At 51.6% G+C, this 57,671-nt stretch carries 47 protein-coding genes, 3 tRNA genes and 3 pseudogenes (1 of these 53 running past the window's edge); 21 read left to right on the forward strand and 32 right to left on the reverse strand.

Annotated features, from left to right (window positions below):
* Window positions 1-42: 42 nt before the first annotated feature.
* Window positions 43-255: pseudogene (locus tag EH228_RS16505) on the forward strand (ogr/Delta-like zinc finger family protein); the annotation flags it as partial.
* Window positions 256-493: 238 nt separating this feature from the next.
* On the opposite strand, the gene EH228_RS16510 reads toward EH228_RS16505, so the two are convergent.
* The 4 genes from EH228_RS16510 to EH228_RS16525 all read right to left on the reverse strand — a co-directional run bounded on the left by EH228_RS16510 (window position 494) and on the right by EH228_RS16525 (window position 5,645).
* Window positions 494-1,183, reverse strand: a complete 690-nt coding sequence (locus EH228_RS16510; protein ID WP_152322717.1) for a hypothetical protein — start codon at window positions 1,181-1,183, stop codon at window positions 494-496.
* Window positions 1,180-4,056: an RNA-directed DNA polymerase gene (locus EH228_RS16515; RefSeq protein WP_152322718.1), complete on the reverse strand. Its 2,877-nt coding sequence runs from the start codon at window positions 4,054-4,056 to the stop codon at window positions 1,180-1,182. Before EH228_RS16515 ends, EH228_RS16510 begins: the two co-directional genes overlap by 4 nt.
* 83 nt (window positions 4,057-4,139) lie before the next feature.
* A complete protein-coding gene (locus EH228_RS16520; protein ID WP_152322719.1) occupies window positions 4,140-5,399 on the reverse strand; it encodes a tyrosine-type recombinase/integrase in 1,260 nt (419 codons plus the stop codon).
* Window positions 5,400-5,560: 161 nt separating this feature from the next.
* Window positions 5,561-5,645: transfer RNA gene (locus tag EH228_RS16525), tRNA-Leu, on the reverse strand.
* A gap of 393 nt (window positions 5,646-6,038) precedes the next feature.
* On the opposite strand from EH228_RS16525, the gene EH228_RS16530 reads away from it, so the two are divergent.
* Complete coding sequence (locus tag EH228_RS16530) at window positions 6,039-6,536, forward strand: YjjA family protein (protein ID WP_152322720.1); 498 nt, start codon at window positions 6,039-6,041, stop codon at window positions 6,534-6,536.
* A 79-nt stretch (window positions 6,537-6,615) separates the two neighbouring features.
* Here EH228_RS16530 and EH228_RS16535 read toward each other — a convergent pair whose 3' ends face one another.
* Window positions 6,616-9,909: a DEAD/DEAH box helicase gene (locus EH228_RS16535; protein ID WP_152322721.1), complete on the reverse strand. Its 3,294-nt coding sequence runs from the start codon at window positions 9,907-9,909 to the stop codon at window positions 6,616-6,618.
* A gap of 297 nt (window positions 9,910-10,206) precedes the next feature.
* Here EH228_RS16535 and EH228_RS16540 point away from each other — a divergent pair, with 297 nt between their 5' ends.
* Both EH228_RS16540 and EH228_RS16545 read left to right on the forward strand, forming a co-directional pair.
* Window positions 10,207-11,715 carry a helicase HerA-like C-terminal domain-containing protein gene (locus EH228_RS16540; protein WP_152322722.1) on the forward strand — a complete coding sequence of 503 codons (1,509 nt, stop codon included), beginning with the start codon at window positions 10,207-10,209 and terminating at the stop codon, window positions 11,713-11,715.
* A gap of 166 nt (window positions 11,716-11,881) precedes the next feature.
* Window positions 11,882-13,171, forward strand: a complete 1,290-nt coding sequence (locus EH228_RS16545) for a DUF445 domain-containing protein (RefSeq protein WP_152322723.1) — start codon at window positions 11,882-11,884, stop codon at window positions 13,169-13,171.
* Window positions 13,172-13,196: 25 nt separating this feature from the next.
* Here the strand turns inward: EH228_RS16545 and lptG are convergent, their stop codons facing one another.
* A complete protein-coding gene (lptG, locus tag EH228_RS16550; protein ID WP_152322724.1) occupies window positions 13,197-14,273 on the reverse strand; it encodes an LPS export ABC transporter permease LptG in 1,077 nt (358 codons plus the stop codon).
* Window positions 14,273-15,373, reverse strand: a complete 1,101-nt coding sequence (gene lptF / locus EH228_RS16555; protein ID WP_152322725.1) for an LPS export ABC transporter permease LptF — start codon at window positions 15,371-15,373, stop codon at window positions 14,273-14,275. Before lptF ends, lptG begins: the two co-directional genes overlap by 1 nt.
* A gap of 289 nt (window positions 15,374-15,662) precedes the next feature.
* Between lptF and pepA the strand changes: the two genes are divergently transcribed.
* The 4 genes from pepA to EH228_RS16575 all read left to right on the forward strand — a co-directional run bounded on the left by pepA (window position 15,663) and on the right by EH228_RS16575 (window position 21,185).
* A complete protein-coding gene (pepA, locus tag EH228_RS16560) occupies window positions 15,663-17,171 on the forward strand; it encodes a leucyl aminopeptidase (protein WP_152322726.1) in 1,509 nt (502 codons plus the stop codon).
* Window positions 17,172-17,174: 3 nt separating this feature from the next.
* Window positions 17,175-17,630, forward strand: a complete 456-nt coding sequence (locus EH228_RS16565; RefSeq protein ID WP_152322727.1) for a DNA polymerase III subunit chi — start codon at window positions 17,175-17,177, stop codon at window positions 17,628-17,630.
* Window positions 17,631-17,635: 5 nt separating this feature from the next.
* Window positions 17,636-20,491, forward strand: a complete 2,856-nt coding sequence (locus EH228_RS16570; protein WP_152322728.1) for a valine--tRNA ligase — start codon at window positions 17,636-17,638, stop codon at window positions 20,489-20,491.
* Between the two features lie 190 nt (window positions 20,492-20,681).
* The gene (locus EH228_RS16575) at window positions 20,682-21,185 is read left to right on the forward strand and encodes a GNAT family N-acetyltransferase (protein WP_152322729.1); all 504 of its coding nucleotides are present in this window, start codon (window positions 20,682-20,684) and stop codon (window positions 21,183-21,185) included.
* A gap of 9 nt (window positions 21,186-21,194) precedes the next feature.
* Here EH228_RS16575 and EH228_RS16580 read toward each other — a convergent pair whose 3' ends face one another.
* The 4 genes from EH228_RS16580 to rraB all read right to left on the reverse strand — a co-directional run bounded on the left by EH228_RS16580 (window position 21,195) and on the right by rraB (window position 24,983).
* Window positions 21,195-21,980 carry a histidine phosphatase family protein gene (locus EH228_RS16580; RefSeq protein WP_152322730.1) on the reverse strand — a complete coding sequence of 262 codons (786 nt, stop codon included), beginning with the start codon at window positions 21,978-21,980 and terminating at the stop codon, window positions 21,195-21,197.
* Window positions 21,981-21,992: 12 nt separating this feature from the next.
* A complete protein-coding gene (locus EH228_RS16585; protein WP_152322731.1) occupies window positions 21,993-23,324 on the reverse strand; it encodes an OprD family porin in 1,332 nt (443 codons plus the stop codon).
* Between the two features lie 338 nt (window positions 23,325-23,662).
* Window positions 23,663-24,424, reverse strand: a complete 762-nt coding sequence (gene miaE / locus EH228_RS16590) for a tRNA isopentenyl-2-thiomethyl-A-37 hydroxylase MiaE (protein WP_152322732.1) — start codon at window positions 24,422-24,424, stop codon at window positions 23,663-23,665.
* Window positions 24,425-24,569: 145 nt separating this feature from the next.
* On the reverse strand, window positions 24,570-24,983 hold the full coding sequence (rraB, locus tag EH228_RS16595; protein WP_152322733.1) for a ribonuclease E inhibitor RraB: 414 nt from the start codon (window positions 24,981-24,983) through the stop codon (window positions 24,570-24,572).
* Between the two features lie 154 nt (window positions 24,984-25,137).
* Here rraB and argF point away from each other — a divergent pair, with 154 nt between their 5' ends.
* A complete protein-coding gene (gene argF / locus EH228_RS16600) occupies window positions 25,138-26,151 on the forward strand; it encodes an ornithine carbamoyltransferase (protein ID WP_152322734.1) in 1,014 nt (337 codons plus the stop codon).
* A gap of 78 nt (window positions 26,152-26,229) precedes the next feature.
* On the opposite strand, the pseudogene EH228_RS16605 reads toward argF, so the two are convergent.
* Window positions 26,230-27,012: pseudogene (locus tag EH228_RS16605) on the reverse strand (ABC transporter permease); the annotation flags it as partial.
* Between the two features lie 9 nt (window positions 27,013-27,021).
* Here EH228_RS16605 and EH228_RS20590 point away from each other — a divergent pair.
* Window positions 27,022-27,216: a hypothetical protein gene (locus EH228_RS20590; RefSeq protein ID WP_240116317.1), complete on the forward strand. Its 195-nt coding sequence runs from the start codon at window positions 27,022-27,024 to the stop codon at window positions 27,214-27,216.
* A 158-nt stretch (window positions 27,217-27,374) separates the two neighbouring features.
* Here the strand turns inward: EH228_RS20590 and EH228_RS16615 are convergent, their stop codons facing one another.
* Together EH228_RS16615 and EH228_RS16620 are read right to left on the reverse strand one after the other, a co-directional pair.
* Window positions 27,375-28,013: an NAD(P)H-dependent oxidoreductase gene (locus EH228_RS16615; protein ID WP_152322736.1), complete on the reverse strand. Its 639-nt coding sequence runs from the start codon at window positions 28,011-28,013 to the stop codon at window positions 27,375-27,377.
* Between the two features lie 154 nt (window positions 28,014-28,167).
* Window positions 28,168-28,398, reverse strand: a complete 231-nt coding sequence (locus EH228_RS16620) for a Rossmann-fold NAD(P)-binding domain-containing protein (RefSeq protein ID WP_240116316.1) — start codon at window positions 28,396-28,398, stop codon at window positions 28,168-28,170.
* 90 nt (window positions 28,399-28,488) lie between these two features.
* Between EH228_RS16620 and EH228_RS20265 the strand changes: the two genes are divergently transcribed.
* The 5 genes from EH228_RS20265 to treC all read left to right on the forward strand — a co-directional run bounded on the left by EH228_RS20265 (window position 28,489) and on the right by treC (window position 32,652).
* A complete protein-coding gene (locus EH228_RS20265; protein ID WP_193323370.1) occupies window positions 28,489-28,629 on the forward strand; it encodes a hypothetical protein in 141 nt (46 codons plus the stop codon).
* 20 nt (window positions 28,630-28,649) lie between these two features.
* Window positions 28,650-29,582: an aspartate carbamoyltransferase gene (gene pyrB / locus EH228_RS16625; RefSeq protein ID WP_152322737.1), complete on the forward strand. Its 933-nt coding sequence runs from the start codon at window positions 28,650-28,652 to the stop codon at window positions 29,580-29,582.
* Between the two features lie 14 nt (window positions 29,583-29,596).
* Window positions 29,597-30,061: an aspartate carbamoyltransferase regulatory subunit gene (pyrI, locus tag EH228_RS16630; RefSeq protein ID WP_152322738.1), complete on the forward strand. Its 465-nt coding sequence runs from the start codon at window positions 29,597-29,599 to the stop codon at window positions 30,059-30,061.
* Window positions 30,062-30,195: 134 nt separating this feature from the next.
* The gene (gene ridA / locus EH228_RS16635; RefSeq protein WP_152322739.1) at window positions 30,196-30,582 is read left to right on the forward strand and encodes a 2-iminobutanoate/2-iminopropanoate deaminase; all 387 of its coding nucleotides are present in this window, start codon (window positions 30,196-30,198) and stop codon (window positions 30,580-30,582) included.
* A 411-nt stretch (window positions 30,583-30,993) separates the two neighbouring features.
* Complete coding sequence (gene treC / locus EH228_RS16640; RefSeq protein WP_152322740.1) at window positions 30,994-32,652, forward strand: alpha,alpha-phosphotrehalase; 1,659 nt, start codon at window positions 30,994-30,996, stop codon at window positions 32,650-32,652.
* A gap of 6 nt (window positions 32,653-32,658) precedes the next feature.
* On the opposite strand, the gene EH228_RS16645 is transcribed toward treC, so the two are convergent.
* Window positions 32,659-35,235 (reverse strand): DEAD/DEAH box helicase, encoded by a 2,577-nt coding sequence (locus EH228_RS16645; RefSeq protein WP_152322741.1) that lies wholly within the window; start codon window positions 35,233-35,235, stop codon window positions 32,659-32,661.
* Between the two features lie 327 nt (window positions 35,236-35,562).
* Between EH228_RS16645 and nrdD the strand changes: the two genes are divergently transcribed.
* Window positions 35,563-37,701: an anaerobic ribonucleoside-triphosphate reductase gene (gene nrdD / locus EH228_RS16650; protein WP_152322742.1), complete on the forward strand. Its 2,139-nt coding sequence runs from the start codon at window positions 35,563-35,565 to the stop codon at window positions 37,699-37,701.
* A complete protein-coding gene (nrdG, locus tag EH228_RS16655) occupies window positions 37,698-38,162 on the forward strand; it encodes an anaerobic ribonucleoside-triphosphate reductase-activating protein (protein WP_152322743.1) in 465 nt (154 codons plus the stop codon). Before nrdD ends, nrdG begins: the two co-directional genes overlap by 4 nt.
* Window positions 38,163-38,173: 11 nt before the next feature.
* Here the strand turns inward: nrdG and EH228_RS16660 are convergent, their stop codons facing one another.
* Entirely contained in the window at window positions 38,174-38,605 is a 432-nt protein-coding gene (locus EH228_RS16660) for a YhbP family protein (protein ID WP_152322744.1), read from the reverse strand.
* Between the two features lie 131 nt (window positions 38,606-38,736).
* Between EH228_RS16660 and EH228_RS16665 the strand changes: the two genes are divergently transcribed.
* On the forward strand, window positions 38,737-39,042 hold the full coding sequence (locus EH228_RS16665; protein WP_152322745.1) for a GIY-YIG nuclease family protein: 306 nt from the start codon (window positions 38,737-38,739) through the stop codon (window positions 39,040-39,042).
* Here the strand turns inward: EH228_RS16665 and EH228_RS16670 are convergent.
* Window positions 39,029-39,532, reverse strand: a complete 504-nt coding sequence (locus tag EH228_RS16670; RefSeq protein ID WP_152322746.1) for a GNAT family N-acetyltransferase — start codon at window positions 39,530-39,532, stop codon at window positions 39,029-39,031. The two genes, EH228_RS16665 and EH228_RS16670, sit on opposite strands and share 14 nt — an antisense overlap.
* Window positions 39,526-40,049 (reverse strand): annotated as a pseudogene (gene ubiT, locus EH228_RS16675) (ubiquinone anaerobic biosynthesis accessory factor UbiT). Before ubiT ends, EH228_RS16670 begins: the two are co-directional and overlap by 7 nt.
* Before the next feature lie 216 nt (window positions 40,050-40,265).
* Between ubiT and ubiU the strand changes: the two are divergent.
* From ubiU to EH228_RS16690, 3 genes are all read left to right on the forward strand, one after another.
* Entirely contained in the window at window positions 40,266-41,261 is a 996-nt protein-coding gene (gene ubiU, locus EH228_RS16680) for a ubiquinone anaerobic biosynthesis protein UbiU (RefSeq protein ID WP_152322748.1), read from the forward strand.
* A 9-nt stretch (window positions 41,262-41,270) separates the two neighbouring features.
* Window positions 41,271-42,149 (forward strand): U32 family peptidase, encoded by an 879-nt coding sequence (locus tag EH228_RS16685; RefSeq protein ID WP_152322749.1) that lies wholly within the window; start codon window positions 41,271-41,273, stop codon window positions 42,147-42,149.
* Between the two features lie 151 nt (window positions 42,150-42,300).
* On the forward strand, window positions 42,301-43,314 hold the full coding sequence (locus tag EH228_RS16690; protein WP_152322750.1) for a luciferase-like monooxygenase: 1,014 nt from the start codon (window positions 42,301-42,303) through the stop codon (window positions 43,312-43,314).
* Window positions 43,315-43,504: 190 nt separating this feature from the next.
* Here the strand turns inward: EH228_RS16690 and EH228_RS16695 are convergent, their stop codons facing one another.
* The 14 genes from EH228_RS16695 to glmM all read right to left on the reverse strand — a co-directional run.
* Window positions 43,505-45,385, reverse strand: coding sequence for a DEAD/DEAH family ATP-dependent RNA helicase (locus tag EH228_RS16695; protein ID WP_152322751.1), 1,881 nt, complete (start codon window positions 45,383-45,385; stop codon window positions 43,505-43,507).
* A 16-nt stretch (window positions 45,386-45,401) separates the two neighbouring features.
* Window positions 45,402-45,458, reverse strand: coding sequence for a protein YrbN (gene yrbN, locus EH228_RS20885; RefSeq protein ID WP_151038654.1), 57 nt, complete (start codon window positions 45,456-45,458; stop codon window positions 45,402-45,404).
* Window positions 45,459-45,562: 104 nt separating this feature from the next.
* Entirely contained in the window at window positions 45,563-46,447 is an 885-nt protein-coding gene (gene nlpI, locus EH228_RS16705; protein WP_152322752.1) for a lipoprotein NlpI, read from the reverse strand.
* A 130-nt stretch (window positions 46,448-46,577) separates the two neighbouring features.
* Window positions 46,578-48,725: a polyribonucleotide nucleotidyltransferase gene (gene pnp, locus EH228_RS16710; RefSeq protein ID WP_152322753.1), complete on the reverse strand. Its 2,148-nt coding sequence runs from the start codon at window positions 48,723-48,725 to the stop codon at window positions 46,578-46,580.
* Between the two features lie 305 nt (window positions 48,726-49,030).
* On the reverse strand, window positions 49,031-49,300 hold the full coding sequence (rpsO, locus tag EH228_RS16715) for a 30S ribosomal protein S15 (RefSeq protein ID WP_024966694.1): 270 nt from the start codon (window positions 49,298-49,300) through the stop codon (window positions 49,031-49,033).
* 89 nt (window positions 49,301-49,389) lie between these two features.
* Entirely contained in the window at window positions 49,390-50,358 is a 969-nt protein-coding gene (gene truB / locus EH228_RS16720) for a tRNA pseudouridine(55) synthase TruB (RefSeq protein ID WP_152322754.1), read from the reverse strand.
* Window positions 50,358-50,759: a 30S ribosome-binding factor RbfA gene (gene rbfA / locus EH228_RS16725; protein ID WP_152322755.1), complete on the reverse strand. Its 402-nt coding sequence runs from the start codon at window positions 50,757-50,759 to the stop codon at window positions 50,358-50,360. The genes truB and rbfA overlap by 1 nt, the downstream gene beginning before the upstream one ends.
* A 323-nt stretch (window positions 50,760-51,082) precedes the next feature.
* The gene (infB, locus tag EH228_RS16730; RefSeq protein WP_152322756.1) at window positions 51,083-53,773 is read right to left on the reverse strand and encodes a translation initiation factor IF-2; all 2,691 of its coding nucleotides are present in this window, start codon (window positions 53,771-53,773) and stop codon (window positions 51,083-51,085) included.
* A gap of 24 nt (window positions 53,774-53,797) precedes the next feature.
* Window positions 53,798-55,285, reverse strand: a complete 1,488-nt coding sequence (nusA, locus tag EH228_RS16735) for a transcription termination factor NusA (protein WP_152322757.1) — start codon at window positions 55,283-55,285, stop codon at window positions 53,798-53,800.
* A 24-nt stretch (window positions 55,286-55,309) separates the two neighbouring features.
* Window positions 55,310-55,762, reverse strand: a complete 453-nt coding sequence (rimP, locus tag EH228_RS16740) for a ribosome maturation factor RimP (RefSeq protein WP_152322758.1) — start codon at window positions 55,760-55,762, stop codon at window positions 55,310-55,312.
* A gap of 210 nt (window positions 55,763-55,972) precedes the next feature.
* A tRNA-Met gene (locus tag EH228_RS16745) sits at window positions 55,973-56,049 on the reverse strand.
* Window positions 56,050-56,108: 59 nt separating this feature from the next.
* Window positions 56,109-56,195: transfer RNA gene (locus tag EH228_RS16750), tRNA-Leu, on the reverse strand.
* A 25-nt stretch (window positions 56,196-56,220) separates the two neighbouring features.
* Window positions 56,221-56,556 (reverse strand): preprotein translocase subunit SecG, encoded by a 336-nt coding sequence (gene secG / locus EH228_RS16755; RefSeq protein WP_152322759.1) that lies wholly within the window; start codon window positions 56,554-56,556, stop codon window positions 56,221-56,223.
* Between the two features lie 317 nt (window positions 56,557-56,873).
* On the reverse strand, window positions 56,874-57,671 hold the 3' portion of the coding sequence (gene glmM / locus EH228_RS16765) for a phosphoglucosamine mutase (RefSeq protein WP_152322761.1). It continues 537 nt past the right edge of the window; 798 of the gene's 1,335 nt are visible here — the last part of the coding sequence; its start codon lies off the right edge, out of view; it ends in the stop codon at window positions 56,874-56,876.

Raw genomic sequence — 57,671 nt, forward strand, 5'->3', positions numbered from 1 at the left:
GGGCAGCATGTGGCAGCAGAGTTTTGTTAACAATATGAGTTCGCCGGACGCTTACAAAGGACCTGGTATCAGTGCCAGAATATTGACTGTTCCTGCACTTTCACCGCACTGGAAAGCGTGGAGAAGATAATCATGAAACCCAGCCGGACAAAAGACGCAGAACGCCTACCAGAACCACCGGAAAGAAAACCGCAGGTTCTGGGGCGCTATGGCTCAAACAGCAATCTGTCAAAGCGTCAGCAGATCCCCGTATGAAAATACAAAACTCACACTCCCCGGCCACCGCGCCGGGATTTTTATGCCCTTTCTCTGGCTGGCCTGTCGTTCTGTGTCAGTGCATGACTATGCCGCATGAAAACGCATGAATTTATGCAACTGATTTCCCCCGCCTGAGACCAGTAGCAGCCTGCGCTGAGACCCTTCATGCAGGCGCATGAAAACCACTCCATAAAGCGGACAGGCGTGGCGGGGGTACGAGCGCGCGCAGCGAGGTTTATATCTTTTGTAAAACGGCCTCGAATTCCCTTTTTAAATCCTCAAACTTTTCAATTAACCGCTCTAAATATTCTGAATTTCGGTATTGAAGAAGAGCATTCGTAAAGTCATTTAATGAGGCGTCATTTTCCAAAATCTTTTCGTCCAAGAATTTTTTGTATGAAATACAACCTGATTCATTATCTAATGAATCACCTATATATTTTTGCTCTAGAGACCTAATGACCGGGAAGCCTAATGAGTTATGCCTTAGCTCAATAGATACATTCTTTATTAACTCAGTTATTAGTATTTCATCTTTGGTTGGAGAAAAAACAGACAAATCCCTATTCCTCCTGAATAACTCAGCCCAACATAGATATTGGCAAATATAATATCTAGTACTATCAAAATAATAGACATCAGATGTTAATGGATGATTATCTTTAATGTATAACAGCCTCCCTAAAACCCCATTAGCAGCACTAAGCAGGGTTAATCCCCACCTGCCAACTTCAAGTTCCTTAGCTTGTTTCAAATTATAAGCACGCTCTTCTTGACTTCTCCTCAATTCACTTTCAAACTTTAGCTTGCTTTTATAAGATTCAATCCCTCTCTTGTCCACGTGATTTAAAAAAAGCTTACAAATAAACCCTATTATTGCCAAGGAAACACTTGAAGAAATAAGTCCCTCCCAAAAAACACTCATTTCTCACCTCGCTCTAAGAGAGCATTAAAATCAAAACCAGGAGGATTGTGTTTGATCACATCAGATACTAATCTAAATGATCTAAATTGAGCCTCCCTCAATGCAGAGATATCTAAACTAGTCGTTAATATGCAATGATTTTCACCGCCTTTAACATATATCTTATTTGATATAGTACTACTTGTTGGTTGTATAACACATGAACCTCCATAATGGGATGTATTTGATTGGGCTACATAGCAATGTAAATCCCTAGCCGCCGCTTCAGTAATATGCTGATAATAGTTTATATCTTTGTTCCAAACACAAGCAAATAAAACATCAAGTTGAGATCGGAAAAGAGCTCTATGCTCAATATTAGCAAGTTCGAAACAATTATACGTTGAAAAAGATATACCCTTCCATTTCACTAAATGATAGCGTTGTTTATGGACTTTGGGCTCCCCTATTTTTAGCCTTAAAGATCTTAGCATTTCAACCTCACAAGGAGCATAGTGATTTTTTATTCTAAACGATAGCAGGCTTGACTTATGTTTATAGTGAGTAGTGTATGGCAACATCTCAACTAATATGTTACTTGCGCAGTTGTTTATAACCCAATGCTCAAGACCAAAAATGAATGCCATCTGTTTACGCCTAGAATGTGCAGCCATAAATGGCAACCACGAAACAGGTATTGATAACTCAGGAAGTAATAAAATCTGGACATTTTCTTCCGTCGCCGAATTTAAAATCTTATAAAGATTTCTCTGCCTCTCATAGCTTAAATTTGGAGATTGATCTTCCCTACAAGCACTTTCTATTGAATGTCTTTCTACTTTCATATTAGCAAGAGCAATTTTAACTTCCTGCCCGCTATACTTCCGGCTTACATCAACTCTAATTTCTAATGCTTTCTTGTTCTTTATTTTTTTTACGACGCAATATTTGGAATGATGCTCATTAGAGGCAGTAAATTTGTTCAATTTTTTTCTATGAAGCGCATCAATTAAATCGAACAATTGTCTTTCATCGGCATGGATATAACGAGGCGTTCTATCAAGCTTTCTATCGACCAACTGCATATTATTTATTTTTTTATATAATTCCTCCTCAGTCAGATCTCCGTCATAGCTAGTATAGTTGGCCAATGGCCAAGATACTAGATTATGCCGAATCATATTACTATCTCGGAATCGTCTAACTAAATCAGACATCTTAGGGTTTTGGCTAAGAAGCGACTTAATACTCTCCAATGCTTTATTGTCAGAAGTCTCGTCACCTAAAATAACATTCAAATCTAATAACGCAACATTAAGGCATAGTGATATATCAATATACTCATGCATACAACTTACAAGCTTTAATGTTATTAGGTCTTTCGCCCCCGTCAATCTCATCTTATTTATAGTTTCATTTATTTGTTTATAAAACGAAACAGAAAACCCATACTTTTTGGTTATTAAAGTATATGAAAGCACTTTTTCCCATAACCTACTAAATCTGAGACAATTCTCACCTTTAAAAAACATCGTTATTTGCTTTAAAGTGTTCTCACTCGATGGTAAATTGCAAAGCCTATGCGCCATTATATGAGATGATATATATTTTGATAGTTCCGCTTCATTTTCCGCAAGTCCTACTATGCTTCTGAATTTATTTGCAGAACCATCAAATAGAATATCATATGCAAATTTATCTAGGTCGTTTGATATATGTTCATCAGGTAAAAACCTAAAAGCGCTACTTCTATTTTCAATTTCCTGTTTGAAAATTTGCAGCCCCGCGAGACTATGTTCTTTATTAAAATAATGAAAAATAAGTTTATCTTTTTGAACAGGCAACCCGTGATATTCTTTAGTTAAAGAAAAATCATTAAATTCTTGGCTTGTCAGTTCTATGAAATCACCAAGAGTATTATCAATAAATTTTATGACTTCATCACCTTGACTATCAACATCAATATTTGGAGATGAAAACACAAAAAGAATGTCATCCACATACCTCCCATAGTAAGAGGGATTTATTTGTGATTTAATATCATTATCAAAATCCATCAAATACCAATTGGCTAGTACCGCAGAAGAGGTAAAACCAATTGGGATACCCTTTTCAACTGAATATGGGTGTGTCTCACTAATATAAGGAGATATTTTATCTCTATACTTTTCATGCATAGATCTTAATTTTTCATTAAGAAAAAATGAAAGATCTTTAGTTCCATCTAACTGCTTTTCTTCAATGATAGTTTCGATATCATCAAAATTAATATCGATATTGTAGTAGAACCCTTTAAGATCCAATGAGAGGATAGCAACATCGTTTTTATCCTTTTCGATAACATCGATGGCTTTATCGATACCACCATCACGCCATCGATTATAATTTTCAACATATCTTTCAAAGAGGTTTTTTTCTGTCACCCTATTGAAAGATTCAGAATTTTTTGAATATTTCTTGATTGTATTTGATATTCTATTTCCATATACCGAACTTGAAAATATATCATCAAGCATTGAGCCGACAAAGATTGACCATAGCGTCTCGATTAAATATATTTCAACAGGTGCCACAATCAAATAATTGACTGAAATGACCGAATACTCGGCTGTAGTTTTATTATTACTTAAAAAAAGAGCGCCGCTATTTTGTTGAACACCCAAATGGCTATCAATCTTTTTTGGCAAAATACCCACATCAATTTTATTCAACCATTGTTCAAAATCATTTTCATTCTTATTATTAAAAAAATTAACGACCTTGTTTATCTTTCTATCAAAGTTAGTGTTTTCGAATCTGGCAATCTCAGATTTTAAATAAAAATTTAAATTTTCATAGTATGCATATGACTTGAGACAGTTATACGCACTAATAACTACATCCTTTGTTATCATAATTCACCATTCCGCTGCGTGATTTTTTCAATAATTACTTTAGCTACATTTTCCTACTACAATCTATAATATCTTTAAATTCGTCATCCAAGTCTTTTCGCAAAATCGTATGGTGTAATATTATCGATACGATTTTCATCTAAATAATCAGCCCACCACTGCACCATCAATCTCCGCTCATCTAAATGCTCAGAAGTGTGAATATATGCTGCACGTACATTATTACGCTCTGAATGACTCAATTGGCGTTCTATAGCATCATCACTCCATAAACCCGATTCCCCCAGCGCGCCGCGCGCCATCGTCCTGAATCCATGCCCACAGACCTCTGTTTTCGTATCATAGCCCATAGTACGCAACGCACCGTTTACTGTGTTTTCACTCATGACCTTCGTTGCGTCGTGATCTCCCGGAAAAAGTAGCTCTTTATCACCACTGATTTGCTTAAGCTGCTCTAACAACACTACAGCTTGTCGACTAAGCGGAACTATATGTTCCTCTTTCATCTTCATGCCACGATGGGAGTAACGCACACCTTTAATTTCTTCCCGTTTTGCTGGTATGCGCCATATTGCTTTTTCAAAGTCGAACTCATCCCAGCGTGCAAAACGTAACTCACTGGAACGAACAAAAGTGAGTAAAGACAGTTCTACGGCAATCCGGGTCATCATCCGGCCACGGTATGCCGCAAGGCGAGCAAGAAATTCAGGGAACCGGCTGGATGGTAGAGCTGGATAGTGTCGCGCTTTGGTTGTTGATAAAGCACCGATCATATCAATAGCGGGATTAGATTCAATATAATCGTTCTGCACGGCATAGCGCATTATCGCCGTAACACGCTGCTGAAGACGCTGAGCGACATCATGCCTGCCACTGGCATCAACGGCCTTAATAGGTGCTAAGAGCTGGCTGGTTTTCAGTTTACAAACATCTGCCGAACCGATATGAGGGAAAATATACAATTCAAGATAGCGCAGGATCCGGGAACGATGGTCATCACTCCAGCGCTTATTACTGGCATGCCATTCGCGAGCGATCGTTTCAAAAGTGTAGGCCCCCGCATTTTCAGCCTGGGCTTCTTTCTGTTCAGCTTTGGGGTCAATCCCCTGCCCTAATATCTTTTTAGCTTCATCACGCTTAGCACGTGCCTCAGCAAGCGTTACTGTCGGCCAGACGCCAAAGGCAAGGCGGTCCTCTTTTTTGTCGGCAGGACGCCGGTACTTCATGCGCCAGTATTTAGATCCTTTGGTGGACACCTCAAGATACAAACCGCCACCGTCGGCCATTTTATAGTTTTTTTCTTTGGGTTTTGCAGTTTCGACCTGACGGGCGTTGAGCTTCATTTGGGGGCACATTTTCTATCGAAGTGAGGATGCCCCCAATTATGCCCCCAGCAATGTCCGGATTGCAACGGATGTGCCCGGACGAATTTGGAGCAAAAAAAAGCCTTTCGCCTTTTTTTCAGTAACTTATGGACTGTTACGGACGTTCTCAAACATACTTATGGTGCCGAAGGCCGGACTCGAACCGGCACGTATTTCTACGGTTGATTTTGAATCAACTGCGTCTACCGATTTCGCCACTTCGGCACTGAAGGGGTTGCGGAAAACGTTGGGGATTATACCGTTACCCTTCGTTTCCGCAACCCCTATCCGCTGTCTGGCGTTCGACTGCTGAAAAAAACGTCTGTTCGTCTGCCGTTGCCCGTGTCGTTCCTATTGTTCCCGCCCTTGCGCTGGCAATCTGTCTGTTGTCTGAGAGGGAAAAATTCCGTTGCAGCATCAGGATAGTTTGCCTACCCTGGTTAATGACCCCACGACCGGGAATGCGCATTCGCCAGGACTAATCTCAAAGAAGGCTCCGGGTGCCGCTGTCGATAGGCATCCGGGGAACTCCCCCGTTATCATGTAGTCTGATGGTGGAGAGCGAAGCGCAAGGTCATTGCACTGTGCTGCGCCGGATAACACAGAAAGGGTATATAAATGAAAGCAGCATCTCAGATGATTTTGGCTTTAACGGTTTCTTCTTCTCTGTTCGCGGGTGTGGCCTCTGCGGCCAGTTGGCAGGATCAACTCAGCAGCGCGGCAAATTCACTCAGCCAGAATTCCAGCGCGGCGTCCACGGCTCAGAGCGGCACGTCAATAGAATCGCTGACCGGTTTGCTGAACGGCGGCAATCAGTCGCTCAGTTCCAGCAGCATGACGAACGCCGCCGGGGTGCTGCAATATTGCGTACAGAACAACGTTGTCGATAGCAGCGCCAGCTCGGTCAAAGATCAACTGATAAGTAAGCTGGGCCTGACGGATACCAGCAAGGCACAGGAAACCGCTGACTACAAACAGGGTCTGAGCGGGTTGCTGAACACCGGCAATAACCAGCAGATAAACCTGAAGAGCCTGAGCGATACCGCTCTGGGTAAAAAAGTTAAAACCAAAGCCTGTGATCTGGTCCTGAAACAGGGTAAACAGTTTATCTCTTAATCCATGGTGAGGCTGTCCCCTCATCTGCTTTCCGCGAGCCAGTGCGGGTCAGTGGCTCGTTTTTATCTCCGCGACGTGTTTAAAAAGGTTCAAACAGTGCGCCGATTTCCTCTTCGCTGAATTTGGCGGCGACGGCCCCGTCTTCCGTCAGGATACTGTGCGCCAGACTGGCTTTTTTCTCCTGCAACGCCACGATTTTTTCTTCGATACTGCCCGCTACCACCAGTTTGTAAACGAAGACGGTTTTGTCCTGCCCAATACGGTGAGCCCGATCCGTCGCCTGGTTCTCTGCTGCCGGATTCCACCAGGGATCGTAATGGATAACCGCATCCGCCGCCGTCAGATTTAAACCCACCCCTCCCGCTTTCAGACTGATCAAAAACAGCGGAACCTCCCCGTTTTGAAAACGAGCCACCGCAGCCTGGCGGTCACGCGTTTCTCCCGTTAACATTACATAAGGAATTTTCAGCTTATCCATCGCCTCAGCTATCAGCGTTAACATCTCAGAGAACTGAGAGAACAGCAGAATTTTACGCCCTTCAGCGATCAGTTCTTTCACCATCTCTCTGAGCATATCCAGCTTAGCCGACTCGTTGACTTTCTTCGCCCCGGGCAATTTTACCAGCCGTGGGTCACAGCAGACCTGACGCAATTTAAGCAACGCATCCAATACTACAATATGGCTGCGCGCCAGGCCTTGCTCCGCAATCGCCTCGCGAATTTTCTGCTGCATGGCCACACGCATCGCCTCATACAGATCACGCTGCGCCCCTTCCAGCCCGACACTTCTCACCATCACGTTCTTTGGCGGCAGTTCTCCGGCGACCTCATTTTTGCTGCGTCTGAGCATAAAAGGACGGATACGCCGGGCCAGTACAGTTCTTTTGAGCTGATTACCTTCTTTTTCAACAGGCGTTCGCCAGCGCTGAGTAAACTCTTTCGCTGAACCTAAAAACCCGGGTAACAAAAAGTCGAACTGTGACCACAGCTCGCCCAGATGATTTTCCAATGGCGTCCCCGTCAAACACAGGCGATGGCGAGCCTGAATGGCGCGGATGGCCTGCGCCGCCTGAGTACGACTGTTTTTGACATACTGCGCCTCATCGAGGATCAGCAAATGATAATCCACCGCAGCCAGTGCGTCGCGATCACGCCAGACCAGCGCATAGGTCGAAAGAATCACATCAAAATCAGCCAGTCGGTCAAAGAACGCCGTTCGCTGCGGACCATTTAACGCCAGCACGTTTAAACCGGGCGTAAAACGCGCCGCTTCATGTTGCCAGTTATACACCAGCGTGGTCGGCATCACGATCAACGCGGGTTTATCCAGTCGGCCAGCCTCTTTCTCCAGTTGAATATGCGCCAGCGTCTGGATGGTTTTTCCCAGACCCATGTCATCGGCCAGCACCCCGGATAAGTCATGTTGCCGCAGATACTGCATCCAGCTCAGCCCCTGTAACTGATAGTCTCGCAGTTGAGCATTAAGACCGGCAGGCGCCTCAACGGGTTGTAATCCCGTCGCCTGTTGCAACCGCCGGGCCAGTGAGAGGACCGCGCTTTCACCGTTGAACTGCCATCTTCCACTGTCTTCCAGCGTGGCCAGTCTGCCGGCATCCCACGAGGAGACCCGCAGTTTATCCGACTCGCTGCCAACAATCAGATCGACTAAATTACTCACCAGCCCTTTCAGACGCTGCGCCTTGATCAGCACTTTCTCCCGACGTTCGGTGTACAGCATGATCGCTTCGTCATCCGGGATAGCGCTGATGTCACCCAATCGCCAGCGTAAATCGCGCTTAAACAATTCGCTCAGCATTGGCACCAGGCTGACCACGCGCTGGTTAATCAGCACCCCCATTTCAACATCGAACCATCCCTCACTGTCCAGGGTGACGCTGCCGTCAATCTGGTCAATAACGGTGAAATTGAAACTGAAATCGGCGTCCATCTCAATCCGCCACCCCTTTGCACGCAGCTTTGGCAGCGCTTTATGGATGAACTCCAGCCACGAGCCCGGATCGTTAGGGTCGTTGACGGTGTAAAACTTTTCCGGCAACACTTTTCTCTGCGCGGGGGAATAATCCGTCAGGCGGGCCATGTTCAGTCCGGCTTTCTGCAACTGACTCAGGAAGGTTTTTTCCAGCGCTTCTGCGCGTTTCAGCATCACTCTCTCACCTGAAGGGCTGGAAAAGCTCTTCTTCGTGCTTCCCGCTTCGACGGCGATCCCCTCGTAATCAAAGCTAAATTTTGCAAAATCGACGGCCAACTTCTCAATGATGTAATGGCGAATATTGTAATGTTCAAAATACTGTGAGCTGAGCTGCAAACAGGGAACAGGCTCGGCATCAATGTGCCGGATGGACGCTTTTTCCAGCCAGGGCGGTGCGGGTAATTCCGCCGCGCATTCTTCGAATACCTCCGCCACCCACTCCGCATCTTGCTGGCGGATAGTCGGGACAGCAAGAAAGTCCTGCAACTGGCTGAACGAAAGGTCCAGGGTTAGCGGGCCTATTTCGCCCGCGGAACGATCGAGATAACAGGGAGGATCAACGAGGATCAGCAGATCCGCGGGCGGTTCAATCGCCAGAGAAGCCTGCAATAAATCATTTTGCAACGGCTGCCAGCCCGGTAAGGCCTGACGCACAGCCCCTGTCTTAAGCCAGATAACTTCCGTGACTGGCGTTAAAATATCCTCCGGCATCACCACGCAACGGTCGGTCGCCAGGATTTTATCAAGGATGCGGGCGCCGTTTTTTCCCTGTAGCGGATAACTGGCGTAATTCACATATCCGGCCGTGCTTAACAACATTTGCAGGATAATCAGGTCATCATCAGTGATAAACGCCGGTCGTCTGGTCACCGCAGCCCTGGCATTACTCCACTCGCTGTCAAATTCACCGATGTCGCCCTGCTTATTCAGTTTAGCCTTCAGAAAACGCACCTCCACCCCATCTTGGTAAGGGGCCTCCGCCAGACCATAAACCAGTGCATGCGTCGGTCGCTTCGTCGCTTTGGCCTGCCTGCCGCGCTGCTGTCGAAAACGCTCAGCCCACTCCACCAGGGCATAATTGATGCCGCCCTGCGTCATCTCCGCAGCTCTGGCAAGCCAGGTCAGCGCCAACGCCGCCGCATGTTTACACTGCCACTGCACCGGGCAGGAACACTGCCCGGAAAGCGTGAGACCGCCGTACATCGACGTAACGTGAACATACACCTGATAATTCTGCCTGGCCGTGCCTTTGACTGTACCGCTGATCCATGTACGTTCCGTCACCATCTTGCTGAAGGCACCGATATAGGGTTGTGCTTTCACCACCGTCTTACTGCCAAAATCACGCGTGACATCGGCAGAAGTAAACTCCCAGGGTTTCATTGGCTCCAAATCCTTTCACTGGCTTGTCCAGGAACCACTGTCATAGTGATTCATTTTATTACCCGTCCACCATCAATTTAACGTCCGCCGCCCTGATTGGCGAGTCGAATCGCACTGCAACAAACCGCGTCCGGCAACTGACGCTGGCAGTAACTGGCGTTTGTGGCCTGAAAGATAACGGCTATCGCGTGTCCTGGTGCACTCCGAAAAAGACGCCGCCGCCTCGCGGAACGCAGCCAGGGGCTGCTAGTATTACAAGATCCATTACTTTTTCACCGACTTACGGGGATAAGACACATGACCGAGCCACTGCTCATCGCGCAAACGACGGATATCGCGCTGCACCTCCTGCCAGGAATGGCCAACCGTCACGGTTTGATTACCGGAGCCACCGGAACCGGCAAAACCGTGACACTGCAAAAGCTGGCTGAGCGGTTTTCAAATATCGGCGTGCCGGTGTTTATGGCCGATGTGAAAGGCGATCTGACCGGTATCGCCAAAGAAGGCAGTGCTTCCGACACGTTGCTGACCCGTCTGGCGAAAATGGGTGTCACTGACTGGTCGCCACAGAGTAATCCGGTGGTGCTGTGGGATATTTTCGGTGAAAAAGGCCATCCCATCCGCGCCACCGTTTCGGATCTGGGACCACTGCTGTTGGCCCGTCTACTTGATCTGAATGAAGTACAAAGTGGCGTACTGCAGATAATTTTCCGCGTGGCTGACGATCAGGGCTTACTGCTACTGGATCTTAAAGATCTGCGCGCCATGACGCAGTATATCGGCGACAACGCCAAATCTTTCCAGACCCAGTATGGCAATATCAACAGCGCCTCGGTCGGCGCAATCCAGCGCGGCCTGCTGTCGCTGGAGCAACAGAGCGCCGAATACTTTTTTGGCGAACCGATGCTGGACATCAAAGACTGGATGCGTACCGACAGCTCGGGTAAAGGCGTTATCAATATCCTCGCGGCGGAAAAACTGTACCAAACCCCCAAACTCTACGCCACCAGCCTGCTGTGGATGCTCTCTGAGCTCTATGAGCAGCTACCGGAAGCCGGCGATCTGGAAAAGCCGAAGCTGGTGTTCTTCTTCGACGAAGCGCATCTGCTGTTCAGCGATGCACCGCAGGTGCTACTGGATAAAATCGAGCAGGTTATTCGCCTGATCCGATCCAAAGCGGTCGGGGTGTATTTTGTCTCACAGAATCCGGCGGATATCCCTGACTCGGTGCTCGGCCAGTTGGGTAACCGTGTGCAGCACGCCTTACGCGCTTTTACGCCGAAAGATCAGAAAGCGGTGAAAGTCGCCGCGCAAACCATGCGCGCCAATCCAGCGTTTGATACTGTCACCGCCATTCAGGAACTGGGCACGGGTGAAGCCTTGATCTCCTTTCTCGATGAAAAAGGCAGTCCTTCGGTCGTGGAACGCGCCATGGTGATTGCGCCATGTTCACGCATGGGGCCGGTGACCGATGATGAGCGGAATGGCCTGATCAACCACTCTCCGCTCTCTGGCAAATATGAGGAAGCGGTGGATCGCGAATCCGCCTTTGAAATGCTCAGCAAAAGGGCGCAGGGAGCCAGCGAAGAAGCCAGTGCACCGCCGGTCAAAGGCAATAATAATGCCGCGGGGGATGACGACGGCATCCTCGGCGACCTGAGAGATATTCTGTTTGGTACCACCGGTCCACGTGGCGGCAAGCATGACGGCGTGCTACAAACTGTGGCCAAAAGCGCGGCGCGGCAGATAACCAACCAGATTATCCGTGGCCTGCTGGGCAATATTAAGGGCGGGCGCCAAAACTAATCTGCTATTAATAAACGTCATCCGTCGCCAGCCCATGCAGCAGAAAACCGCGAAAAGTGTTTTTGCACCATCGCGATGAACGCCTCTGCAGCGTGATGTCGCCAGGGACAGGCGCATCATGAGGAATAGCAGCCAATACGTCCGTCACGTGAAGGATAGCAGGTCAATGGATAAAGAAACTGAACTTCGGCAGGCCAAACGTCTGCCGCTACTGCTGCTCTGCGGTGCGGCACTGGTCTTTATCGCCACCATACTTTATCCGTTGTGGTGGCCAGCCAATACCTTGATCAGTGCGTTAAAGTCGGTATCGGAAGCCTCAATGGTTGGCGCGTTAGCCGACTGGTTTGCGGTCAGCGCCCTGTTTCGCCGGGTGCCGATCCCGCTGGTTGGCCGCCATACCGCGATTATTCCCCGCAACAAAGATCGCATCGCTGAGAACCTGGCTCTGTTCGTACAGGATAAATTCCTCACTACCGAAGCGCTGCTGGCGCTGATCCGCCGCCATGATCCGGCGAAGATCATCGCTGGCTGGCTGAGCACGCCAGCCAATGCGGCCAGGCTCAGCGGTTATCTGCTGAAAATCATCCGTGGTTTTCTTGATCTGGCAGATGATCAGCGCATCCAGGCGTTTATGCGTCGCGCTATCCACCAGGCCATCGATAAGGTTGATTTATCGCAATCGGCAGCCATGGTGCTGGAAAGCCTGACCAAAAATAACCGTCATCAGGCGCTGCTGGATGATGCCATCACTCAGTTGCTGCATCTGGTCAACAAACCCGGCACCCACGAATTTATCGCCCGGCAGGTGATCCGCTGGCTGAAGCGCGAGCATCCCATCAAGGAAAAAATGCTGCCGACCGACTGGGTCGGCGAAAAAAGCGCCGAGCTGGCGACCAACGCGGTGAAGTCGATCCTCAACGATATTGAACAAGACGGGACACATGAGCTGCGACACGGCTTTAATCGCGCGGTACAGCGGCTGATCAACCAGTTACGTGAAGATCCCGCCATGCAGCTAAAAGCGCAGGAGATCAAAGATTATCTCAAGCAGGATGACACGCTGAATAGCTATATTGGTCAGTTGTGGGGCGATCTGCGCGGCTGGCTGAAAGAGGATCTGGCTAAGGAAGACTCGCGACTGCATACCAAAATGAGTGCAGCCGGACTGTGGCTGGGGGAAACACTGATGCAGGATACACCACTGCGCGCCTCGCTGAATCAGCATCTGGAAGAGGCCGCCGCCAGCACTGCGCCAGAGTTCGCCACCTTCCTCAGCCGCCATATCAGCGATACGGTGAAAAGCTGGGATGCAGGCGATATGTCGCATCAGGTCGAGCTGAATATTGGCAAAGACCTGCAACGGATCCGCCTCAACGGAACCGTCGTGGGCGGCGTTATCGGGCTGATGTTGTATTTACTGTCGCTGCTGCCGCAGGTAATGACGCTCTGGGGATAAATGCCGGAGTCACTCCGGCACACACTTAACGCCGCTTCAGCAACATATACACGCTGATGGCAAAGAACGCGGCACTGGGCAACAGCGCCCCCAATATCGGCGGAATGTTATAAACCAGACTTAACGGACCAAAAATCTGATCCAGCACATAGAACAGGAAACCAAAGCTGATCCCGGTTAGCACACGCATTCCCATCGACACGCTACGCAGCGGCCCAAAAATAAACGATAGCGCCATCAACATCATTACCGCCACCGACAACGGCTGGAAGATTTTGCTCCACATATTGAGTTGATAGCGGCCTGAAACCTGACCACTCTGCTTGAGATATTTTATGTAATTGTTCAGGCCTCTGATCGACAGAGCGTCGGGATCCAACGCCACCACCCCCAGTTTGTCCGGCGTCAGCGACGTCTTCCACTCGCCGGTCAACGTCTGACTGCCAGTTATCTGTTTAGGGTCGGTCAGTACGGATTCATCCACCTCTGACAACTCCCACAACTTCTTATCCGCGTTATACGTTGCCGAAGCCGCATAACGTACCGATTGCAGGCGCCGTTCCTTATTAAAACTGTAGATGCTGATACCACCCAAATCGGTGTTGTCCTTCAGCCGTTCGATATAGATAAAATCATCGCCGTCCTTCGCCCACAAACCGTTTTGCGTGGAAAGCAACGATTCGCCCACCAGTTGCTGCGCACGATAATTACGCGCCATCTGCTCACCCTGCGGCGCAACAAACTCACCGATGATCATGGTCAGCAACACCAATGGGATCGCGGTTTTCATTACCGAGGCGGCGATCTGCATACGCGTAAAACCGGAAGCCTGCATTACCACCAGCTCACTACGCTGAGCCAACATCCCCAATCCTAATAAAGCCCCTAACAGCGCGGCCATCGGGAAGAAGATTTCAATATCTTTCGGCACACTGAGGATAGTGTACAGCCCGGCGCCCATGGCCGTGTAAGCCCCCTGGCCCGTTCTGCGCAACTGGTCGACAAACTTGATGATGCCGGACAGCGACACCAGCATAAACAGCGTCGCCATGATGGTGTTAAAAATGGTTTTACCGATGTATCTGTCGAGTACGCCAAACATCAGACGACCCCTCCTTTGCGAAAGCGAGCGCGGATCCGTCGCATCGGCACGATATCCCACAGGTTCAGCATCACCGCCAGCACCAGATAAACAATATTCATCCCCCACATCCAGATGGCCGGGTCGATACGGCCTTTCGCGCCACTGGAACGAAACGAACTTTGCAGCAGGAAGAAGATCAGATACAGCAACATAGCCGGCAGCATTGACAGCACTCGGCCCTGACGCGGGTTCACCACGCTGAGCGGCACCACCATCAACGCCATGACCAGCACCGAGAAGATGAGCGTCAAACGCCAGTGTAACTCGCTGCGAAAATCCGCTTTGCTGGAATGAATCAACGTATTGAAATCCATCTGCTCAGCATCGTTCGGGTCCAGCACCACTTCCTGATGACCAATGATCGCCTGATAATTTTCAAAGTCCGTGATACGGAAATCGCGCAGCATCGCCGTCCCTTCAAAGCGAGTGCCTTTATCCAGGGTCACCACCTGAGAACCGTCCGCCCGCTGAGTCATATGGCCTTTGTCCGCCAACACCACTGACGGACGGGCATTGCCTTTTGTCCGCAGTTGCGCCAGGAAGACATTGCCAAAATTATTGCCTTTGACGTTTTCAATAAACATCACCGACTGCCCATCGCCAGACTGCTGGAACTGTCCTGCCGCCAGCGCCGCCGCCCCAGGGTTAGCTTTAGCATTTTTGGTGACCTCGTTCTGATAACGCGCCGACCACGGGCCCAGCCAGGCGACATTTGCTGCCGCCGCCATAGCGGTAAACAGCATCAGCACCATCGCCGCCTTCACCAACACCGCTTTACTTAAGCCGCAGGCATGCATTACGGTGATTTCACTCTCGGTGTATAACCGACTAAGCGTCATCAAAATCGCTAAAAACAGACTGAGCGGCAGGATTAGCTGCGCCATCTCCGAAAAACCCAGCCCCAATAATGTCAGAACTAAATTTGTTGGAATCTCACCATCCGCTGCCGCACCTAATATCCTGACTAACTTCTGACAAAAAAAGATCAGCAGCAGGATGAAGAGGATAGCCAGCTGGCTTTTGAGCATTTCCCGAACCAGATATCTAATGATGATCACGCTGAGTACGCCTGTGAAAACTTGTCTTTTTGCAGGAAAATCGCTAGTTTCATCGCTTATAAGCCATTTTTTCTCATCAATGGCTCCCGTCATAGCTAAACTAGTATGACAACTATCGCGTTCTGGTGATGCACAAAAATCGTTTATCCAAACGAAAAACCATCACCGAAACTAAATCTGACGCCCGTTATTGTTACGCTAACGACGTGTTGCTCCGGCATTATGCGGTCAACAAGCGCCACATTCTAGCCGCAGCAAGCGCCGTTGTCTTTAAGATTCAGGAGAGTGCATGGAGTTCAGTGTAAAAAGTGGTAGCCCGGAAAAACAGCGCAGTGCCTGTATCGTGGTTGGCGTGTTTGAACCGCGCAGACTGTCTCCGATTGCTGAACAGCTGGATAAAATCAGCGATGGCTACATTAGCGCCCTGCTGCGTCGCGGCGAACTGGAAGGCAAAGTCGGCCAGACTTTGCTGCTGCATCATGTTCCCAATATTCTTTCTGAACGTATTCTGCTTATTGGCTGCGGGAAAGAGCGTGAGCTGGATGAACGTCAGTATAAGCAGGTCATCCAGAAAACCATCAACACGCTGAATGACACCGGTTCGATGGAAGCGGTGTGCTTTCTGACCGAACTGCATGTCAAAAGTCGTAACACTTACTGGAAAGTACGCCAGGCGGTGGAAACCGCCAAAGAAACGCTTTACAGCTTCGATCAGCTCAAAAGCAACAAAATCGAGCCGCGTCGTCCGCTGCGAAAAATGGTCTTTAACGTGCCGACCCGTCGTGAGCTGACCAGCGGTGAACGCGCGATCCAGCACGGTCTGGCTGTGGCCGCAGGCGTGAAAGCCGCGAAAGATCTGGGCAATATGCCCCCCAATATCTGTAATGCCGCCTACCTGGCTTCACAGGCGCGTCAGTTAGCGGATGCCTGGAGCAATATCACCACCCGGGTTATCGGCGAGCAGCAGATGAAAGAGTTGGGGATGAATGCCTACCTCGCGGTGGGTCAGGGCTCACAGAACGAGTCGCTGATGTCCGTGATTGAATACAAAGGCAACCCGGACGCCGAAAGCAAACCGATTGTGCTGGTCGGTAAAGGGGTGACGTTTGACTCCGGCGGTATCTCTCTCAAGCCGGGCGAAGCCATGGACGAAATGAAATATGACATGTGCGGCGCGGCGGCTGTTTACGGCGTGATGCGCATGGTTGCCGAACTAAACCTGCCGCTCAATGTGATTGGTGTGCTGGCGGGCTGCGAGAACATGCCCGGCGGGCACGCTTATCGCCCCGGCGACGTACTGACCACCCTGTCCGGGCAGACAGTCGAGGTGCTGAATACTGATGCGGAAGGCCGCCTGGTCTTGTGCGATGCGCTGACCTACGTGGAGCGCTTCGAGCCGGAAGTGGTTATCGATATCGCCACGCTGACCGGCGCCTGCGTGATTGCGCTGGGCCACCATATCAGCGGACTGGCCTCGAACCACAATCCACTGGCTCACGAATTAATTGGCGCCTCTGAGCAGGCGGGCGATCGTGCTTGGCGTCTGCCGATGGCCGATGAATATCAGGAGCAACTGGACTCCAATTTTGCCGATATGGCGAACATTGGCGGCCGTCCTGGCGGGGCGATTACCGCCGCCTGCTTCCTCGCGCGCTTCGCCCGTAAATATAACTGGGCGCATCTGGATATTGCCGGTACTGCCTGGCGCTCTGGTAAAGCCAAAGGCGCGACCGGGCGTCCGGTCGCCCTGCTGTCACAGTTCCTGCTGAACCGTGCCGGTCTGAACGGCGACGATTAAGCGATGAAAAACGCCACCTTCTATCTGCTGGAAAACGCGACTCCGGTTGACGGGATCAGCGCGCTTGAGGCGCTGGTATGCCAGTTAACCGCGATGCGCTGGCGTGACGGTGCGCGCGTGCTGGTCGCCTGTGAGGACGAAGCGCAGGCTATTCGTCTGGATGAAGCGCTATGGCAGCGCCCCGCCAGCGCTTTTGTGCCGCACAATCTGGCGGGCGAAGGGCCGAAATACGGCGCGCCGGTGGAACTGGCCTGGCCACAGCGCAGAGGCAATGCTCCGCGAGATCTGCTGATCAACCTGTTGCCGCAGGTTGCAGACTTTGCCTCTGCTTTCCATGAAGTGATAGACTTCGTGCCTTATGAAGAATCTTTGAAACAGCTGGCGCGCGACCGCTACAAAGCGTATCGCCGCGTTGGATTCCACTTGAATACGGCAACGCCGACGCCCCCAACGACATAGCAAAAATGGAAAAGACATATAATCCGCAAGATATCGAGCAGCCGCTTTACGATCACTGGGAACAGCAGGGTTACTTTAAGCCCAATGGCGACACGCGCCAGGAAAGCTTCTGCATCATGATCCCGCCCCCCAACGTAACCGGCAGCTTGCATATGGGGCACGCCTTCCAGCAGACCATCATGGACACCATGATCCGCTACCAGCGTATGCAGGGGAAAAATACCCTGTGGCAGGCGGGTACCGACCATGCGGGTATCGCCACCCAAATGGTGGTGGAGCGCAAAATCGCCGCGGAAGAAGGAAAAACACGCAAGGACTATGGTCGTGATGCGTTTATCGAAAAAATCTGGCAGTGGAAGGCGGAATCTGGCGGCACCATTACCCGTCAGATGCGTCGTTTAGGCAACTCCGTAGACTGGGAACGCGAGCGTTTCACGATGGATGAGGGCCTGTCCAATGCCGTGAAAGAAGTGTTTGTGCGTCTCTACAAAGAAAACCTGATTTACCGTGGCAAACGTCTGGTGAACTGGGACCCCAAACTGCGTACGGCGATTTCTGATCTGGAAGTGGAAAATCGCGAGTCGAAAGGCTCAATGTGGCATATCCGCTATCCGCTGGCCGATGGCGCCACCACCGCCGATGGCAAAGATTACCTGGTGGTGGCGACCACCCGTCCGGAAACCCTTCTCGGTGATACCGGCGTGGCTGTCAATCCGGCAGACCCACGCTACAAAGATCTGATTGGCAAGTTCGTGGTGCTGCCGCTGGTTAACCGTCGTATTCCGATCGTGGGCGACGAACATGCCGATATGGAGAAAGGCACCGGTTGCGTGAAAATCACCCCGGCGCATGATTTCAACGACTATGAAGTGGGTCGTCGTCATCAGTTGCCGATGATCAATATCCTGACCTTCGACGGTGATATCCGCGAGATGGCGCAGGTCTATGATCACAATGGCGAAGAGTCTGACGTCTACGACGCGACAATCCCGGCTGAGTACCAGAATCTGGAACGCTTCGCCGCACGTAAAGCGATTGTGGCCGCGGTTGATGCGTTGGGTCTGCTGGAAGAGGTTAAACCGCACGATCTGACGGTGCCCTATGGCGATCGCGGCGGCGTGGTTATCGAGCCCATGCTGACTGACCAGTGGTACGTGCGTACCGCCCCGCTGGCAAAAGTGGCGGTGGAAGCCGTTGAGCAGGGCGATATCCAGTTCGTACCGAAGCAGTACGAAAACATGTATTTCTCCTGGATGCGTGATATTCAGGACTGGTGTATCTCCCGCCAGTTGTGGTGGGGGCACCGTATCCCAGCCTGGTACGATGCCGAAGGCAACGTCTATGTTGGCCGCAATGAAGAAGAAGCGCGAACAGAGAATAATCTGGCGGACGACGTGGTGCTGCATCAGGATGAAGACGTGCTGGATACCTGGTTCTCTTCCGGCCTGTGGACCTTCTCCACACTGGGTTGGCCGGAAAATACCGACGCACTGCGTACCTTCCATCCGACCAGCGTACTGGTCAGCGGCTTCGATATCATCTTCTTCTGGATTGCGCGCATGATCATGCTGACCATGCACTTCATTAAGGATGAAAACGGCAAGCCTCAGGTGCCGTTCAAGACGGTCTATATGACCGGTCTGATCCGCGATGAAGAAGGGCAGAAGATGTCGAAATCGAAAGGTAACGTCATCGATCCACTGGATATGGTGGATGGTATTTCGCTGGAGGCACTGCTGGCCAAACGTACCGGCAATATGATGCAGCCACAGTTGGCGGAAAAGATCCGGAAACGGACCGAGAAACAATTCCCGAACGGCATTGAAGCACACGGAACCGATGCCCTGCGCTTTACACTGGCGGCGCTGGCCTCAACCGGTCGCGATATCAACTGGGATATGAAGCGCCTGGAAGGTTATCGTAACTTCTGTAATAAGTTATGGAACGCCAGCCGCTTTGTGCTGATGAATACCGAAGACCAGGATTGTGGACAAAACGGCGGCGAAATGGTGCTGTCCCTGGCTGATCGCTGGATCCGCGCTGAATTCAATCGCACCGTAAAAGCGTATCGTGACGCGCTGGACAGTTATCGTTTCGATATTGCGGCCAGCGTCCTGTATGAGTTCACCTGGAATCAGTTCTGCGACTGGTATCTGGAACTGACCAAGCCCGTCATGCACGGCGGTTCTGCGGCTGAACTACGCGGTACGCGCAATACGCTGGTTGAGGTACTGGAAGCCCTGCTGCGCCTGGCGCACCCGATAATCCCTTTTATCACCGAAACCATCTGGCAGCGCGTGAAGGTGCTGAAGAACATCAGCGACGACACGATCATGCTACAACCGATACCGGCGTATGACGACGCGAAGGTGGATGACGCCGCCCTGAATGATACCGAATGGTTGAAACAGGCGATTGTCGCCGTACGTAACATCCGTGCGGAAATGAACCTGTCTCCGGCCAAACCGTTGGATGTGCTATTGCGTGGTGCCAGTGCGGAGGTGGTTCGTCGTGTGCATGACAACCACGGTTTCCTCAAATCGCTGGCACGCCTGGGCAGCATCACCTGTCTGGCCCCGGATGACAAAGGACCGGTTTCCGTCACCAAGATTATCGACGGTGCCGAGCTGCTGATCCCGATGGCCGGTCTGGTGGACAAAACAGCCGAACTGGAACGTCTGACGAAAGAAGTGGCCAAGCTGGACGTGGAAATCGGCAAGATCGCCGGCAAACTGTCTAATGATGGTTTTGTTTCCCGCGCGCCAGAAGCGGTAGTGGCAAAAGAACGTGAGCGCATGGTCGAGTTTGAACAGGCGAAGGTGAAACTGCTTGAGCAGCAGGCGATTATCGCTGCGCTCTAACGCTAAACCGTCACCACAGCAGCAAAAGCCCGGTAGAGATCTGCTTACCGGGCTTTTTTCTGCAGGCTATAAGGCTATACTCGTCATACTTCAATTGACAGGGTGTTGGCGGCGCCCATCGTGTGCCTGAGGGCTCCCGGCTTCGCCGCTTTCATGCCACGGGATATTTAGCATATAAAACGGCACCGTTATGACCAATACCACCAGAACCAATCTGCGGATCCGTCCGATACAAGCCGCCGATAACCCACATATCGCCAGAGTTATCCGCGATGTTTCAGCTGAGTTCGGCCTGAGCGCGGATAAAGGCTTTACCGTTGCCGATCCTAATCTCGATCATTTATTCGAACTGTACAGCAAGCCAAACAGCGCTTATTGGGTCGTGGAATTGGATGGCGTGATCGTCGGTGGCGGCGGCGTTGCCCCTTTGCAATGTAGCGAAGCGGACATCTGTGAACTGCAGAAAATGTACTTTATGCCGGAGGTTCGTGGAACAGGGATGGCGAAAGAACTGGCGACACAGGCGATGAACTTCGCTCACGAGCACGGCTTCCGGCGCTGCTATCTGGAAACCACTGCTTCACTGACTCGCGCCATCCGCCTGTATGAACGTCTCGGCTTTAAGCATATCGACGGCCCAATGGGGTGTACCGGGCACGTCGACTGCGAAGTGACGATGCTGCGCCATCTGTGAGCCTGTAGCCTATGAGCCGTTCTGCACGTAGCTCAGGTCATCAATTGACTCGATAACAAACTGTCCCGCGTCGGTATAACGCAGCTTGGTGACGCTGGCATTATTCAGCGGATGATTCAGCGTGGTCTCCCCGAGTTCTTTCAGCAGCACCATAATCGCCATACCGTGAGTGACCACCAGCACATTGCCGCCGCCTTGCTTCTGGGCCTGCTGCGCAATCTCGGTGATACTCTCCGTCATTCGGGTAGCCACCTGCTGATAACTTTCCGCGGCCCCGCTGGACTTCACGCCTTTCAGTGCCGCCGTCCCCTGCGATTCCGCCTCTTTAATCGCATCGATCATGGTATCAATGCGAATCTTCCGCTGGGTAAAATCCTGCATCAGCGCCGCTTCTGACGGATATCCCGCCTGCCTGACCGCGGCCTCCCACATATTTCTGTCCAAATCGCCTTCATACAGACCAAAGCAAACTTCGCGCAGTCTCTTATCCTCTTTCAGCGTCAGCGGCGTCTTCCAGTTTTGCATAACCAACTGGGCGGTTTCCCTCGCCCTGCCCGCATCACTGGACCAGGCCCCAATAAATTTCACTGATTGCAGCCCACGCCCTAATTTTAACGCGACATCCACTCCCGCGGGGGTTAACGGCGTATCAGCCCAGCCCTGTACCCGCTGAACAGTGTTGAACAGGGTTTTTCCATGGCGCGCAACATAAAGGGTCACCTCGGCTGCCCAACATTCACTGAAGCTGAAACAGGCGATCACCAACAATAGCCATCCTTTAATATATCTTTTCATACTCAACTCCTTTTAATTGAACAGACCAAATTTATAATTAATGGCTATCTCAGACGATAAACTGGGAGAGCGCATATATTTTCCGTCAGCATTCAGTAACGGCGTTTCTTTGTTATTTTTATAGGACCAACCATAGCCAATGAGCGTGGAGATGGAGAGGTTTTTCAGGCTGGGATGAGAAGGCTGCCAGCGATTCAGCCAGGTTATTTCCCCTGTGCGTACGGTGTTATTTTTATAATTGAACTGCCCGTAATTAATCTGTATGCCGCTGGCCAGCCCGCGCATAATTTCATATTCGGTATATGAAACCAGCGCCAGTTCTTTATCCCGCATATAATGTTTACCGGCTGAGGTCATGGAATTGAATCGTCCACGGGTGTTTTTGGTCATCGGGCGACCATAATACCCGACGGCATTCTTCTTGCTCGCCGATGTCCAGGCCAGCGCCATCCGCTGCCTCCAGCCTTTATTCCGCCACTGAACTTCCCCGACGTAATGGCTGGCCTGGTTATCAAACTCTCTTTTACTGGCCGCCATCGATTTGTATTTATCCAGCGCCTGGCTGTGATAGAGCTGCGAGGAAAGCCGCCATTGCGGAGAAAGCGGATAGCTGGCTTCAATCAGTTGGCGGCGAAGATAATCTTTCGCCTCGCCATACGCGTAAACAAACTTGCTATCCGTCGCCTGGTACGTTAACCCACTGGTAAAGAGTGCCTGAATATCCCGCTTGTCGTTGGTTAGCAGGTGCAGACTCTCCGGAGAATCGTGACGGAGGGCGCGTGTCACATAAGCCACATCCAGTTTGAAAGCCTGCCAGTTAAATGTGCCGCTGTAGCCAGAATAACTGTTGCGGGATAAACGGTTGGTGGTGGTCAGCACGCCGAAGTTTGTCAGTTCCTGCCAACCACCTTTGCCCTGAGCGCCCTGAGTGCCGTCGCCCCATTTCACCTTAACGTAACGCTGGTTAAATTTGCTAAAACCGTGGGCATTATTTTTATTCATCCCCTCACCCCGGTTATACAACAGACCACGTGAAGAGAAATAATCAGAGGCGCCCAGTTTAACGGCGCGAGTCCAGGTGACGTCAAAACCAATCACATCCCACAAATAACCCGATTGCAGATTAAAATTAGCCGCCTGGCCCCAGGCACTATGCACCTGTCTGGATTGTGCTTCATCTTCCTTTAAATATTTCCAGTAATTACGCAAGTTCAAATCAAGATGCGTGTTGTGCAAAAATGTATTGCCATCAGTGGAAATAGTATTGTCGGGTTCCTCTGCCTGTACGAATTTCCCCATCATTAACGCAAAAAATATCAGTAAAAAAAACACCCTGTTTTTCATTTTTATTCCTTTAAAAGAAAAACCTGATTCGCAAAAATCAGTCAACACACTGAGTTTCACGAACCAGGTTTTGCCCGAGGTAACAATCCTGATGTCTTGTCAGGAATATACACACCTCAGTTCAAATAACAAAAGCTGATAATAACTTTTGTGATCTGTTGCTCAAATTAAAAACAGGTAAAAATAACATTAATACATCACGTAAATGTAGAATGTTACCGGTTATAATAACATCATGGCTTTTTATCATGCTGAACATTGAGTAAATCATGTAAGCGCATTTATCCTCGCTATACTACAATTCGCTGCATTATTATTAGTGGCACACGCATCCACGTTTACCACGCTGGCACCCCGCTATGAAAACGTAATTCATTATCAGGCTCAGTGATCAGTTTCGCTTCCGTTTCACCGATCTTCCTCACCCGCAGAGCAATATCTGACGGCGCAATCTGCACGGCTAAGGCCAGATAATCCTGATAATGACGTGCTTCAGAACGCAATAATGAAACATAAAAGGCCGCCAGCTCGTCATCCAGATAAGGGGCCAGACTGGCAAACCGTTCGCAGGATCGCGCCTCGATATACGCACCGCAAATGAGCTTATCCACCAGCGTTAGCGGTTCGTAAGTGGCCACTTCACGCAATAACCCTTTGGCGTAACGGCTGGCGGTAATTTTCATATAGGCAATGTTACGCGCCTGCATAATCTCCATTACCTGCCAGAAATGGTGCAGTTCCTCTTTAATCAACAACACCATTTTATCCACCAGCAGGTCGCCATACTCGACGTCAGTCCGGCTGATAATCGCTTTCGACAGTCCTTTATGCTGCTGCAAAAATTCCAGCGAGACCGTCTCGCTGTGGACAAACTGTTCCCACGGTTTCAACCACGTCAGCAGCGTTTCGCCACTCTCCTTATCAGCGACATACTTGCGGATTAGCCACATAGCGGTCTGTGCCGCTTTCAGTTCACAAACCAGATGATCAGTCAGCAGCAGCGGCAGGTTTTCTGGCTTGCTGGCTTCATCGATCCACGCCTGTGGCGTACGGCAGTGCAGAAACGAATGAACGGGGGCAAGGAGAAGGTCGGTATTCATGGGGGCAGACAATCCATATAAAGAAGCAAAGGTAAAACAAATTCGTATCACAGGGGGTAAGACAGCCCAACCATACTGCACGCTGTCGGGCAACATTCAATACGGGCGGAATATATCCACCCGCCAATTTTACCTGGTGGAGTGATTAATGACGGGTGCCATCATCCTCTTCATCGAAGTACTCGCCATCCTCATCTTCAGCATCCGGATCTTCAAAGTAGGTGCCCCAGCCGTCGTAGTCGACGTTGAACTTTCCGGCCAGATTGACCAGTTGCTCAACCTGCGCATCGATTAACTCAGCATTCAGCGCGGCTTCGCTCAGAATATCGCAGCACATGACTTTGCTGCCATCTTCCAATTCCAGCTCTTCCGGGTCAGTCACTTCGTACCCCATTTTGAACGCTTCCACCGCCGCCTTTTCCAGGGCGTCGAAGTTGTCACAGGAGAGATGGTGTTCAATCGTGTAGAGCGCATCGGGGTCGCTGCCATCATCCAACAGTTCTTCAATAATCAGCCGCGTCTCTTCCCGCTGCTCTTCCAGCAATGCTTCATTTGCCATAATCCGTTCCTCAGTGTGTCGCATCTTTCACCGTATTTTCCCACAGCGCCCTTCCCGCCTCTACCTCTAAAGAAAAGTTTCTGCGTGCTGGGGTTGAAAATGAATATTCATACGGTTAAATTGAATTTTAATTCAAATTTATGCGGAGTGCTTTATGAGTCAGTTATACCAACGTCACTTTCTCAGGCTGCTCGATTTTACCCCTGCCGAGATAACGGCTTTACTGGCGCTGGCCGCCACCCTGAAGACCGCGAAGAAAAATGGTGAAGAAATTCAGCACCTGAAAGGCAAAAATATCGCGCTCATCTTCGAAAAAGACTCGACCCGTACCCGATGCTCTTTCGAAGTTGCCGCATACGATCAGGGCGCTAACGTCACTTACCTCAGCCCTGGCGGTAGCCAGATTGGTCATAAAGAGTCGATGAAAGATACCGCCCGCGTACTGGGCCGGATGTATGACGCCATTCAGTATCGCGGTTACGGGCAAGAACGGGTTGAGTCGCTGGCGCAGCATGCGGGGGTACCGGTGTGGAATGGCCTGACCAACGAGTTCCATCCAACGCAGTTACTGGCCGACCTGTTGACCATGCAGGAACATCTGCCGGAAAAAGCCTTTAGTGAGATGACCCTGGCCTACACCGGCGATGCCCGCAATAACATGGGTAACAGCATGATGGAAGCCGCTGCGTTAGTTGGTCTTGATCTGCGTCTCGTCGCGCCCAAAGGCTGCTGGCCAGATGCCGAACTGGTCGTCGAATGCCGTAAAGCGGCGGAAAAAACCGGAGGGAAAATTACCCTGACCGAAGATATCGCTGAAGGGGTGTACGGCGCGGACTTTATTTATACCGATGTCTGGGTGTCAATGGGTGAACCGAAGGAGGTCTGGCAGGAACGTATCGCCCTGCTGCGCCCGTACCAGGTGAACAGCGCACTGCTGGCGCTTACCGCAAATCCACGGGTGAAGTTCCTGCACTGTTTACCCGCGTTCCATGATGAGCAGACCACACTGGGCCAGCAAATAGCCGAACAATACCATCTGCACGGTGGAATGGAAGTCACTGACGAGGTGTTCGAATCCGCGCACAGCGTGGTATTCGATCAAGCTGAAAACCGTATGCATACCATCAAAGCGGTCATGGTGGCGACGCTTGCCTCGCCGACAGATTAACCCCGACGGCGGAGTAAAATAGCCGACTCCGCCGTTTTCCCCTATCCCGACCATTATCCGGTCATCCACTGATACGGATTAACGCTGCATTCCCCAGCGTCTGACGGTTAATTTTTCGATACTTGAGAAAATAATCCCTTCAACCAGCAAACCAATGATAATCACCGTCACCAGACCGGCAAAAACCCGATCAGTGTACAGTTCATTGCGATTTTGAAATATGTACCAACCGAGCCCCCCCTGGCCGCTGGATGCGCCAAACACCAACTCAGCCGCAATCAGCGTTCGCCAGGCAAAGGCCCAACCGATTTTCAGACCGGAGAGGATCGAGGGCAATGCTGCCGGGATAAGGATGCAGGCGACGTAACGTCCACCGCGCAGGCCATAATTACGACCCGCCATGCGTAAGGTTTCCGAGACGCCAAGAAAGCCAGCATAAGTATTCAGCGCCATTGGCCACATTACCGAATGGATCAGCACGAAAACCAAACTTTTCGCCCCCAACCCAAACCACAGCAGTGCCAGCGGCAGTAAAGCAATCGCAGGAAGGGGATTCAACATCGATGTCAATATGTTGAGTAAGTCACGCCCCGTACGGGTTGAAACCGCCAGAGCACTGAGCGCCAGCGCCAGCACACTGCCAATGGCATAACCTTTGAGCAGCAAACTAAGAGAGATAATGACCCTGGCAGGCAATTCACCACTGGCCATGTCCTGGCTGAATGCCCGTAGCGTCTGAAGGAATCCTGGCAACAGCAGATCATTGTTCTGCCAACGCGCCGCCAACTCCCACATCACCAGCAGCAATATTGTCAATTGACGTACCCACTGCTGGTTCCAGACTCGGGCGATGAAAGGCAGGGAGGAGTATTGCTGGATCGTCTGTCGGCCGAACTGGTGAGACGCGGCGCAGAACAACTGATCCTTGCCTGTACCGAAGTGCCGCCGGCACTTAATGCCATTGATTCGTCATTTCTGCCGATCGCTCTCGATCCCACCCTGGCACTGGCTCAGGCCTGCGTGGATTTATGGCAAAAGGCAAGAACAGACTTAAATCATCTTTGATTAGCCGGCGAGGCTTTCCACTATCGACCCGCTCAATAGCGAGGCATACACTGTACCGTGGAGATGCAAAGGCCGCTTAACCCGCCACACAGCAAAGGTTAAGCGGTCTCCGACGGCACAATTTTATCGTTTTCGCCTGAAAAACAGCCCGGCAACGACTACTTAATCTCCGTCACAAAGTTCTCGCGGCTGCGGCGAACTTTCTGCAGGTTTACCAGCCAGTCGCCTTCCGCAGCGCGGTAACCCAGCGGCATCAGGAGCACACTGCGTAACCCCTTAGCGTTCAGACCGAGTATCTCATCGACCGCTTCAGGATCGAAGCCTTCTATTGGGGTTGCATCCACTTCTTCGAAAGCGGCGGCAATCAGGGCGCTGCCCAGACCAATATAAGCCTGACGCGCGGCTGCCTGATAATTGGCTTCGGTTCCGCGTCCTGCAACGATACCCAGCAGCTTCTGACGGTAATTCTCCCAGCCCTCATTGCGAAATCCCCGGATCTCATTGGTCAGATCAAACATCATATTCACGCGATCCGCCGTGATGTCATCCCATGCGGCAAACACCAACAGGTGCGAACAATCGGTAATCTGTGCCTGATCCCACGCTACGGCTCGAATTTTGGCCCGGATCTCCGCATTACTGATAACAATCAGCTCAAACGGCTGCAAGCCGCTGCTCGTTGGTGTCAGCCTGACAGCTTCAATGATACGTTCGAGCTTATCGTCCGGTACCACTTTGCTGGCATCGTATTTCTTGGTTGCGTAGCGCCAGGCCAGTCTTTCATTAACAGTTGTCAAAATATCTTCCTTAATGATGTCAGTGAGGAAATAAACCGGGATATCAATCAGCGAGTATCCACCAACGAATACTACGCTGCAAAGCTTATCAGCATGAACCTTTGCACCAGAAGCATAATGAGCTATCCCAGTCAAAGGGAGGCCGTCAGCATTTTTACCATGGTACGATCTGACCAAAACGGTCTACATATTCCAGGCCCGGCTTACCTCGCTTGTTCTCGATAACACTGATAATGTCAGGGATAGTCTCTTCCAGACTCAAAGCGGCATCAGCCCCTCCCAGCGCCGTACGGATCCAGCCTGGAGCAAACAGTAATAAAGCCCGTCCGGGATGCGTGATGGCTTGTCGTGCGGCATAACTGGTTAAGCGCGGCTTTAGTACCACAGTACCGTCACTGACAGGAAGAAAGCGGCGCGGATAGCTTGAACCCCGCCCGCAACAGCGTATAATGCTCCCCGTTTGCCGGGAGGATGCATGATACAGAATGCTGTTAATATTGCTGGACTGACGCGCTTCACCGCAGGCGGGCAGCAGCGTTTTTCCTTACCAGGCATCACCGATCTTAAAAAAAAAGCCCCTCACTTGAGGGGCTTTTTTTTGTCCGTTGACCAATAACGGGGCTGAGGAGAGAAAATATGGCTAACCCGCTGTATAAAAAACACATTATCTCGATTAACGATCTCGACCGTGCGGAACTGGAACGGGTGCTGGACACCGCTGCCAGCCTGAAAGCAAATCCACAACCGGAGTTGTTAAAGCATATCGTGGTGGCCAGTTGCTTCTTTGAAGCCTCAACACGTACTCGTCTGTCTTTCGAAACGGCCATCCATCGACTCGGCGCTTCCGTGGTCGGCTTTGCTGATGGCAGTAATACCTCGCTGGGCAAGAAAGGTGAAACGCTGGCGGATACGATTTCCGTCATCAGCACCTATGTTGACGCCATCGTCATGCGCCATCCGCAGGAAGGTGCCGCGCGCCTGGCCACAGAATTCTCTTCCGGCATCCCAATCCTTAACGCAGGTGACGGTGCGAACCAGCATCCGACCCAAACCCTGCTCGACCTGTTCACTATTCGTGAAACGCAGGGCCGACTGAGTCATCTGAATATCGCCATGGTCGGTGACCTGAAGTATGGCCGTACCGTACATTCCCTGACGCAGGCGCTGGCGAAGTTCGACGGTAATCACTTTATGTTTATCGCGCCGGATGCCCTGGCGATGCCCGCCTACATTACCGATATGCTGGATGAGAAAGGCATTGCCTGGAGCCGTCACGACAGCATCGAGGAGGTGGTGCCGCAGGTGGATATTCTGTACATGACCCGCGTACAGAAAGAGCGTCTGGATCCTTCTGAATATGCCAATGTGAAGGCACAATTTATTCTGCGAGCTGCCGACCTGGCGGGCGCTCGCGACCATATGAAAGTGCTCCACCCGCTGCCGCGTATTGATGAAATCACCCCTGACGTCGATAAAACGCCCTATGCCTGGTATTTCCAACAGGCTGGCAACGGTATTTATGCCCGCCAGGCGCTGCTGGCACTGGTACTCAGCAAAATGGATCGGTAACGGAGAAACTGACAATGACGCAAGACAATAAATTGCAGGTCGAAGCGATTAAACGCGGTACAGTTATCGACCATATCCCGGCACAAATTGGCTTTAAGCTGTTGTCGTTGTTCCGCCTGACGGAAACGGATCAGCGCATTACCATTGGTCTGAACCTGCCTTCTCGCGAGCTGGGGCGCAAAGACCTGATCAAGATTGCCAACACCTTCCTGACCGACGATCAGATCAACCAGTTGGCAGTCTATGCTCCCCACGCCACGGTGAACCGCATTGATAATTATGAGGTGGTTGGCAAAATTTCCCCGACGCTGCCGGATAACATCGAACGCGTGTTGACCTGTCCGAACAGTAACTGCATCAGTCGCAACGAACCGGTGAATTCCAGCTTCGCGGTGAAAAAGCGTCATAACGCGGTGCACTTAACGTGCAAATATTGTGAAAAAGAATTTGCTCATCATGTGGTGTTGGCAAACTGGTAATCAGCACGCAGCAGCCTATAATGGGGCCGATTCGGGCGGACGCCATGCCGCCCCGGCAATCCGGGTCAGCCCCGCGCACGCGCGCGGGGTAAATGAATGCGTTCCACCAACGCCTCGTTAAACATGGAGAAATTATGTCTCGCGAAATTAGCACTGAAAACGCGCCAGCCGCTATCGGACCTTACGTTCAGGGCGTCGATCTGGGCAGCATGATCATCACTTCTGGTCAGATCCCGGTCGATCCCAAAACCGGTGCCGTCGCCGATGACGTGAGTGCCCAGACTCGCCAGTCGCTCGCCAACGTGAAAGCGATTATTGAAGCAGCCGGACTGAACGTAGCGGATATCATCAAAACCACGGTGTTCGTCAAGGATCTGAACGATTTCACCACCGTGAATGCTGCTTATGAAGCGTTCTTTACTGAGCATAATGCCCGTTTCCCAGCCCGCTCCTGCGTGGAAGTAGCCCGCCTGCCGAAAGACGTGAAAATCGAAATCGAAGCCATCGCTGTTCGCCGCTAAGGCTTATCCCTCTCCCACAAGGGAGAGGTTGCTATTGCCCCTTATCCTCCCGCCACGTTGCTCTGTCATACGCGCCTAAACATCATTCGCAGTACACATCGAGTGACATCCGATCACGATAAGACACCAGGTAATATTTGGTGACGGACTCAGTTAGTGGCTAACCTTATGGAAGAAAAAAGTCAGCGTTTTATCGCTTTCATACTGCACATTGCAGGTACGCCAGTAGTACGAGCACAGCCCGGCTACTTATCTGAATCAGCGCCGTCAGCCATGTGATCCGCCCTGGCCCCACTGAAGTCGGCCCTGGCATGGTGCAAAAATGCGTTGCGCGTTTTACGCCTGCAATTTGAATTATTTTGGCTATATATCAGCACACAGATCTTTTTACCTGAGAATCAGGATCGAGAAATGACTAAAACTCCCCCATGGTGGCAAAACGGCGTTATCTATCAAATTTATCCCAAGAGTTTTCAGGATACCACTGGCAGCGGAACAGGCGATCTTGCCGGGGTTATCCAACATCTCGACTACCTTAAAACGCTGGGAGTTGATGCTATCTGGTTGACGCCTTTCTATATTTCACCACAAGTGGATAATGGTTACGATGTGGCGAACTACATCGCTATCGACCCCCTCTTCGGCACCATGAACGACTTCGATAATCTGGTGGCAGAAACCCACCGCCGCGGGATGCGGCTGATCCTCGACATGGTGTTCAATCACAGTTCAACCCAGCATCACTGGTTTCATGAAGCGCTGAACCGCGAAAGTCACTATCGTTCTTACTATATTTGGCGTGATGGCACGCCAGCCGAACCGCCGAATAACTGGCAGTCGAAGTTTGGCGGCAGCGCCTGGCGCTGGCACCCGGAAAGCGGCCAGTACTATATGCACCTGTGGGCGCCGGAACAGGCGGATCTGAACTGGGAAAACGATAACCTGCGCGCCGAGCTGAAGCAGATCGTCAATTTCTGGGCGGATCGTGGCATCGATGGGCTGCGACTGGATGTGGTGAATCTGGTTTCCAAGCCCCAGGATTTTCCGGACGATCCCGCGGGAGACGGCCTGCGACTGTACACCGATGGCCCCCGTATCCACGAATATATGCAAGAGATGAGCCGGGATGTTTTTCGCCCACGCGGGTTGATGACAGTAGGTGAAATGTCCTCCGCGACACTGGAACATTGTCAGCGTTACGGTGCGCTGAACGGTGAAGAATTGTCGATGGTGTTCAGTTTCGATCACGTTGAGGTGGATTTTTACAATGGTCAGAAGTGGACACTGACGCCGCTGGATCTGGTGGCGCAAAAAGCGATCTTCACCCACTGGCAGCAGGGGATGTATAACAACGCCTGGAATGCGCTGTTCTGGTGTAACCACGATCAGCCGCGGGTCGTGTCGCGCTGGGGTGATGAAGGGCAGTATCGTGTACCGTCGGCGAAAATGCTGGCGATGGTGCTACACGGTATGCAGGGAACGCCTTATATCTTTCAGGGCGAAGAGTTAGGGATGACCAACCCGCACTTCACCCGCATCATCGATTACCGGGATATCGAAAGCCATAACATGTATGCCGAACTGCGGTCGCAAGGGCGAGATAGCCACAATCTGCTGGCGATCCTCGCCAGCAAATCCCGCGATAATGGTCGCACGCCGATGCCATGGCATGCCGGCGAAAATGGCGGTTTTACCACCGGCACGCCATGGATCGGCATGTGCGATAATCTGGAGACGATTAACGCTGAGACGGCGCTGGCCGACAAGAACTCCGTATTTTACACCTATCAGAAACTGATTCAGTTGCGGAAAAACTACCCGATTCTCACCTGGGGAGATTACCTTGATCTGTTACCGGATCACCCCCATCTGTGGTGTTACTGTCGCCGCCATGAAAATGAAACACTGGTCGTGGCCAGCAACTTCAGCCCGGAAACACAGGTGTGGCATCCTCCCGCTTACAGCGGCCACTGGGAGGTGCTGATCAGTAACTATCCGGATACACACGTGAAGCCGGGAGAGGTGATGCTGCGGCCATGGGAAGCAGTGTGGTGGTATCAGAAATGCTGAGCACCGCTACAACGGTGCGAACAACGCGGCCAGGTCATCACGGCTGAACTGGCCCAGTTCACTCAACTCGTTTTGCAAAATACCGTCCGCCAGTTCAGCCTTTTGCTGTTGCAGTGCAACGATTTTCTCTTCAATGCTGCCAGCGGCAATCAGCTTATAGACAAAGACGGGCTTATCCTGCCCCAGACGATAAGCGCGATCTGTCGCCTGGTTCTCAACTGCCGGGTTCCACCAGGGATCGTAGTGAATGACGGTGTCCGCCGCCGTCAGGTTCAGGCCGACGCCGCCAGCTTTCAGGCTGATCAGGAATACCGGTACTTCGCCATTCTGAAAGCGTCTCACCGGTTCGTTACGATCTCGTGTACTGCCCGTCAGCATGACAAACGGAATGCGCACTTTCTGTAACTCTTCGGCAATCAGCGTCAGCATGCTGGTGAACTGAGAAAAGATCAGGATGTGGCGATCTTCGGTCAGCAGATTACTGAGCATTTCCCGCAGCAGCGCCAGCTTGGCTGAATGTTTCACCTTGAGCGCTTTGTCCGTTTTCACCAGTCGCGGATCGCAACAGATCTGCCGCAATTTCAGCAAGGCATCCAGCACCAGCAGATGACTGCGCCCGGCGCCCTGTTGCTCTACCGCCAGCCGTATACGATCCTGCATCGTGCTGCGCACGGCCTCGTACAGATCACGCTGGGCCCCCTCCAACTCGACTGAACGAATAATGGTATTTTTCGGTGGCAGTTCTTTTGCGACTTCCTGCTTACGCCGTCGCAGCATAAAGGGCCGTACGCGGTGGGCCAGTAGCTCACGACGGACACGGTCACCATTGCGTTCAATGGGAATACGCCAGTCCTGGGTGAACTGCTTCGCACTGCCCAGGAAACCAGGTAGCAGGAAGTCAAACTGCGACCACAGTTCGCCAAGATGGTTTTCCAGCGGTGTTCCCGTCAGACACAGACGGTGACAAGCTTGCAGGGAACGGATCACCGCCGCGGCGCGGGAAGCGCTGTTTTTGACGTACTGCGCCTCATCAAGGATCAGCAGATGATAGTGGTAACGCAGCAGGTGAGGCTGGTCGCGCCACAGCAGAGAATAAGTGGTCAGCACTACATCGTACTGACCGATGTGGTCGTAAAAATCTTTGCGCTGTGGCCCCGTCAACGCCAACACACTCAGATCAGGCGCAAACCGGTTCGCTTCCTGTGTCCAGTTGTAGACCAGCGTCGTCGGCACGACAATCAGCGCCGGACGATTAAGCCGTCCCCCTTCTTTCTCCAGTAACAGGTGAGCCAGGGTCTGGATAGTTTTTCCCAGCCCCATATCATCAGCCAGTACACCGGAGAGATCCTGCTCTCGCAGAAACTGCATCCAGTTCAGCCCCTGCTGCTGATAGTCTCGCAGTTGAGCCCGCAGGCCAACTGGCGGCTTGACCGGCAGGATCCCGGCTCCGGTACGCAGTCGCTCGGCAAGTTGGTAAACACCACTCTCCCCCTGAAACTGCCAACGCCCCGTATCACTTAATGCGGTCAGCCGCCCCGCCTCATAAGGCGCAATGCGCAGTGGTGCGATGGCGCTTTTCGCCAATACGTCGGCCAGATTCCCGACGATCGGCTTCAGACGATCAGCGGTGATATGCAACCGCTCATGACGATCACTACGCAGCTCAATCACTTCCTCATCTGGAATCGTCGCGAGATCACCTGACAACCAGCGTCGATCTTTCTGGAACAAACCCGCCAGCAACGGTTGCAAGCTGACCTGGCGACGACCGACGCTGACGTCCATCTCCAGGTTAAACCAGCCATCGTCGCCCTGTACCGCGCGACCATTGATATTCTCAATATCGGTAACATTCCAGGTAAAGTCGTCGTCCATGCTGACTTTCCAGCCACGTCTGCGTAACGTCGGCAACATCACGTGAATAAAATCGCGCCACTGAGTCGGCGATTCAGGCGCAAAGATAGCTGGCGGCAACGGTGCGGATGCCGGCGTGTAGATATGCCCGGAGGGAATCGTCTGCAAACCGGCGGCATGAATCTCTTGCAGCCAGTGCTCCTCATGCTCGCGTTGCCGTTCAATATGGAAAAGAGCGCCATGCTCATCGCTGAAGCACTCATCGCTACTGCCAGCCGCCACCCGAACACCTGCATAATCGAAATGGACGGCAGCGAAGTCAAGCCGCTTCTGGCGGTGCCCATAGCGACCAAAACCACTGACAAACTTCGCCCGGGATTCCAGCCGTAACAGGGGAACGGGTTCAGCAGAGATACTCGTCGCGGTTGACGCCTGCGGAGGGATTTGAGGCTGCTGGCGCAGATTCGCCAGCATCACCGCCGCCACGTGACGACAGTTATTTTTTACCGGACAGGTGCATTCCCCGCTGGCATACAACTGACCCTGCGGCAGGCTGAAATGCACCATCACCTGGAAAGGTTCCATTTTTCTTCCAGGAACTTCACCGGTTAACAGATTGTTTTGCCACTGAATGTTTTGCGCTTTATCGACCAACCCTTTCGCTCTGGCGACGGTGCGCGCACCAATCCAACGACTAACCTGTTTTTCATTGTATGTCACAGAAGGCATCAGACAGTATCCCGGGATGAGCAGAGCAAGGGCACAAGTGCTCCGCATAACAGGTAATGATATGAATTCCCAGGCTATGAATGCAACCATGCAACGCGGATTGATGGGCAAAAATATTACCCGCTCATTAACATTGACGCACAGGAGACGACCCGGCTTGAGCCTGGGGAATTTTATTCCCATCTAAGTGTTTAACTTTACGCCATCATTTTTCAATCTTTGTTCCACATCAAGAAAAACGCAGTTATACCAGGTAAAAAACACCATATATAGCGTCTGGTACGCCTATTATATCCTACATATAGTTTTATCAGTAGGAGTGCAGTGATGGTATCAATGGTGATTAAACGGGACGGCTGCAGGGTCGCCTTCGATGAAGCGCGTATTCTGGATGCAATTAAAGGCGCGGCCCGCGCGGCGGGGATAGAAGATGATGACTACTGCGCGCAGGTGACCAGCCAGATTTGCCAGCAGCTACAAATGCAGGATCGTGTCGACATCCACGATATTCAGAACACGGTAGAAAATGCACTGATGGCCGGACACTACCCTGAGCTGGCCCGCACCTATATCGAATATCGTCATGACCGGGATGTGGCACGTGAACTGCGCGGTAAGCTGAATCAAGCGATCCGTGGTTTAGTTGAGCAAACCAACCCGGCCTTGTTGCATGAGAACGCCAATAAAGACAGCAAGGTTATCCCGACTCAGCGCGATCTACTGGCCGGCATTGTCGCCAAACATTATGCCACGCAGCATATTTTACCGCGCGATGTGGTCATGGCGCATGAGCGTGGCGAAATCCATTATCACGATCTCGATTATTCCCCCTTCTTCCCCATGTTTAACTGCATGCTTATCGATCTGAAAGGCATGTTGACCCACGGTTTCAAGATGGGTAACGCAGAGATTGAACCGCCAAAATCAATCTCGACCGCCACCGCCGTCACCGCGCAGATTATTGCCCAGGTGGCCAGCCACATTTATGGCGGCACCACCATCAACCGCATAGATGAAGTACTGGCACCGTTTGTCGAAGCCAGTCTGGAAAAACATCGCCAGACTGCACAAAAATGGCACATTGCCGATGCGGAAGCCTACGCGCGCACCAGTACGGAAAAAGAGTGTTTTGATGCATTCCAGTCGCTGGAATATGAGGTCAATACACTGCACACCGCTAACGGACAGACCCCCTTCGTCACCTTTGGCTTTGGCCTGGGCACCAGTTGGTCAGCCCGCCTGATACAACAATCTATCCTGCATAACCGTATTGCCGGTCTGGGAAAAAATCATAAAACAGCCGTGTTCCCCAAACTGGTTTTCGCTATTAAAGAAGGGCTTAACCGCTCTCCTGCAGATTGCAACTATGATATTAAACAGCTGGCGCTGGAATGCGCCAGCAAGAGGATGTACCCCGATATCCTCAACTATGATCAGGTGGTCAAAGTGACCGGCTCGTTCAAGACGCCAATGGGTTGCCGTAGCTTCCTCGGGGTGTGGGAGGAGAACGGCCAGCAGGTGCACGAAGGTCGTAACAATATTGGGGTTATCAGTCTGAACCTGCCGCGTATCGCCCTGGAGGCCCGGGGAAATGAGGCGGCTTTCTGGGATCTGCTTGACCAGCGTCTGCTGCTGGCGAAGAAGGCGCTGATGACCCGCATCGCCAGGCTGGAAAATATCAAAGCCCGCGTGGCGCCCATTCTTTATATGGAAGGCGCCTGTGGCGTACGACTGAACGCGGACGACAACGTGGCGGAAATCTTCAGACATGGTCGCGCGTCAATTTCGCTGGGGTATATCGGCATTCATGAAACGATTAATGCGCTGAGCGGCGGCAAAACACATCTGTATGACGATGAGCAACTCCGAGAAAAAGCGCTGGCGATTGTCCGGCGTCTGCGCCAGGCGGTGGACCAGTGGAAGGACGAGACCGGTTATGGCTTCAGCCTGTACAGTACGCCGAGCGAAAATCTCTGTGACCGTTTTTGCCGTCTGGATACCGCAGAGTTTGGCATCGTCAGCGGCGTCACGGACAAAGGCTATTACACCAACAGCTTCCACCTCGACGTCGAGAAGAAGGTCAACCCGTTTGATAAAATTGACTTCGAAGCAGCTTACCCTCCCCTCGCGAACGGCGGCTTCATCTGTTACGGCGAATACCCTAATATCCAGCACAATCTGAAAGCGCTGGAGGATGTCTGGGATTACAGCTATAGCCGCGTGCCTTATTACGGTACTAACACCCCGATTGATGAGTGCTATGAGTGCGGTTTTACCGGTGAATTCACCTGTACCAGCAAAGGGTTTACCTGTCCCAAATGTGGTAACCACGATCCGTCACGGGTTTCCGTTACTCGTCGGGTATGTGGCTACCTGGGCAGCCCGGATGCTCGTCCGTTTAATGCCGGGAAGCAGGAAGAGGTGAAACGCCGCGTCAAACATATGGCGAGCGGACAATTGGGATGAATATCCACCAGTATTACCCGGTCGACATTGTTAACGGACCGGGAACCCGCTGCACATTATTTGTAGCTGGCTGCGAACACCAGTGCGTCGGGTGTTATAACAAAAGCACCTGGCGACTCAATTCCGGTTACCCTTTCACGGTACAGCTGGAGGAGCAGTTGATCGCCGATCTCAACGATCGGCGTATTCCCCGACAGGGACTGTCGCTGTCGGGGGGAGACCCGTTGCATCCGGCCAATGTGGCGGATGTACTTCGACTGGTTAAGCGCGTACGCCATGACTGTATCAGTAAGGATATCTGGTTGTGGACCGGTTACCGGCTGGAGGAACTGAGTACGCAGCAACAGCGCGTTGTCGACCTGATCAATGTATTGGTCGACGGCAAGTTTGAGCAGTCGTTGAGCGACCCAATGCTCCCCTGGCGGGGCAGCAGCAACCAGGTGATCCATTATTTACGTTAGAGGTCAGCCGCTTATTCTTCCCGTCGCCAGTGCCGTTTTTTACCGAATCCCAGCGTATTGTCAGTCATCTTCAGCTCCTCTAACTGAATTTCCCATAGCGGAGCCGAAACTTTTATCGCGACCGGGAAACGTTTCACATAAGCCTCGCGGGCCTGCTCCTGCTCTTCTCCCTCCAGTCGTCTGATCCTGCCTGAATACTGTACCCCTTTAATCAACAACACCGTCTTTGGCTGACCACTGACAGTACCGGCGACTTGTGGATCGCTGGCGAACAGAGCGCCATGCCGGGTGTCCTGTTCGGTCATTATCCAGAAGACCCGCTTTTGTGGATTAAAGATATAAAAACAGTTGGCGCACCAGACCGGTTTCCCGGCACAAACCGAAAGGACATGCTGCTTTTGCAGATAGTGCGAGATGGCATCAAATGATTGAGAATCGGACATGAGAACTCCCTGGGAAAAAACGTGTTTACCCTGTTTTCCGCCAGTTTAACAAAATGAGAATCGTTAATGGCTGCCAGAGTGGTAGAATTGCAGGGTAACGTTTAGAAAGCCAACCCGACCAGGCATAATTGATGAATAACGCTACAACGACGCCCTGGCGTCTTTACATTTTGCGCACTGCCAGTGGTGTGCTCTATACCGGCATTACCAACGATGTGGCACGACGCTTCGCCCAACATCAAGCCGGAAAAGGCGCCAAAGCGCTGCGCGGCAAAGGTCCACTGGAGTTATTATTTCACTGTGAGGCCGGTGACCGTTCCAGCGCATCAAAACTGGAATATCAGGTAAAGAAACTGAAACGTCAGGACAAGATCAGGCTGGTTGCCCACCAGCCCGTCTCGCTCAGTCTGTGGCTCAGCGCCATTAAGAACGGTTAAACGGTGTTGAATACTCGATGTTGCCTTCCACCCCAACCAATGCCTCGTCTGCCAATTTATAGACCTGAAATGTGGCTTCCGTTTCCGGCCTGTGACAGCGAAGCTGATGACGGGATGCCGGTTCGAAGCCATAGCGGCCAAAAAATGCAGGATCGCCCAGCACCACTACGGCGGCGTAGCCAAATTCATTCAGCGTATCCAGCCCTTCATAAATCAGCTGTTTGCCCAGCCCCTGACCACGGACGCTCTCATCCACAGCCAGTGGCGCCAGGCCGACCCACTGTTTATCTTCACCATTTAGCGTTACAGGGCTGAATGCCGCGTAGCCCAAAACCTGACCTTCATCATCAGTGGCGACCACACCCAGTGTCAGTAAACCGTCTTCACGCAATTGTTGCACCAGCTCAGCTTCTGCTGAACTTGCAAAACAACGGCGGAGTAAACTGTCTATGCTGGGGGCATCCACCCCGATTTCAGTCCGAATTAACATGATACACCTGCGCGATCCTATGGGGAGTCGCGTCCTCACTCAGTCCTGCCTCAACAAAGTCAGCCAGTTGCATGAGTGCGAAACGCAACGGCGCTGGCATAAATTCAAGCTCAATAGCATCCATCAGATTCTTCACTTCAAGTCCCAGTTCCGTATCACCCTCAATCACCAGGCGTCGCTGGAAAAACAAGGTATCAGGATCCAACCTACGGGCAGCAATCAGCAACAAATCGTTAGCATCGCCACGGAACCAGACATCCACGTCGGTACGAGAATCCACCCGTAACTTATCCTGGTCTGCCGTCATGGACCAGCACACACCCAGATCACGAACCTCAATACCCAACCAACGTCCTTGCAAAAAGTCTAACTCTCCCTCAACCAATGCATGATGAAATTGCCAGGAGAGCAATTGCTCAAGGAACTTTTTTTTGAGTATAAAAGGAGAAAACTGTAGGGGGAAACGCAGAATTTGCGGACCTTTTCGCACTAATTGCGAGCGTAATGGACTCAACACTATTCTGACTCCTCTGTAAGTTAAATAAATTTCGTCTATCTTGCCATAATTGACAAGACGTATCAGATAGTTAGATCAACAAAGTCTGCAAAACCGGCCAGGTTTACCCACCTGTTCACCCATCATCAATACGCCATTAACTGCCTTAAATCAAAAATTGTCATCGTATCTATGACTACACTTATTAGTCCCTCTGTTTATTCGGAATCTCATTTTATGGAACTGCTTTGTCCTGCAGGCAATCTGCCAGCGCTGAAGGCGGCAATCGAAAATGGTGCAGATGCGGTTTATATCGGCCTGAAAGATGACACTAACGCTCGTCATTTCGCCGGACTGAATTTTACCGAAAAACGCCTGGAAGAAGCGGCCCGTTACGTTCATCAGCATAGACGTAAACTGCATGTTGCGATCAATACTTTTGCTCATCCACATGGCTATCAACGCTGGGAGCGGGCAGTAGATATGGCTGCGGCAGCCGGCGTGGATGCGCTAATTCTGGCCGATATTGCGATGCTGGATTACGCGGCGAATCGCCATCCACATATCGAGCGCCACGTCTCGGTGCAAGCATCCGCAACCAATGCTGAAGCCGTAAAATTTTATCAACGCAACTTTGATGTCGCCCGTGTGGTATTACCCCGCGTGTTATCGATCCATCAGGTACGCCAACTTTCTCGCGCCACCTCCGTGCAACTGGAGGTCTTTGCTTTTGGTAGTCTGTGCATTATGGCTGAAGGGCGTTGCTATCTCTCTTCTTACCTGACGGGGGAATCACCCAATACGGTTGGTGCCTGTTCACCTGCCCGTTATGTACGCTGGCAGCAAACGCCAAATGGGCTGGAGTCACGGCTAAATGAAGTGCTGATTGACCGCTATGGCATGCATGAAAATGCTGGCTATCCCACGCTGTGCAAGGGCCGTTATAAAGTTGAAGAACAACGCTACCACGCGCTGGAGGAACCCACCAGCCTGAACACACTGGAATTGCTGCCCGAACTGCTGGCGGCAAATATTGCCTCGGTAAAAATTGAAGGTCGCCAGCGTAGCCCGGCTTATGTTGGTCAGGTCGCCCGTATCTGGCGTCAGGCCCTTGATCATTGTATGGCCAACCCTGGCGATTTTTTGGCCCAACAGCGTTGGATGACCGCTCTGAGCGCCTTGAGCGAAGGGACACAAACCACGCTGGGCGCATACCACCGTGAATGGCAGTAAGGGGATCCAATGAAATATTCATTAGGTCCGGTACTCTGGTACTGGCCAAAAGAGACATTGCAGGAATTTTATCAGGCTGCAGCCAACAGCCCCGCTGATATCATCTATCTCGGCGAAGCCGTCTGTAGCAAGCGCCGCGCCACAAAAGTCGCAGACTGGATAGTGATGGGAAAAGATCTGGCCAACGCAGGAAAGCAGGTCGTGCTGAGCACCCTGGCGCTGGTACAGTCCCCCTCCGAACTGACTGAGCTTAAACGTTATGTTGATAACGGCGAGTTTCTGATTGAAGCCAATGACATGGGTACCGTCAATATGGCGGCCGAAGCAGGATTGCCGTTCATCGCCGGTCACGCACTAAATTGCTACAATGCTGTAACACTGAAAATACTGCTGAAAATGGGTATGGTGCGTTGGTGTATGCCGGTGGAGTTGTCGCGCGACTGGCTGTCTCATCTGCTGACCCAGTGTGATGAACTGAAAATTCGCGGACACTTTGAGGTTGAGGTCTTCGGCTACGGCCATCTACCACTGGCCCTTTCGGCTCGTTGCTTTAGCGCCAGGGCAGAAAACCGCGGCAAGGATGACTGCCGTACTTGTTGCATTGACTATCCACAGGGTAGAAGTCTGCGCTCACAAGAGGACCAGCACGTTTTCGTGCTCAACGGCATCCAGACCATGAGCGGCTATTGCTACAATCTGGGGAATGATTTGATGTCCATGACGGGGCTGGTCGATATTGTTCGTTTCTCGCCCCAGGGAACAGAAACCCTGTCACTGATTGATGCCTTCCGCAATAACGAAATGGGCAAAGCCCCCCTTCCCCTTCTCGCGCATCACCAATGTAACGGTTATTGGCGGCAGGTCGCCGGACTGGAACTGGTTAACTGAGGCAAACGCCACGCGCGCTACACACCAGCGCGCGTTTCCATTGAGAAAAAAGAAATCCCAAAAGTGCTGTAAACTGCCAATCCTGCTAACCCGTTATCGCTTAGGCTATGACGTTGTACTGGTGCTTCGTCCTCCGAACAAGTGAGCGATTATGTCTGATAAAAAAAATGTCCCGCTGTCAGTCCTCGATTTGGCCCCTATTCCACAGGGCGCGAACGCACGTGATGCTTTCCACGCTTCGCTGGCCCTTGCACAGCAGTCTGAAAAACTCGGTTTTAATCGCTACTGGCTGGCGGAACACCACAATATGACCGGGATTGCCAGTGCGGCGACCTCGGTACTGATCGGTTATCTGGCGGCGAATACGAGCACCCTGCGTCTCGGTTCCGGCGGCGTGATGTTGCCGAACCACTCCCCGTTGGTGATTGCGGAGCAATACGGCACACTGGAGTCGCTTTATCCGGGACGCATTGATCTGGGATTGGGCCGCGCACCAGGCTCAGATCAACGCACGATGCTCGCATTACGCCGCCATATGAGCGGGCATATCGACAATTTCCCGTCTGATGTTGAAGAGTTAATCGCATGGTTTGACGCTGAAGCCGGATCACAACCTGCGGTGCAACCCGTACCGGGACTGGGACTGAAAATCCCCGTCTGGCTGCTCGGATCCAGTCTTTACAGTGCGCAGCTTGCCGCACAGCTGGGCCTGCCGTTTGCTTTCGCCTCGCACTTCGCACCGGATATGCTTTTCCAGGCTCTGCATCTGTACCGGGAAAACTTCAAGCCATCGGCACGGCTGGAAAGGCCGCATGCGATGGTCTGCATCAATGTAGTGGCCGCAGACAGCGAGCGAGAAGCCAGATTCCTGTTCACCTCGATACAACAACAATTTGTTAACCTTCGACGCGGTAAGCCGGGTCCATTACCCGCCCCGGTGGGAAATATGGACGATCTGTGGTCCTCTTCAGAACAGTATGGCGTGCAGCAAGCACTGAGCATGTCGCTGGTGGGGGATCAGGATAAGGTGCGTCACGGTCTGGCCTCGCTGATCCGAGAAACCCAGGCTGATGAAATTATGGTGAATGGACAGATCTTCGACCCACAGGCGCGCTTACACTCTTTTGCTCTGACGATGGCCGCGCACCAGTCGCTTCAGGCATAAACAATGCTTCTCCTGCTCCTGTTTCAGCCATGCCGCTCCTGTTTCAGCCATGCCGAATGATGGCTCAACATCGTCCGTTAATGCCGTTATAAAGTGAAAACCCCACCTTGCTGGTCACAAGGCGGGGTCTGGTGTCGGACAATGCCCATTACCTTAATAATGGGCATTCACTACGCGGTACAATTGACTATCAGGCATCACGACGGCGGGGTGAGGCATTGCCGGCGTCTTCACGGCGCGGACCACGGTTACCACCATCACGGCTGAAACCACCACTGCGACGTTCACCACCACGATCATTGCTGAAACGACGAGCACCTTCACTACGGCCACCACCAAAACCACCACGACCAGCTCCAGCGCCACCACCGCGGCGCTCACCGCCACGATCGTTGCCACGCGGCTGAGGCTGGGCATCGCCTATCAGTTGCATATTCATCGGTTTGTTCAGAATACGCGTGCGGGTGAAATGCTGCAGAATATCACCCGGCATGCCTTTGGGCAGTTCAATGGTGGAATGAGTACCAAACAGTTTGATGTTACCGATGTAACGGCTGCTGATATCACCTTCGTTAGCAATCGCCCCCACGATATGGCGCACTTCAACGCCATCATCGCGCCCGACTTCAATGCGGTAAACTTCCATATCGCCAACATCACGACGTTCACGACGCGGACGATCGCCATCACGACTTTCACGAGAACCACGACGATCATCACGCTCTTTGAACTCGCGACGTGGGCGTGGCGCCGGATCGGCTGGGACAATCAGCGGACGTTCGCCCTGAGCCATTTTCAGTAATGCCGCGGCCAGGGTTTCCATATCCATCTCTTCTTCCGGCTGCATTTTGCTCAGCAGTGCACGATACTGGTCCAAATCGCTGCTTTCCAGTTGCTGTTGAACTTTAGCTGCAAACTTGGCCAGACGACGCTGCCCCAGGAGTTCTGCATTGGGCAGTTCAACTTCAGGAATAGTCAACTTCATCGTACGTTCAATGTTACGCAGCAGACGGCGCTCACGGTTCTCAACGAACAACAGCGCACGACCGGCACGACCAGCACGACCAGTACGGCCAATACGGTGAACGTAAGATTCCGCATCCATAGGAATATCGAAGTTAACTACCAGGCTGATGCGCTCAACATCCAGGCCACGAGCCGCAACGTCAGTAGCGATCAGGATATCCAGTCGACCATCTTTCAGACGCTCCAGTGTTTGCTCACGCAAAGCCTGGTTCATATCACCGTTCAGTGCAGCACTGTTGTAACCATTGCGCTCCAGCGCTTCAGCCACTTCCAGAGTCGCATTTTTGGTACGGACGAAGATAATCGCCGCATCAAAATCTTCCACTTCCAGGAAACGCACCAGTGCATCGGTCTTACGGCCATAAGCCGTCCAGTAGCTCTGGCTGATGTCAGGGCGCGTGGTCAGGCTTGACTGAATACGCACTTCCCGTGGATCTTTCATGAAACGTTTAGTAATGCGACGAATCGCTTCCGGCATTGTTGCAGAGAACAGAGCCGTCTGATGGCCTTCCGGGATCTGCGCCATGATGGTTTCAACGTCTTCGATGAAGCCCATACGCAGCATTTCATCCGCTTCATCCAGCACCAAACCGCGCAGATTAGACAGATCTAATGTGCCGCGTTTCAGGTGGTCAAGCAGACGACCCGGCGTCCCCACCACAACCTGTGGCCCCTGACGCAGTGCACGTAGTTGGACGTCATAACGCTGGCCGCCGTAGAGGGCCACCACGTTAAGGCCGCGCATATGTTTAGAGAATTCAGTTACGGCTTCAGCAACCTGAACCGCCAACTCACGGGTTGGTGCCAACACCAGAATCTGAGGTGCTTTCAGGTTGCTATCAATGTTATTCAGCAGTGGCAGCGAGAACGCTGCGGTTTTACCGCTCCCGGTCTGTGCCATACCCAGCACGTCACGGCCTGCCAGCAGGTGAGGAATACACTCAGCCTGGATCGGAGAAGGCTTGACATAGCCCATGCCGTTAAGTGATTCGAGGATAGCTTCATTCAGACCAAGCTCAGCAAAAGTAGTTTCAATATCAGTCATGTAGTACACGTGCCTCTTAGATTGCGGCGGCCAGTCTACATAACTCATCGTGAAAACATTCAGTTATTTTCATCAAAAAGTGTGAACCGGCTCAAATTAGTGGTTTCGACGAACAAAAAAGCCCTCATCCGCTAAGATGATGACAATCCGAGAATTCAGGCAATAAAAGTTCGTCAGCTATTGCTGGTCAGATTCTGATAAATCGTCTTGTGCCTGGCCGAGTCGCGCCAGCTCCAACAATGCATATCGGTGCTCAACAAAGTTGTGTACATTGTTAGCAACCGTCAGCTTGAACAACGCTTCTGCGTTGCCCTTCTCCCCCAGACTTAGGTAATGCTTACCTAAATAGAAGTTGGTTTCACTGAGATGTTCAGCGAGCGAGGTATTATCCGTTGCGTCTGCCTTAAGACGGTCCATCAGTGTGCTTTCGCTGATGTTGCCCAGGTAGAACTCGACAATATTCCATCCCCATTGGTCTCTGACCGCTTTGTTATAACGCTGTTGTAGCGCTACTTCAGCCTTATCGGCGTTCATCTCTCGTTCATCGAGATACAGCCACAAGCTACGGAAAGGATCGTTAGGATCGTCTTGATAAAACGCCAGCAGATCATCTTGCGCTAATTTAAACCTTCCGCCGTAATACAAAGCGATACCACGGTTTAAATGCGCATAATTGTAAGTTGGATCAAGCTCAAGTACAGAATCGAACGCTTCATAGGCAGCATCAAAATTTCCTGCCTGCGTTAAATATATGCCTAAGTAATTGAATACTTCAGGCATATCCGGTCTGATAGACAGCGCTTGTGAAAAATCATTCCGCGCCAGTGCTCTCAAACCTAAACTATCATACAACACTCCGCGCTCATATAACAGCTGAGCGCGTTCATCATCGGTCAGAGCCCGACTGGCAAGAATTTGTTCCATACGCGCCAGGATGACTTCCTGTTGCAACGTCGGCTGTAGCGGAACAGCCAGAATCTCGTTCTTACGCCAATCAGAGTTGCTGCATCCTGCCAGCGATATAGCTGTCGCAACGAAACACCAGCGCAAAAAAGGCTTCATTTCCCACTCCCGAATACAAACAATAGGATGATAATCCGTTCATCCGCCTGCCGTGCACAAGGTGTCGTCCTGCCCTCGCGATGAAACAGCCCTCCATGCTTCTTGCTCATTGAGGGCTTAATGGCCTGACTTATTCTGCTTCTGAATGAGGTGCAGGTGCAGAAGGTGCAGCTGCTACTTCAGGCTCTGCAGCCTGTTCGATCGCTTCTTTAATGCTCAGGCGCACACGGCCCTGACGATCAACTTCCAGCACCTTGACCGGTACTTCCTGGTTCATTTGCAGATAATCGGTCACTTTCTCTACGCGCTTGTCAGCGATTTGAGAAATATGCACCAGACCTTCTTTACCACCACCGATTGCCACGAAGGCACCAAAGTCAACGATGCGGGTCACTTTACCATTGTAGATACGGCCCACTTCGATTTCTGCGGTGATCTCTTCGATACGACGGATAGCATATTTTGCCTTATCGCCATCAGTCGCCGCAATTTTCACCGTACCATCATCTTCGATTTCGATGGTAGTGCCGGTTTCTTCGGTTAGCGCACGAATAACAGAACCACCTTTACCAATAACATCTTTGATTTTATCCGGACTGATCTTGATGGTGTGAATGCGCGGGGCGAATTCAGAGATATCACCACGCGGCGTACTGATAGCCTGTTCCATCACGCCAAGAATGTGCAAACGCGCCCCTTTAGCTTGATTCAGCGCCACCTGCATGATTTCACGGGTGATACCTTCAATTTTAATGTCCATCTGCAGCGCGGTGATACCTTCACGGCTGCCGGCTACTTTAAAGTCCATATCGCCCAGATGATCTTCGTCACCCAAAATGTCTGACAGCACCACAAAGTTGTCACCCTCTTTCACCAGGCCCATCGCAATACCCGCGACAGCCGCTTTAATGGGTACACCCGCATCCATCAGCGCCAGAGACGCGCCGCAAACAGAAGCCATGGAAGAGGAACCATTAGATTCGGTGATTTCAGACACCACGCGCACGGTATAAGGGAAGACGTCTGCTTTCGGCATTACGGCCAGCACACCACGCTTCGCCAAACGACCGTGGCCAATCTCACGACGCTTAGGCGAGCCCACCATACCAGTCTCACCAACTGAGTATGGAGGGAAGTTATAATGGAACAGGAAGCTATCAGTGCGTTCGCCCATCAGCTCGTCCAGACTCTGTGCATCACGAGCCGTACCCAACGTAGCGGTAACCAACGCCTGAGTTTCACCACGGGTAAACAATGCGGAACCATGGGTACGAGGGAGAACGCCAGTACGCACGTCCAGGCCACGGATCATGTCTTTCTCACGACCATCGATACGCGGCTCGCCACGCAGAATGCGGCTACGCACCACATTTTTTTCCAACGCGTGCAGGATATCGCTGATTTCACCTTCATCCAGACTTTCGTCTTCAGCCAACAATGCTGCTATCGTCTCAGACTTGATGACATCAACCTGAGCATAACGCTCTTGCTTCTCGGTGATGCGATAAGCATCGCTCAGGCGGGATTCAGCCAGCGCGGAAATACGCGAGTGTAATGCTTCGTTGACAGCTTCTGGCTGCCAGTCCCAGCGCGGTTTACCCGCTTCGGCCACCAACGCATTGATATTGTCGATAACGATCTGCTGCTGCTCGTGACCGAAGACCACTGCGCCCAGCATCTGATCTTCGCTCAGCAACTCAGCTTCTGATTCCACCATCAGCACCGCGCCCTGAGTCCCCGCAACAACCAGATCCAGCTTACTCTCTTTCAGTTCATCGGCCGTTGGGTTCAGGACGTATTGATCGTTGATGTACCCTACACGAGCAGCGCCAATAGGACCATTGAACGGCAACCCCGACAGGCTCAGAGCCGCGGAGGCACCGATCATTGCCACAATATCAGGATTGACTTGCGGGTTAACAGAAACCACGGTAGCGATAATCTGGACTTCGTTAACAAAACCTTCCGGGAACAATGGACGAATTGGACGGTCAATCAGCCGCGAAATGAGCGTTTCGCCCTCGCTTGGGCGCCCTTCGCGACGGAAAAAACTCCCCGGAATACGACCAGCAGCATAGGTACGCTCCTGATAGTTAACTGTCAGCGGAAAAAAGTCCTGACCTGATTTGGATTTTTTCTGACCAACAACGGTAACAAACACGGCTGTGTCGTCCATGCTAACCATTACGGCTGCCGTTGCCTGGCGAGCCATCATACCGGTCTCAAAGGTAACGGTATGCTGACCATATTGGAATTTTCTTACGATCGGGTTCAGCAAAATTTTGTCCTTAACGTCATGGCAAGGCACTGACCCTGCCGTGGATTTTAAATCCTCATCTGCATCCTCGCGACTAATGACAACCCTTAATCCCCTCCCCGGGACAAAGCCTCTCATTAGCCGCGCGAATCTCTGCAAGTGAAGATCACACTCAGCAACAATACAATAATTTAACCTGAATTGCTGCCGCCTGGCTGAAAAAAGGGGCCGTAAAGGCCCCTTTTTAACGAAACTCGCACGAATCTACGCATATTCTCCGCTTTTCATCTCAAAATACACGGAAAAGACGGACAGATTCTGAAGACTTAGCGACGCAGACCTAAACGTTCGATCAGGCTGGTGTAACGTGCAACGTCTTTACGTTTCAGGTAATCCAGCAGCTTACGACGCTGGGAAACCATACGCAGCAGACCGCGACGGCTGTGGTGGTCTTTTTTATGCTCAGAGAAGTGCCCCTGCAGATGGTTAATCTGAGCGGTCAACAGAGCAACCTGAACTTCGGTAGAACCACTGTCGTTCGCGTCACGACCGTAATCAGCAACGATCTGCGCTTTAGTTTCAACACTTAGAGACATGATACAACTCCAAATTTTAAGATAATAAATAGACAGGGTGCCGATCTCTAATTCAGCGACCCAACAGGTAAAGCCGCGCCATTCTACCCTTAGCCGGGGGCTTTCGCAAATGGCCCGGCGGAATATTCTACAACCAGACGGCGAGGGGCAACCCGGCCATCCTCAGCAATCTCAGCCATACCGATAAACTTGCGATCAGGGCCTTCGGTGACCCGTACCAGACCCTCAGCAGGCACGCAACTGGCCTGCACTGGCTGGCCTTGCTTGAAGTAAACTGCAACCGCGTTTGACAGATTCACTTCTGGCCAGGCCGCCGCCGGGCTGTCTATAGGCATCAATAACGGGTCGAGTAAATCCGCCGGTGAGCGATTACTGCTCAGCGCTTGTTCATTTAGTGCGACAAGTTGCTCAAGAGTGACCATGCTGGCGACAGGATAGGTGGCAACCTGCAAACGACGCAGATAAATCACGTGGGCGCCACAACCAAGCCGCTCCCCCAGATCATCCGTGATAGTACGAATGTAGGTACCTTTTGAACAGTGGATTTCCAGCTCAAGTTCGTTACCTTCCCAACGAATAAACTTCAGCTCATAAACCACGATACTGCGCGCTTCTCGCGGCACCTCGATCCCTTCTCGAGCATATTCATACAGCTTACGTCCCTGGTACTTGAGCGCCGAATACATCGACGGCACCTGTTGGATCTCTCCACGAAAGCTATCGAGGGCGAGGTCAAGCTGCTCCTGAGTGAAGTTAATCGGACGCTCGCTAATGATCTGACCATCGGCATCAGAAGTATCAGTCCGTTGCCCAAGGCGGGCAATCACACGATAACGCTTATCGGAGTCCAGCAGATACTGGGAAAACTTGGTGGCTTCCCCGAGACAAATCGGCAGCATACCGGTCGCCAGAGGATCGAGCGCGCCAGTGTGGCCTGCGCGATTCGCAGTGAACAACCGTTTTACCTTCTGCAATGCATCGTTAGAAGACAACCCTTGTGGTTTATCCAGCAGCAGCACACCATGGACATCGCGTCCGCGACGGCGAGGACGGCTCATCAGTCTTCCTTATCATCTTCCACTGGACCACGACGCGCAGCGTCATTTCTGACCACGTTAGTGACAAGGTTAGACATGCGCATCCCTTCCACCAACGAGTTATCGTAGAAGAACGTCAGCTCAGGCACGATACGCAGGCGCATTGCTTTGCCCAGCAACGTACGGATATAGCCAGAGGCGTCCCCCAACGCACGCAGACCCGCTTTAATCGCGTCTTCGTCTTTATCGTTAAGAAAGGTGACAAATACTTTGGCATAGGCCAGATCGCGTGAGACCTCAACGCCGGACACGGTAACCATCATGCCCAAACGGGGATCTTTTATCTCACGCTGTAAAATAATCGCGATCTCTTTCTGCAATTCCTGGGAGACGCGCTGCGGGCGACCAAATTCTTTCGCCATAATAATTCTCCAAATAAAGGCGGTCTCCCACCATTAATGGTGAGACCGTCATAGTATCAATAGTTAGTAAGACAGAAGGTGCAGTGCATCGCTATGGATGAGCAAGCCTGACAACACAGAGAGCGGACTATTGATGCGCGACCCGAAGGGCTGGGGCCTAATTATGTTGCAACTGCGTTACTCTCCATTCGTTTGGATAACCAAACTTCATGGCTCGCGCCTTGCCATAATTCGACCTCCATCGGTCTTTGTGCACAATGGCAGGATACAGCCGATGGGAGGCACTACGGCCTCCCATAACAGGTCACTTTCTCAGACGGCTATTAAGCGATAGTACGTTGGATTTCAATAATCTCGAACACTTCGATCATATCGCCAACACGCACATCGTTGTAGTTCTTCACGCCAATACCACATTCCATACCGTTACGAACTTCGTTGACGTCATCCTTGAAGCGACGCAGAGATTCCAGCTCGCCTTCATAGATAACCACATTGTCACGCAGTACGCGGATCGGGTTGTGACGTTTTATGTTACCTTCCGTCACCATACAGCCTGCAATAGCACCAAATTTCGGTGATTTGAATACATCACGAACTTCAGCCAGGCCAGTGATCTGATGCTTATACTCAGGCGCCAGCATGCCGCTCATGGCCTGCTTAACTTCATCAATCAGATTATAGATGACCGAGTAATAACGCAGATCCAGGTTTTCGGAATCAATCACTCGACGGGCAGAAGCATCGGCACGCACATTGAAACCAACCAAAATGGCGTTAGAGGCCGCAGCCAGCGTTGCGTCGGTTTCTGTGATCCCCCCCACGCCGGAACCGACAATTTTGACTTTCACTTCATCGGTGGACAACTTCATCAGAGAGTCAGAAATCGCTTCGGCTGAACCCTGCACGTCAGCTTTCAGCACGATGTTCAATTCGGAAACTTCGCCTTCGGTCATGTTCGCGAACATGTTTTCCAGCTTAGATTTCTGCTGACGAGCCAGCTTAACTTCACGGAATTTACCCTGACGATACAGTGCAACTTCACGCGCTTTCTTCTCGTCACGAACAACCGTCGCTTCATCACCCGCCGCTGGCACACCTGACAGACCGAGGATTTCCACCGGAATTGAAGGGCCGGCTTGCAGCACTTCATGTCCCAGTTCATCACGCATCGCTCGGACTCGTCCGTACTCGAAGCCACACAGCACGATGTCGCCTTTATTCAGGGTACCTTCGCGCACCAGTACCGTCGCAACCGGACCACGACCTTTATCCAGGAATGATTCGATGACCACGCCGCTAGCCATCCCTTGACGAACAGCCGTCAACTCCAAAACTTCAGCTTGCAGCAAAATGGCGTTCAACAGATCATCAATCCCGGTGCCCGCTTTAGCCGAGACATTAACAAACATGTTCTCGCCACCCCACTCTTCCGGAACGATTCCGTACTGAGTGAGTTCATTTTTAACGCGTTCCGGATCCGCTTCCGGCTTATCGATCTTGTTCACAGCAACCACAACCGGCACTTTCGCCGCTTTAGCATGCTGGATAGCCTCGATAGTCTGCGGCATTACGCCGTCATCTGCGGCCACAACCAGAATAACAATGTCCGTTGCCTGAGCACCACGAGCACGCATCGCGGTAAACGCGGCGTGTCCCGGGGTATCAAGGAACGTCACCATACCGTTATCGGTTTCAACGTGGTATGCGCCAATGTGCTGAGTAATACCGCCCGCCTCGCCAGAAGCGACTTTGGTGGAACGAATGTAATCCAGCAAGGACGTTTTACCATGGTCAACGTGCCCCATGATGGTCACAACCGGCGCACGAGATTCCATTGCCGCATCGGTATCACGATCACTCATTACCGCTTCTTCCAGCTCGTTCTCGCGGCGCAGAATGACTTTGTGCCCCATTTCTTCCGCAACCAGTTGGGCCGTTTCCTGATCGATTACCTGATTGATGGTCGCCATAGCGCCCATTTTCATCATGACTTTGATGACCTGGGAACCTTTAACCGCCATTTTGTTAGCGAGTTCCGCGACAGTGATAGTTTCACCGATGATCACGTCACGGTTAACAACCTGTGCCGGCTTGTTGAAGCCCTGCTGTAGGGTACTTGGTTTACGCTTGCCGCCTTTTCCGCCACGGAATTGCGCACGCGCTTCTTCGCGATCGGTTTTCGCCTCAGAATGCTTGTTGCCTTTCTTACGCTGCGCAGCTTTAGCCGGACGAGCGGCACGGTTACGACGATCGCCTTCAACCTGCGCGTCGTTTTCGTCTTCAGCCGCACGGGCATGAGTAGAGGTGGTGACATGGTAGTCGGAAGCGTCATCCACTTCCTTCTCCGCTTCAGCCCACTCTGAACCTTTCTCTTCCGCCATCTTACGTGCTTCTTCCGCTACACGCTTCGCTTCTTCTTCGATCTTGCGACGCGCTTCTTCTTCAGCTTTACGCTTCAGCTCTGCGGCTTCGGCTTCACGGCGGGCTTTATCGGATTGAGTTGCCCGGGTCATTTCGTCGGTATGTTGATTGCTCACTTTGTCTTTTTCCGCTGCTTCACGTTTGGCTTTATCAGCTGCCTCACGTTTAGCCAGCTCTCCGGCTTCACGCTTCGCTTTCTCTTGAGCTTCGCGCTGGGCTTTTTCTTCAGCCTCGCGACGAGCCAGTTCTTCCGCTTCACGCTGTGCCTGCTCTTCTGCTTCGGCCTGTTCAGCCTCTGCAGGATCGCCTTTTACATAGGTGCGTTTTTTGCGGACTTCAATTTGCACCGATTTACTTTTACCCCCGGTGCCAGGAATATTCAAGGTACTGCGCGTTTTACGCTGCAGAGTCAGTTTACCAGAACCGCCGTTTTGATCACGGTTCAAATGGGTAAGGAGCGTTTCTTTTTCCTGCTGGGTCACAGAGTCAGTCGCAGACTTGCGGATCCCTGCATCAGCAAATTGCTGTACCAGGCGTTCTACCGGGGTCTGAATCTCTGCGGCCAGCGATTTTATGGTTACATCTGTCATGCTGTTCCTTCCTGCTACAGTTTATTACGCGTCATCGCCGAACCAACAGATATTTCGAGCGGCCATAATCAGCTCACCAGCCTGTTCATCGTTCAGGCCCTCAATATCTGACAGATCGTCAACACCCTGCTCGGCAAGATCTTCCAGCGTACACACGCCAATCGCAGCCAGCTTAAATGCCAGTTCACGATCCAGACCTTCCAGATTCAGCAAATCTTCCGCCGGCTGGTTATCGCCTTGATTCTCTGCTTTTTCCAGAGCAAGGGTGGTTAACGCATTTTTCGCACGATTGCGCAGCGCTTCTACTGTCTCTTCATCAAGACCGTCAATTTCCAGTAACTCATTGATAGGAACATAAGCCAGTTCTTCCAGTGAAGAGAAACCCTCTTCGACCAGTACGGTGGCAAAGTCTTCATCAATATCGAGATGTCGGGTAAAGACGTCGATGGCAGCATGGGCTTCAGCCTGGTGTTTAGCCTGCAGATCGTCGACCGTCATGACGTTCAATTCCCAGCCGCTCAGTTGCGAAGCCAGACGCACGTTTTGACCATTACGACCAATAGCCTGGGCCAGATTCCCAGCTTCAACAGCGATATCCATGGTGTGATTATCTTCATCCACCACAATAGAAGCGACATCCGCCGGTGCCATTGCATTGATCACGAACTGCGCTGGATTATCATCCCACAATACGATATCAATACGTTCGCCACCCAGCTCACTGGATACCGCCTGAACACGCGCGCCACGCATACCTACACAAGCGCCGACCGGGTCGATACGTTTGTCGTTAGTCTTCACCGCGATCTTGGCCCGCGAGCCAGGGTCACGCGCGGCAGCTTTAATTTCAATCACTTCTTCGCCGATTTCCGGCACTTCAATGCGGAACAGTTCGATCAGCATTTCCGGTCGGGAACGGCTGACAAACAATTGAGCACCGCGTGCTTCAGGACGAACGGCGTACAAAACACCACGGATACGGTCACCCGGGCGGAAGTTTTCGCGCGGCAACATGTCTTCACGAATGATGACAGCTTCAGCGTTGTTACCTAAATCCAGAGAAATGTTATCGCGGTTCACTTTCTTAACCACGCCAGTGATTATCTCACCTTCCTGCTCACGGAACTGATCAACCACCATCGCACGTTCAGCTTCGCGCACTTTCTGCACGATAACCTGCTTGGCCGTCTGCGTGGTAATACGGTCAAAAGTCACCGACTCAATCTGGTCTTCAACATAGTCACCCAGATTCAGCGATTCATCCTCAAAACGTGCGGCATCCAGCGTAATTTCACGCGTTGGCATTGTCACTTCATCAACGATGAGCCAACGGCGGAATGTATCAAAATCACCGCTCTTACGGTCAATGCTGACTCGTACGTCGATTTCCTGCTCATACTTTTTCTTGGTAGCCGTTGCCAGCGCACTCTCCAGCGCCTCAAAAATCTTCTCGCGTGGGAGGGATTTCTCGTTAGATACGGCCTCGACTACAGCTAAGATTTCTTTGTTCATCCTGGTATGCCTCAATCCGGACTTTTAAAAGTGGGGAACCAGGTTCGCCTTCTGGATGTTGCTCAGCGCGAACACTTCGTCGTTACCCTCAACGGCAACGGTGATCATCTCACCATCTAAAGACTTAATGATTCCCTGCCATTTACGGCGGTTCTGTACGGCCATACGCAGCACCAGACTCACTTCTTCACCGACAAATCGCGCGTAATGCGCCGCGGTAAAGAGCGGGCGCTCAAGGCCTGGTGAGGAAACTTCAAGGTTATAAGCAACGGCGATGGGATCTTCAACATCCAACACCGCACTTACCTGGTGGCTGACATCAGCGCAATCGTCAACAGTGATGCCATTTTCACTATCAATATAGATGCGCAACGTAGATGTGCGACTGCGTACAAACTCGATACCAACCAGTTCGTAGCCTAGCGCTTCTACCGGTGCTGAAATCAGCTCTGTTAATTTTTGCTCTAATGTGGACAAGCCCACCCCCAAGACATAAAAAAAGGGCTTAATCGCCCAGTATGCTGTTTCCTGATAACAAAAAACCCCGAAAATTCGGGGCTTTATGCGACTGGACCCTGTACGCCATAAATGGCGGTTCGGCACAATCCAAAAGAATTCTTTTCAAAATCTGCTGAGAATGCGCCATTAACGCCTACAGTATATTTGAAAAATAACTCTAAGGGAAAGTGGTTGCGGGGGCCGGATTTGAACCGACGACCTTCGGGTTATGAGCCCGACGAGCTACCAGGCTGCTCCACCCCGCGTCCGAAAACGTGGCAAACACTACGCCTATCTTGCAGAAAATGCAAGCAAAACTAAGATTTGGTACCGAGGACGGGACTTGAACCCGTAAGCCCATGCGGGCACTACCACCTCAAGGTAGCGTGTCTACCAATTCCACCACCACGGCACTAAAGATTGCGACTTTTTACAACTTACTGCGGGATATCATTGCCCGGCGCAGCGGGTTTAGCTGGCTGGCTCTGCTGTTGCGTTTGCGCAGGCTGAGTCAGATTTTCCCACTTGCTTCCTTTCTGGGTCTTGTTGCTGTTAAAGTTGCCGAGGATCAGACTGATGATGAAGAACAATGTCGCCAACACTGCAGTCATACGGGTCATAAAGTTACCTGAACCGTTAGAACCAAACAATGTGGCTGAAGAGCCAGCACCAAATGACGCGCCCATATCAGCGCCTTTACCTTGCTGCAGCATGATCAGGCCGACAAGGCCAACCGCCACAATAAGGAAAACAACTAAAAGAGCTTCGTACATATTCAACCTGTTCCTTGCGCGATAACCGCATATCAAAAACTTCGAACCCATCAGGATAGATAACGTCGCCACTACCCTACCCATCAGAAGCGGGTGTGAATACTAACCAAAGCAGCCTGTCCACGCAAGGGCAATTTTTCACCCCACCGCTGATTGCGGAAAAAAACGGCAAAAGCGACAATGCAGCAAGAAAAATAGCCGATAAAGCAAGCAGAACAACTTGTTACCGGCCTCCTTCTGTACACACCCCACACACCACTGTCAGAGGCCCACGACAGGCAAAAGAAAATGCCCTTCAATTCCGCTACCCGTCATGCTTAAACAGCTTTAACAGCATCGGCAATCCGGTGTGCCAGTAACGTCACCTGCTCTTCGCTCTCACCTTCCACCATCACACGAATCAGTGGTTCAGTACCCGATTTACGTAAGAGCACACGACCACGGTCATGCAGTTCCTTTTCAACTTCCGCCATGATCGCTTTCACCTGCTCATCTGCCAAAGGATCCGTCTCTCCTCTGAAACGGACATTAACCAGGATTTGCGGCAACAGTTTCATACCACTGCACAGATCATGCAGACTCATGTGATTGCGAACCATCGCAGTAAGCACCTGCAAACCTGCAACGATACCGTCACCCGTGGTGGTCTTGTCCAGCAAGATGACATGTCCTGAATTCTCCGCCCCCAGACGCCAGCCTTTTTCCTGCAACTTCTCCAACACGTAGCGATCGCCCACTTTAGCACGAGCAAAAGGAATGCCCAGCTCTTTGAGAGCCAGTTCCAGCCCCATATTGCTCATTAGTGTTCCCACCACGCCACCGCGTAACTGCCCCTGGCGCAAACCTTCGCGGGCGATGATATAGAGGATCTGGTCACCATCTACTTTACGCCCAAGATGGTCCACCATCATGATTCGGTCACCGTCACCGTCGTAAGCCAGACCAATGTCAGCTTTCTCTGCCAGCACACGCGCCTGTAGTTGACGAATATCCGTTGCACCGCATTCTTTGTTGATATTCATGCCATCTGGCTGCACGCCGAGCGTGATGACTGTCGCCCCCAGTTCTCGCAGAACATTCGGCGCAATGTGATAAGTCGCGCCGTTGGCACAGTC

Source organism: Erwinia endophytica (assembly GCF_009295515.1).
In the GTDB taxonomy this organism is placed as follows: domain Bacteria; phylum Pseudomonadota; class Gammaproteobacteria; order Enterobacterales; family Enterobacteriaceae; genus Erwinia; species Erwinia endophytica.

Excerpts from the sequence above, each read along its gene's own strand:
- rpsO (WP_024966694.1), bottom strand. The coding sequence starts at position 49,300 with ATGTCTCTAAGTGTTGAAACTAAAGCGCAGATCGTTGCTGATTACGGT.
- pyrI (WP_152322738.1), top strand. The coding sequence starts at position 29,597 with ATGACGCAAGACAATAAATTGCAGGTCGAAGCGATTAAACGCGGTACA.
- nlpI (WP_152322752.1), bottom strand. The coding sequence starts at position 46,447 with ATGAAGCCTTTTTTGCGCTGGTGTTTCGTTGCGACAGCTATATCGCTG.
- pepA (WP_152322726.1), top strand. The coding sequence starts at position 15,663 with ATGGAGTTCAGTGTAAAAAGTGGTAGCCCGGAAAAACAGCGCAGTGCC.
- EH228_RS16530 (WP_152322720.1), top strand. The coding sequence starts at position 6,039 with ATGAAAGCAGCATCTCAGATGATTTTGGCTTTAACGGTTTCTTCTTCT.
- miaE (WP_152322732.1), bottom strand. The coding sequence starts at position 24,424 with ATGAATACCGACCTTCTCCTTGCCCCCGTTCATTCGTTTCTGCACTGC.
- pyrB (WP_152322737.1), top strand. The coding sequence starts at position 28,650 with ATGGCTAACCCGCTGTATAAAAAACACATTATCTCGATTAACGATCTC.
- EH228_RS16690 (WP_152322750.1), top strand. The coding sequence starts at position 42,301 with ATGTCTGATAAAAAAAATGTCCCGCTGTCAGTCCTCGATTTGGCCCCT.
- rraB (WP_152322733.1), bottom strand. The coding sequence starts at position 24,983 with ATGGCAAATGAAGCATTGCTGGAAGAGCAGCGGGAAGAGACGCGGCTG.
- nrdG (WP_152322743.1), top strand. The coding sequence starts at position 37,698 with ATGAATATCCACCAGTATTACCCGGTCGACATTGTTAACGGACCGGGA.
- secG (WP_152322759.1), bottom strand. The coding sequence starts at position 56,556 with ATGTACGAAGCTCTTTTAGTTGTTTTCCTTATTGTGGCGGTTGGCCTT.
- nusA (WP_152322757.1), bottom strand. The coding sequence starts at position 55,285 with ATGAACAAAGAAATCTTAGCTGTAGTCGAGGCCGTATCTAACGAGAAA.
- rbfA (WP_152322755.1), bottom strand. The coding sequence starts at position 50,759 with ATGGCGAAAGAATTTGGTCGCCCGCAGCGCGTCTCCCAGGAATTGCAG.
- EH228_RS16515 (WP_152322718.1), bottom strand. The coding sequence starts at position 4,056 with ATGATAACAAAGGATGTAGTTATTAGTGCGTATAACTGTCTCAAGTCA.
- truB (WP_152322754.1), bottom strand. The coding sequence starts at position 50,358 with ATGAGCCGTCCTCGCCGTCGCGGACGCGATGTCCATGGTGTGCTGCTG.
- EH228_RS16695 (WP_152322751.1), bottom strand. The coding sequence starts at position 45,385 with ATGACTGATATTGAAACTACTTTTGCTGAGCTTGGTCTGAATGAAGCT.
- EH228_RS16685 (WP_152322749.1), top strand. The coding sequence starts at position 41,271 with ATGAAATATTCATTAGGTCCGGTACTCTGGTACTGGCCAAAAGAGACA.
- EH228_RS16575 (WP_152322729.1), top strand. The coding sequence starts at position 20,682 with ATGACCAATACCACCAGAACCAATCTGCGGATCCGTCCGATACAAGCC.
- EH228_RS16535 (WP_152322721.1), bottom strand. The coding sequence starts at position 9,909 with ATGAAACCCTGGGAGTTTACTTCTGCCGATGTCACGCGTGATTTTGGC.
- EH228_RS16545 (WP_152322723.1), top strand. The coding sequence starts at position 11,882 with ATGGATAAAGAAACTGAACTTCGGCAGGCCAAACGTCTGCCGCTACTG.
- EH228_RS16510 (WP_152322717.1), bottom strand. The coding sequence starts at position 1,183 with ATGAGTGTTTTTTGGGAGGGACTTATTTCTTCAAGTGTTTCCTTGGCA.
- EH228_RS16660 (WP_152322744.1), bottom strand. The coding sequence starts at position 38,605 with ATGTCCGATTCTCAATCATTTGATGCCATCTCGCACTATCTGCAAAAG.
- EH228_RS16670 (WP_152322746.1), bottom strand. The coding sequence starts at position 39,532 with ATGTTAATTCGGACTGAAATCGGGGTGGATGCCCCCAGCATAGACAGT.
- EH228_RS16565 (WP_152322727.1), top strand. The coding sequence starts at position 17,175 with ATGAAAAACGCCACCTTCTATCTGCTGGAAAACGCGACTCCGGTTGAC.
- EH228_RS16520 (WP_152322719.1), bottom strand. The coding sequence starts at position 5,399 with ATGAAGCTCAACGCCCGTCAGGTCGAAACTGCAAAACCCAAAGAAAAA.
- EH228_RS16585 (WP_152322731.1), bottom strand. The coding sequence starts at position 23,324 with ATGAAAAACAGGGTGTTTTTTTTACTGATATTTTTTGCGTTAATGATG.
- EH228_RS16580 (WP_152322730.1), bottom strand. The coding sequence starts at position 21,980 with ATGAAAAGATATATTAAAGGATGGCTATTGTTGGTGATCGCCTGTTTC.
- EH228_RS16540 (WP_152322722.1), top strand. The coding sequence starts at position 10,207 with ATGACCGAGCCACTGCTCATCGCGCAAACGACGGATATCGCGCTGCAC.
- argF (WP_152322734.1), top strand. The coding sequence starts at position 25,138 with ATGAGTCAGTTATACCAACGTCACTTTCTCAGGCTGCTCGATTTTACC.
- treC (WP_152322740.1), top strand. The coding sequence starts at position 30,994 with ATGACTAAAACTCCCCCATGGTGGCAAAACGGCGTTATCTATCAAATT.
- lptG (WP_152322724.1), bottom strand. The coding sequence starts at position 14,273 with ATGTTTGGCGTACTCGACAGATACATCGGTAAAACCATTTTTAACACC.
- EH228_RS16645 (WP_152322741.1), bottom strand. The coding sequence starts at position 35,235 with ATGCCTTCTGTGACATACAATGAAAAACAGGTTAGTCGTTGGATTGGT.
- nrdD (WP_152322742.1), top strand. The coding sequence starts at position 35,563 with ATGGTATCAATGGTGATTAAACGGGACGGCTGCAGGGTCGCCTTCGAT.
- EH228_RS16570 (WP_152322728.1), top strand. The coding sequence starts at position 17,636 with ATGGAAAAGACATATAATCCGCAAGATATCGAGCAGCCGCTTTACGAT.
- infB (WP_152322756.1), bottom strand. The coding sequence starts at position 53,773 with ATGACAGATGTAACCATAAAATCGCTGGCCGCAGAGATTCAGACCCCG.
- EH228_RS20265 (WP_193323370.1), top strand. The coding sequence starts at position 28,489 with ATGATACAGAATGCTGTTAATATTGCTGGACTGACGCGCTTCACCGCA.
- ridA (WP_152322739.1), top strand. The coding sequence starts at position 30,196 with ATGTCTCGCGAAATTAGCACTGAAAACGCGCCAGCCGCTATCGGACCT.
- EH228_RS16665 (WP_152322745.1), top strand. The coding sequence starts at position 38,737 with ATGAATAACGCTACAACGACGCCCTGGCGTCTTTACATTTTGCGCACT.
- ubiU (WP_152322748.1), top strand. The coding sequence starts at position 40,266 with ATGGAACTGCTTTGTCCTGCAGGCAATCTGCCAGCGCTGAAGGCGGCA.